Below are 52,578 nucleotides of genomic sequence, written 5' to 3'. Positions count from 1 at the left end.
GTGCTCACCCGCCAATGCCTGGACAGGCGAATTGGCAACAAGCTCACCTTGAAACGGGAGGTGGCCCGATGGGAGAGGATGCGCAACAAGGAGGGCGCCCGCGTCCGCTGGCGCTTCACTATAGACACCGCCCGCACCAAGCTCGGGCAAGCATACCCCCAGGCCCAAGCAGCAGTGGCCGCTGCGGCCTGAACCCTTCAAAACCTCTGTGCCGAGGTACTAGGCTCGCGACATGAGTCGTTCGACGGGACTCCCCACGCCACCCTCTCCCCCACGTCGGGAAGTGGCGCACGCCGGACTAAGTGCCTCGCCCGCCGCCGGTGCTCGCGAGTTCGTCCACCGTGCCAAAGGGCACCTGCGTCTCCTGCTGGGAGAGGACGCTCCAGAGCCGTCCTCGACGGACGCCGCGACAACTCCCCGCGCAACGCACGCGTCCAGGAGTCAGCCCGGCGCTGCAACCAGCGAGGCGACTATCGCGATGCCGCCTGTGTCCCCGCGAGCCCCGCCTTCTCTCGCCGACACACCTCCGCCACCCAATCCGAAACCGCGCGCACACGTGGGCTGCGTTGCAAGTCCTTGTGGAACGTCAGCCACAAGGGACGCTTCGCCAGGACTCCCGCGCCCACGCGCGTCAACCGAGCGTCACGCTCACCCGAGAGACACGGCAGCAGCGCGACGCCCAGCCCCGCCGCCGCGGCCTCGCGCAACACCGCGGTGCTGTTGCTCTGGAGCAAGCGCCGTCCACCCGCCGTCACGCGCTTCAACTCCTCGGACTCCTCTCCAGACGTGAGGGCCATCCGGTAGACGAGCACGGTGTGCTCGCGGAAGTCCCCGGGCCGAGGTGCGCCACGACGGCGCAGGTAGCCGCGCGATGCGTACATGGCGAAGGCAATCTCGCCGACCTTGCGCACCACCAGGGCGTCACCTCGGGGCGGTATCAACCGCAGCGCCAGGTCCGCGTCGCCTCGCTGGAGGTCCACCACGTCGGTGCCCACCACCAGCTCCAGGTTCAGGCCGGGGTGGCGCGCATGAAGCTCGCCCAGGTGAGCGGCGAGCAGGGCCTGGGCCAGATACTCGGTGGCCGCGAGTCGGACGGTGCCCTCGGCCTTCGCTTCATCGGAGACGGAGTCATGAAGCAGGCGGAGCGAATCCTCCATCTCCCGCGCCCGCGCCACCACCGCCTCGGCGTCCTCCGTGAGCCCCAGCGTGCGCGAGCCTCGCAACACCAGCCGCGTGCCGAGCGCCTTCTCCAGCGCCGCCAACCGCCGTCCCACCGTGGTGGCGTCCACCCGCAGCTCCCGGGCCGCCCCGGCGAGCGAGCCCTGGCGTGCCACGGAGAGGAGGTAGCGCAGGTCGTCCCATCGCATATCCATGCCTGCAATGGTGCAGCAAAGCCCTGCATTCCCGCAGCACTTCCGGCGCTATCTCGGACCCTGGAAGCGGCGGCTCCCTTGGCGGCCCCGCGCGAACGACAGGAGAACGCGATGTCCATGTCACATGCGACGGCGCTGGAGCAAGACACGGTCCCCTCGGTGCGGAGCATCCCCCAGGAGGACAGACTGACGGCGGTCACCCAGGGCACGAGCCCGGGCGTCCCCTTTCGACTCAAGGCCCAGGACGGCTACCCGCTGGCCGCAACCCTCTTCCCCCACGAAGGCGCGGAGGTCGGCGCGGTGGTGCTGCTGGCCGGAGCCACGGGAGCGCGTCAGCGGTACTACTCGCGCTTCGCGTCCTTCCTCGCGCGCCGGGGCTTTCCCACCGTCACCTTCGACTACCGGGGCATTGGCGGCTCACGCCCGGACACCCTCACGAGCTTCGGCGCGCGCATGGAGGACTGGGGAAGCCAGGACCTCGCGGGCGCCATCGCCGCGATGCGCGAGCGCTTCCCGGGGCGACGCCTGCTGATGGTGGGCCACAGCGTGGGTGGCCAGTTGCTCGGGCTGGCGGAGAACGCGCGCGAGGTGTCCGCGCTGCTGAACGTGGCGACGGGCTCCGGCTACTACAAGCTCTTCCCCCAGCGACTGCGCATGGCGCTCAACTGGCGCGTGCTCACGCCCGTGCTGACGCGGGCCTTCGGCAAGCTGCCGGGCTGGGCGGGGACGGCGGAGGACCTGCCCGCGGGCGTGGCCGCGCAGTGGGCGCGCTGGTGCCTGTCCCCGGACTACCTGCTCAGCGAGGGGGGTGAGGCACGCCGCGAGGCCTTCGCGTCGCTGTACCTGCCGCTGCGGGCCTACAGCTTCTCGGACGACCCCATCGCCTCGAAGGCCTCCGTGGAGCACCTGCTGTCGTTCTACGCGGACGCGCTGGTGGAGCACCGCCGGCTGACCCCGAAGGACGTGGGCCAGGCCATCGGCCACTTCGGCTTCTTCCGGGAGAACTTCCGCGACACCCTGTGGGAAGACGCCGTCGAGTGGCTTGCCATCCAGGCGCTCACCCCGCGCCCCGTCAACCCACGGTAGCCCCCACAACCGGCGCGGGAGCCGCCGTGTGAAACAGGCGTCAGGTGTCGCGCGGACGGCGTTGGCTCCCGGGTGACCTGAAGTAGAACCCGGCTCCATGGAACTGGAGCTCAAAGGCAAGGCGGCCCTCGTCACCGGCAGCAGCCGAGGCATTGGACGGGCCACGGTGGCGGCGCTGGCTCGCGAGGGCGCACGGGTGTGTCTCAGCGCACGGGGCGCGGAGGCACTGGACGCCGCCGCGAAGGAGCTGCGCGCGGCGGGCGCGGACGTCGCCACCGTCGTCGCGGACGTGGCCACCCTGGCGGGCGCCGTGGCGGCGGTGGACGCGGCGGTGCGCGCGTTCGGCACGCTGGACATCCTCGTCAACAACGTGGGCGGCAGCGGCGGCGCGGGCGCCTTCGACTCGGCCACGGCGGAGCAGTGGACCGCCGTGCTCGACCGCAACCTCATGTCCGCCGTGTGGTGCAGCCAGCGCGCCGTGGAGGTCATGCGCGCGAAGGGCGGCGGCACCATCGTCCACATCAATTCCATCTACGGCCGCGAGTACGCCACCAGCGCGCCCTACACCACCGCCAAGGCGGGCCTCACCGCGCTCACCAAGGAGATGGCCGTGGACCTCGCGCGCCACCACATCCGCGTCAACGGCGTGGCGCCCGGCTCCATCCTCTTCCCCGGGGGAAGCTGGGACAAACGCCAGAAGGCCGACCCGGAGAAGGTCGCGAAGATGGTGAAGGACGAGCTGCCCTGGGGTCGCTTCGGCTCGCCCGAGGAGGTAGCGGACGTGGTGACCTTCCTCTGCTCGGAGCGCGCTCGCTGGGTGACGGGGGCCACGCTCCCCGTGGACGGCGGACAGGGCCGCGCCTTCTGAACGGGCCCCGGACACGGCGGGCCAGCACCCTGGATGGCGCCAGCCGGACGCCATGCTATGGAGGGCCCTCCCCTGGGGTATTCCGTGCTGAAGCTTTACAAAAAGGAAGGCGACAGCCTCCGTTTCTGGGAGGTCTGGGTGCATGAGGGCGTGCTCACCACGCACTGGGGCACCGTGGGCGAAGTGGGCGAACAGAAGGACACGCCCCTCCCCCCGGAAGAGGACCCCGACTTCGCCATCGCCGACGCCGCCGGCCCGCTCATCGAGCAGGACTACGATGAGCCCGAGCTCGACGCCATGGCCACGCTCATCGTCCAGTACCCCATCGAGGGCAAGGGCACCGGACACGACGTGGAGAAGCGCGTCGCCGTCGAGGAGCTCCTCACGGACGCCCTCGGCTGGACGGGCAACGGCGAGGTGGAAGGCGGCGAGCTGCGCGACGGCTTCCTGCGCGTCCACTGCCAGGTGATGCACGCCGACGCGGCGGTCCGCACCGTGCTGCAAGCTCTCGACTCGGAAGACATGGTGGATGACGTCAGCGTGCTCGTGGCCAAAGGCGACGAGGAGCCTCGCGTCATCTGGCCCACCACGCCCTGAGTGTTACCAGCGCGGCGGCGACACCACCGCCGCGCTCGCATCTTCCAATGGACGTCACGCCCCCGCGGGATGCACCGCCGGAGCCGCCTCGACTCCGGCGGAGATGCGGTGCCAGAGCTGGTGCGAGGTGAGCAGCAGGGCCAGGGTGACGAGGGGCGAGATGGTGTTGCCCAGCGGGTCCCCCATCGCCGTGTGGGACACCGCCGCCGCCACGAAGTCGATGGCGAAGCCCGCATAGGCCCACTCGCGCAACGTGCGAGACCCGGGGGCCCACAGCGCCACCACGCCCAGCAGCTTCGCGATGCCCAGCATGGTCCGGAAGTAGTCCGGGTAGCCCAGGTGCTCGAACGCCGCGACCATGTTCGGCGCAGCGGTCAGATACAGGAAGGCAGAGACCGCGGCCGACAGGGAGACCAGTCCGGTGACAACCCAATACGCGACTTTCAGCTTCATGCTCACGCCTCCAAGGACCGTATGGGCTGACGAGCAGCCCCCCGCGCGAGACGATACGGGTTACAAATCCGCCGTCGCAAGCGGGCCACTCTGACCCGCCCCCTCGCCTTCGACGAACCGTCGGCCATCATTCGCCCGGTCCGGCCTGCGATCCCGGTCCAGTTCGTCCCGGTCCAGCATGCCGTCCTCGTCCCGGTCCACGCCGATGCGCCGCTCGGAGCCCGCGGGCACCACGGTGTACGTCAGCTCCGCGCCGGGCCGCGCACCCGCCAGCAGCAGATACGCCCCCACCTTCTCCGAGGCCCGGTCCGACTGGAACACGCCGCCGCCGAGATAGGCGAAGCCGCGCTCCTCGCCATGTCGGCGCCCCTTCACCACCAGCCCCACCTTGCCCTGCTCCGCCAGGGACATGAACTGCAGCACCCGGGCGAACTCGGAGGGCGTAGCCGTCGTCAGGGTCACCTGCTGCCCCACCGCCGCGTGGGAGTCCTTGCTGTCCGGCCCCGGCGGCAGGAACATGTCCGTGGCCGAGCCGCGCGGCAGCTCCGAGCCCGCGAAGGACAGCAGCAGCGCGACGAGGTCCGCCACCTCCTGGTCGCTCTCCGGATTGAAGGTCGGCTCGGTGATGAAGCGCGCCAGCGAGTCCACGCTGCCGTCGTGGATGAAGGCGAAGCCGGACAGGCTCTCCTTCTGCGTCAGCTCCATGCCCACCTTCTCGTAGACGTTGCGCAGCTGCGGCACCTTGAGCGTGACGTTGGTGCTGCCATCCGTGGACACGAGCGCGTGGTGCGACTCGCCCATGGCGCCCTTCTGCATGGGCATCCACATGGCGCCGGTCCACTGCATGTCGACGGCGAGGCCCGACGGGAAGGTGTGGCAGGTGTTGCACGCGAAGAGGCCCTGCGCGAGCAGGCGCGGCGGACGGAACAGCGCCATGCCCCGCGTCGCGTCGCCATTGGGCAGCGGCTGACCGGCCGGCGCGAAGCGGCCCGTCGTGTAGTGGCCCGTCAGCGGCAGGTTCCGGGGCAGCGAGTTGTCCAGGTTGCGGAACGGGTTGGGCGGGAAGGTGAGCGTCGCGAGGAACGAGCGCAGCTCCTTCATCTCCCGAGGCGTGAGCTGGGCATCGTCACCCTGGAGGCCCTCGAAGGCGGGGTTGAACTCCTCCAGGCTCGCCCGGTCTCCGCGCCAGTGCAGCGGCTCCTTGCCGATGATGTCCTGGAGCGTCTGCGTCGTCATGGGGCCCTTCATCGGGTGCCACGCCTCGAAGGGCGGCAACGGCAGGCCCATGCCCAGGTTCTGCCCGGCCAGCGACTTCACCGCGCCCGTCGGGTCTCCCAAATCCCAGCCCAGCCGATCCATGCGCCCGTCGATGTGGCACGACGCGCAGGACACGTGGCCCAGGCCCGACGTCTTGTGCGTGTCGTACAGGTGCTTGCGGCCCACCTTGAGGGCCTGGGGCGTCGGGTCGAAGAACTCCACCCGTGACAGCTCCTTCAGCCGGTCCGTGCTCAGCACGGAGATGCTCGCGCCGAAGCGGTTGAGCACGTAGAGCCTGTCGCGCGAGTCGTCGAACACGATGCCCGTGGGCCCCTCGCCCACCTCCACCTGTCCCAGCCGCGCGCCACCCAGGCCCACTGCCACCACGTTGTTGGAGCCCATGCCCGTCACGAAGGCCCGCGTGCCGCGCGAGTTCCAGGCGATACCGCGCGGGTCTCCCACCGACAGGTTCCGCACGGACTGGGGCACCGTGGGCGTGGCGTAGTCGAGGTGCGGGTTGAGGTCATGCACCGAGGGCGACGTCGGCCGGCGAGGGTCCACCACCGCCATCAGCACGCGCAGGAAGCGCCCGTTGACGTTCGGCTCGAAGCGCACCTCGTTGCGCGCGTCGGTGCCCACCACCGTGACGGAGCCGGAGGGGTGCACGGCCAGCGCCATGTTCGCGTTCATCAGCCGCGTGGCGTAGCTGACGTCGAGTGACGCCGCGTCGATGATGGCCAGGTCGCGGTCCGGCATGTCCCAGCCCGTGAGGCGACCGGAGGCGGCGGCATTCGCCCCGCTCACCAGGTCCGTCCAGTCCGCGCGGTTGTCGTCCAGCCACTGGCCTCGCGTGTTCTTGCGCACGATGAGGCCCACGGGCGGAGGCGGCGGGTTGGCGGGGTTGAGCGCGGGGAAGAAGGTGGAGCCCGCGTTGGGCGGCGGGTTGATGCCGCCATAGGGCCCGCGCGCGTCGCTCACGGCGTTGGGCGGGTAGGCGTTCGGAATCAGCGAGCCACCGCCGAGGATGGTGCTGCCATTGCCGGACTCGAAGATGGCCGCATAGACGAAGCGGCCGTCGGGGCTCACCGCGAGCGCACGCGGGTCCTCGCCCTTCAGGGTGATGCGTCGGGGCGTCGCGTCCGGACGACGCGGGTCCACCACCAGCACGCGGTTGACCTGGGAGCAGGTGATGAAGGCCCGCTCCGGGCGTCCCGCGAAGACGACGTCCGCGGGCTCGTCATCCGTATAGACGGTGGCCGTCACGGTGCCGCGTCGCAGGTCGACGATGCTCACGCTGTCGGAGATGTGGTTCACCACCCACGCCTCGGTGTTGCTCCGGGCCCGCACCGACACGGGGTCCAGTCCCACGGGGATGGAGGCCACCAGCTCCAGCCCCCGCCTCGACGTCACATCGAACACCATCAGCCGGTTGTCGGCGGTGTTCACCGCCAGCAGCAAATTGCCATCAGGGGTCAGCTCCAGCGGGTGAACGTGGGGGTCCTCCCAGTTCACGAACGACTCATCGGCGTGAGACATCCCCGGGAGCAGGAGCGCAATGAAGCACAGCAGCAAGACCGCGCGTCGGATGACAGCCATATCGGCGACCTCCACGTCAGGAAGAAGCGGTGCTTCTCACTGTCTTGCATTTATCAACGCGACGGATGCAACTCCTTGCGTGAGAAAAAACGCATTCCTACATCTACCCCTGCGGGGTGCGTCCTCTCGGGAATCAAAGATTCGAGCTGCCTGGAAAACGACTCGGGGCGTCACACACGCCAAGCAAAGGCAGACACACAAGTCCATTTACCCACGCCAAAGCGGACAGAACCGCGACACCCAAAAATGCGGGCGTCACGCAAGAAACCGCCCCCATGGCGTTACAAGCCCGTGCTCCATTGAGACAGGATTTTTCTGTCTCACGGCGTCGCATCCGGCGGAGTGTCTCCGCCCTGGACACATCAGCCGTGAGTGTCCGTCGTGGCCGAGCCCTCGGGCCTGGGGCGGAACACGCGGAACAGGAGCGCGATGGACGGAATCACCGTGAGCGCTCCCACCCCGAGCGCGATGAGCAGCAGGCGCTGCGTCGCGGGGCTCGCCGCCGCGCCCTGCAGCGTCACGTCCGGCACCACCAGATAGGGATACTGGGACGCCGCCCAGCCCAGGACGATGAGCCCGGCCTGGAACGCCGCCGCCAGCCGCGCCCACTGGAAGCGACGCGTCCACAACAAGGCGAAGGCCGTCACCGCCGCCACCCCCGTCGCCGCATGCAACGCCAGCGCGAAGGGTGAGCGCGACAACCCCTCCCACACCCGGGGCGCGCCCTCGCGCGCGAGCAGCAACACGGCCACCGCCGCGACGAACACGGCCACCCCCGCCCCGAGCGCGCGCCTCCTGAAGTCCTCACGCAGCTCCGCTCCAGACGCCTCGTGGGTGAGGAACACCGCGGCCAGGAAGGCGAAGAGCGCCAGCGCCAGCACCCCCACCGCCCACGCGAAGGGCGACAGCCACGACGCGAAGAAGCCGCTCACCACCACCCTGCCCTCCACGCGGATGGAGCCGCTCGCCACCGCGCCCACGCACATGCCCAGCAGCAACGGCGCGACGACGCTCGCCGCGCTGAACACCAGGCCCCACTGCCGCTGCGCGGCGTCGCCCCGCATGTCGTACGTGCGGAAGGTGAAGGCCGCGCCCCGGAAGACGATGCCCAGCAGCAGCAATGTCAGCGGCACATGCAGCGCCACGCTCAGCGCCGCGAAGGCGCGAGGAAACCCCGCGAACAACAACACCACACCGACAATGAGCCAGATGTGATTCACCTCCCACACCGGTCCCATGGCGTGAGCGATGAGCGCCCGCTGCTCCGCCTTGCGCGGCCCGAAGGACAAGAGGTCCCACACCCCGCCGCCGAAGTCCGCGCCCCCAAACAGCGCGTAGAGCACGAACGTCCCCGCCAGCACGAAGCCCAGCACCGCGTCAGTGGACATGGGCCTCGCCTCCCTTCACGTCAGGACCCTTCGGCTCGCGGTCCGGCAGAGTGTCCGCCACCTGCCGCTTCAACAGCGCCACCACCACCACGCCCAGGAACACGTACACGACGGTGAACGTCCAGAACGGCGCGGCCAGATGCGGCACCGGTGTCACCGCGTCCGCCGTGCGCATGACGCCCCGGACAATCCACGGCTGCCGCCCCCACTCGGTGACGAGCCACCCCGCCTCCAACGCCACCAGCCCGAGCGGCCCCGACACCAGCCACGCCCACATCATCTTCCGACCCGACGGCCACGCCTTCCTCCGCCATCGATACGCAAGCGTCACCAGCGCCAGCAACGCCATGGCGCTGCCCGTGCCCACCATCACCTGGAAGGCGACGTGTACCTTCGCCACCGGCGGCCACGTGTCGCGTGGGAACTCGTTGAGCCCCTTCACCTCCGCGTTGGGGTCGCCAAACGCGAGGATGGACAGGCCGTTGGGGATGTCCAACGCATGGGAGACAGTGCCCGTCTCCACGTCGGGCAGCCCGCCCAGGCGCAACGGCGCGCCGCGCTCCGTCTCGAACTGCCCCTCCATCGCCGCGAGCTTCACCGGCTGCGCCTTCGCCACGTGCTTGGCGGACAAGTCGCCCACGACGGGCTGGAGCAGCGCGGTGACACACGCGAGCGGCAGCGCCACCGACAGCGCCTTGCGATGAAAGGCCGAGCCTGGGTGACGCAAGAGCACGGAGGCATGGATGCCCGCCATCGCGAACGCGCTCGCCTGATAGCAGGAGAGCAGCACGTGCGACGTCTGGGTGAGCCAGCCCGGGCTGAACATCGCCTTCAGCGGTTCGATATCCGTGGGCCCATGCGGCGTGGCCACGAAGCCCGACGGGTCATTCATGAACACGTTGACCAGCGTGACGAAGAACGCGCTGGCCGCGCCGCTCACCGCCACCATGACACCCGAGAACAAGTGCAGCCCCGGCGACACCCGCTCGCGGCCGTACAGATAGATGCCCAGGAAGATGGCCTCGGTGAAGAAGGCAACACCCTCCAGGCTGAAGGGCAACCCAATCACCTCGCCGTACTGGCCCATGAACTCCGGCCACAGCAGGCCCAGCTCGAACGACAACACCGTGCCGCTCACCGCGCCCACCGCGAAGAGGATGGCCGTCCCCTTCGCCAGCTTCTGGCTCAGCTTCCGGTAGTCGGAGTCTCCGGTGCGCCGCGCCTTCCAGTCACTCAGCACCATGAGGACTGGCAACGCCACGCCCGCCGCCGCGAACACGATGTGGAACGCGAGCGACAGGCCCATCTGCGCCCGCGCATAGAGCAGGTCCGTCATGAACATCAGAATACGTTATGCACAATTGCTGCGCATTTAGAGATTCTACTCCTCCAGCGAAGCGGGGCTCGGAGCCTGTCGGGCAGGCACGAGCGTCTTCACGGAGTTCTTCGCCACGGCGGTGGCCAGGGTGGTGGCGAAGATGAGGATGAGCTTGCGGCCCAGCTCGGCGCCCACGGGGCGTTGGTCCGCGCTGGAGGCCAGCTGGTCCGGGTGCGCCCACGCACGCTGGAGCGCCTTCCGGCGCTTCTTGCGCAGCACTTCCCCCCGGTGGCGGGAGCGGTAGATGGCCAGGCCCACGCCCGCGCCCACCAGCACCATGGCCACGGCGCCCGCGGCCACCAGCGCGCCGGTGTGCTGCTTCACCTGATAGCGGACGTCGAGGGCCCGCCCGCGCCGCCGGTCCAGCTCCTCCAACGTCAGCAGGAGCTCATCCCGGATGCGGTCCGCCGTCTGCTCCACCTGCTCGCGGTCATCCATGCCACGGGTGATGCGGTGGTCGACGTGGCGCTGACGCTCCACCAGCTCGTTGCCCCCTCGGCCGTTGCCATTCATTGCAGCGTCTCCCGCGTGAGCTGGTAGTCGAGCTTCAAGCGCTCCTGGGTGTGGGTCAGCGGCTTCTTGGGCACGCGCTTGCTGCCCAGGAAGAGCATGCCTCCGGCGATGGCGAGCAACACCACGCCCACCAGCAACACGCCCAATGCGGCGCGCAGGGGCAGGGCCAGGCCCAGCGCCACGAAGAGCACGGCCAGGGACGTGAGGGCGAGCACGGCTCCCGCGCCAATGAGGATGCCCGCGGTGCGCGCGGCCTTCAGCTCGTCGCGAAGCTCCTTCTTGGCGTGCAGCACCTCGGCGCGCACCAACAGGCGTGTCTCCGCCAGGGCATGCCGGATGAGCTCCGCCGTGGAGAGCGACTCCAGTTGGCTGCGCTCCAGGCGTTCCGATTCGAGGTCCACGGCTCACGTCTCCCGCGCTCTGAGGAAGGGGACTCCCGGGTGCGCGCCCGTCCGCTCGGCCGGCACCTGGCCCCACTCCTCCGGACAAGGTGGGCAGGGCGGACGAGCGCGCAAAGCCCGCCTGGAAGTACAGGGCCGGCCCGCCTGGTCGCCTGCCTGGAGCGTGTCGAGGGGCTAACGGCGACGCTGGTGGGCCAGGGCCGTGGCCAGCGTCTCGCGGACCTGGTGGGCCCGGAACAGTCGGTCCGCGGTGTCCACCAGGTTGTCCACGTACAACACCTGCTTGCGCAGCCGCGCGGGAAGCGCGCGCGTGCCCAGGTGCGCGCCAAGCAACGCGCCCGTCAGCGCCGCCGCGACGTCCGCTTCTCCACCGCAGCGCAGCACCAGCGCCACCGCCTCGCGGAAGTCGTGGGGCACCTTCAGCGCGGCGTACAGCGACGTCAGCAGCACGGGCACCACGTGCGAGGGCAGCCCGTCCACGCCCTTCAGCTCGCTGGGGGGCACGCCCACCTTGCGCAGCTGCGTCAACGCGCGCGTGGTGTCCCACGTCAGGAGCCGGGGCAGGTGCCGCACTTCCTCGGCCAGCCCCTTGTCATGCACGGCCGCCGTCAGCGACAGCTGCTCGCAGAAGGCCGCGGGCGTCAGCGGCTCCTCCTCCATGCCCAGCGCGGCCGCCTGCGCGAAGGCGGCGGCGGCGGCGGCGCAGACAGGGTCCTTGTGGGTGATGACGGTGAGCACACCCGCGTCGTGCGGCAGCCGCGCGCGCTGACCGCTCTCCAAGAGGCCCACCACCAGCGAGCGGCTGAGCACCGACGGGCAACGCGTGCCCAGGGGCGCGCCCGCGCTCATCCACGGCGTGCCGCTGGAGAGCCGCTGGAGTGACTCCGCGAGGCTGCGAGGCGGCTGGAGGATGATGCCCTCCTGCCACAGCCACGCCAGGTGCGCCGCCGCGCTGCGCCCATCCACGCGGCCCTCGCGGATGACGCTCTCCGCCGCCGCCAGCAGCAACTGCGTGTCGTCGCTGAACTGGCCCTTGGCGAACTTGCCACGCGGCCTGGGCGCGAAGTCCTCGGCGAGCCCCGGCAGCCGCGCGAGACTCGCGGGGGGGATTCCGCGCAGCGGAAAGCCGAGCGCATCCCCAATGGCGAGCCCCACGAACGCCGCATGGAACCTGTCCTGGCGCTCAGAGGGAGTCAGCGGCATGGAGTCGAGGAGATTAACCGAGGCTCAGGGCTGGACGGACAGGGAGAAGCGCGCGAATCGCGTGAAACGCGCACGGCTTCCGGCGAAATGACACGCGTGGGGACTTGACTCGCGAAGGAGGAGGCCACTCGCGTGTTTCACGCGAGCGAAGTCCACCCCATACACCAGGACGCCCGCCGTCATCACCGTCCACCCTCCTTGCCTCGTGCCCCCCGCCGTCGCACGCGGGGGTGGGCTGACTACCGCAACCAGCACGCGCGCGGCAAGCCCGAGCACCCGCATGCATTCGCGCACCTGCACACGTGTCCAACTCCGGAAGCTTTCGCGGCGCCACTCACACGGAGCGCATGGCGCACGAGGAACGCGCAGGTGGCAGCATCACGCGGGAGTCGGCACACGCGCCGTCACGCGTCAGGCGTCATCGCGGCCCAGGTTGACGACGGCCTGCAAGCGCGCCAGCACCGCCTCCGCGCCCTGGTGCAGGTGTGTCCCGTCCCAGAGTGCGGGTGTGGAGTGGCCGCCATGCAGCGTCCAGTCCAGTTCGGCTTCCGCGTACACGAGGTTGCGGAACACGACGCGGTCCTCCAGCGCGTGGTCGACGATGTAACGGCGCGCCGCGGCGGAGGGCTTGTCGGCGATGCGGTGGAACAGCTCGAGCGAGGCAGAGGTCATGGCGCCGTCACGGGGAGGAAGAGGTCGGCCAGGTCCTTGCGGGAGCGGCCGACCAGGTCCGCCAGTGTGTACCGGTCCAGCACCGCGAGGAAGGCCTCCCGCGCCTCCGCCAGCACGCCCTTGAGCCCACAGGCCGGGGCGATGGGGCACGTGTTGGTTTCACGGTTGAAGCACTCCACCAGCTCGAAGTCGGGCTCGGCCGCGCGCAGCACCTTGCCCACGGAGATGTCCTTGGTGGCGCGCGCCAGCGTCACGCCTCCGGAGCGCCCGGCTTTGACCTCCACGAAGCCCTCGCCCGACAGCGTCTGCACCACCCGCACCAGATGGTGCTTGGAGATGCCATACGCGTCCGCCAGCTCCTGCGTGGACGCGAGCCTTCCGGGGCGGGCGGCGAGGTAGAGCAGGACGCGCAGCGAGTAGTCGGCGTGGAGGGTGAGGTGCACGGTCAGCGGGCTCCGACGGCCTCCACCCTGGGGGCGCTCGGCAGGAAGGCATCCGCGTGGAGGTCCTTCAGCGAGAGCCCCGAGAGGAAGAGCTTCTTGCGCAGGGATAACACCAAATCGGAATCGCCGCAGAGCCACGCCCGGTAGCCCACGGGCTTCGGACACTCCGCGCGGATGAGCACGTCGAGCGCTCCCTCGGCCACGTCCCGGCTTCCTCCCGTCAGCACGCCAGGTCTGTAGTGGAAACCCACGTTGCGCGCGGCCAGCTCGCGCAGTTCGTCCGCGAGGTAGAGCCCCTCGGGCGTGCGCGCGCCGTGGAAGAGCCAGATGGGGCCGGTATGCCCCGCCTCCAGCGCGTCGCGCACGATGCCGTAGAGGGGCGCCAATCCCGTGCCGGTGCCCGCCAGCAGCAGCGGCTGCTCGGGGCGACCGGGCACGTAGAAACAACTACCCGCTGGCCCCTGCACCGCCATGGCGTCACCGACGCGCGCTTCCCGGACCAGCCAGCCACTCATCGCGCCGCCCGGCACCAGACGCACGTGCAGCTCCAGCAGGCCCTCGCGCGGCAGGCTCGCCAGGGAGTAGCTGCGGGCCAGCCCATCCGCCCGCAACAGCGACACGTACTGCCCCGCCCGGTAGTCGAAGGACGCGTCCGTGGTCAGGCGCACGCGCAGCACGCTGGGGGACAAGAGGGACATGGACTCGATGCGCGCGGGCACGCGCAGCGCATCCGCGCCCGCCACCTCCAGCTCCGCGCCGGTGACGGGCCGGCAGACACAGGCGAGGAAGTAGCCTTGCGTGCGCAGCGTGTCCTTCAACCCCGCGCGCGCGGCCTCCGGCACATCACCGGACAGCGCGCGCATGAGGCAGGACTGGCACGCTCCCGCGCGGCACGCGTTCGGCACGGCCACCCCCTGCCGCAAGAGCCCATCCAGCACGCTCTCCTCGGCCTCCAGCGGATACCACCGTGACTCGTGCTTCACCCTGGCCATGGCGCGCCTTTCGTCCTTCAGCGGTTCAACACGTCCGCGCGAGCGCCCCCGGCGATGGCGAGCACCCGCTCCACCAGCGGCGCCGGAACGTTGAGCTCCTCCAGCGTCGCGCGCAGGTGCTCCACCACCGCGTCGAAGTGCACGTCGTTCAGCCCGCGCTTCACCAGGGGCGCATGGCCGGCGCGCATGTCCTTGCCCGTGTAGTTCGAGGGCCCGCCCGTCACCATCGTCAGGAACGCCTTCTGCTTCGCGGACTGGCGCTCCATGTCCACGTCCTCGAAGAAGTGGCTGATGCGGTCGTCCGACAGCACCTTCCGGTAGAACACGTCCACCGCCGCCGCCATCGCCGGCTCTCCGCCAATCTGCTCGTAAACGCTCTTCTCCTGCGCCGCCGTGCTCATCGCGTCCGCTCCTTCCGCCCCTTCCGGGCTTAAAGATGCATTTCAAATGCATCGATTCGGGCGTAAGGTCAACTACAGCAGGACAAGGAGCGCGAATCGCGGGAATCAGTCGGGGCCTCCGGGCCACCGTCGTGCGGTGGTCATGTCTCCGCGCGGAAGTTGCGGCCCATTCCCGCGCCCGTGCCGACGTAGTGGCGGAACACGTAGAGCAGGGGTTGCCAGCGCTCCACGTCGATGTGCTGCGTGCCCGGCACGGTGACGGACTCGTGCGCGTGCACGCGGGTGACGCGCAGCTCGGCGATGACGAAGGAAGGCTCGGGGGCCTCGGGCGTGGGGCTGGAGCGGCGCGCGGACAGCAGCACGGCCTCGAGCTGCAAGGGACACTCGGCGACGCGGGGTGGAGCGACGGTGTCGGAGGGCAACGGCGTGAGGCCCGCGCGCTCGAACTTGCGAGGCTCGTGCTGATAGCCCTGCGCGCGCTTCGAGTCCGGAACGGGGAAGCGGCCCGTGGTGGGCGCCAGGCGCTCGACTTGAGGCCACAGGGACGCGGAGGGCAGGTTCACCACGGCCTCGCGCGTGCGCTCCAGGTTCGCCAGGCCCTGGCCCAGCCCACCCAGTCCAAGCACCAGCCTGTCATCGAGTGCCCACGCGGAGGACAGCGGCGTCAGGTTGGGTGAGCCGTCTTCTTGAAGGGTGCTCAGGAGCGCCACTGGCGTTCCGAAGTAGAGGATGCGGGGCGCAATCACACGGTGTCTCGTCGGCTCGGTCATGCCCGCATCCCTAGGGCACGGGTGGCTCGAAACGCTTCGGTGCTTGCCGAGACGTCCGCGTGCCGCCCGGCCACCCACGCAAGCCCCCGCCCGAGATAGTTCGGCGCGCGCCGAAACGTCCTCGTAGGCTTGGCCCTCAAGCTCTCGCCATGCCCCACCCCATCGACCTCGCCCTCACGGCTTCACTCATCGGCGACGCCACGCGCGCGGGCATGCTCTCGCGCCTCCTCGAAGGACCCGCGAGGACCGCGGGCGAGCTCGCGCGGGAAGCAGGCATCTCCCCGCAGACGGCGAGCGGACACCTCGCGAAACTCCTGGAGGGAAACCTGGTCCGCGTGGAGGCGCAGGGCCGCCACCGCTACTACCGGCTCGCCAGCGCCGACGTCGCGCGCGCCCTGGAAGCGCTCAGCCTGCTCGTCCCCACGCGCGTCGCCACCGTGCGCGTACCAGAGCCGCTGCGCTTCGCGCGCACCTGTTACGACCACCTGGCGGGCACGCTGGGCGTGGCGCTGGCCGAGGGCCTGGAGAAGCGCGGCCTCTTGGAGTCCGGCGAGGACAGCTACGCCCTCACCCCGGAGGGCACACGCTTCGTGGCGAAGTGGGGCGTGGATACACAGACACTGTCACAGGGCCGCCGCGCCTTCGCGCGCCGCTGCCTGGACTGGAGCGAGCGCCGCGCCCACGTGGGTGGGGCGCTGGGCGCCGCGCTGGCGGAGCGCCTGTTCGCGCTGCGCTGGATTGCACGCCGGCCCGAGGGCCGCGGAGTGCGGCTCACCGTCGAGGGCCGGCGGGGCTTCGAGAAGTCGCTGGGGCTGTCCTGGCCGTGAGGCCCGGAGACTGACTCAGGCCCGAGCGTTCGCGGCGCCGATACGAGCCGCCTCGCGACGCACGGTGGCCTGCTCCAGCTCGTAGCGCGCGTCCTCGGAGGACAGGCCCTTCAGGCGCTCCTGCGCCTCGGACAGGCGCTTGCGCGCGCCCTCCACGTCGATGCCGGACACGTGCTCCGCGGCGTCCGCCAGCACGAGCACCTTGTCGTTGGCCACTTCCACGAAGCCGCCCGCGACGAAGTACGCGTCACGCTTGCCCGCGTCGATGAGCGTCAGCGAGCCCGGCTCCATCAGCGACAGGAAGGGGGTGTGCCCCGGCCGCACGCCAAACAGGCCCTTGCCGCCGGGCACGATGGCCTCGTCGGCCTGCACCGACAGGATGCGCTTCTCGGGGGTGACAATCTCCACAGTCAGCTTGGCCATGAGGCTCCTCGCACTACCCAAATCAGAAATGGAGCTGCTGGGTGCTGCCACCCACCGGCTCGAACTCCACCACCCCGGCGTCCGTCAACCGAGGCCCCTTGCCGGGGATGCCGAGCGTGCCCTCCAGCCACTTCAAGTGGTGGGTCATCTGGCGCACCTCGGTGAGCTGCCGCGCGGGGACCAGGTCCGTCAGCCGCCGCTCCAGGACTCGCTGACCGTCGCGGCCATACTGCCCCGCCACCAGCACGTTCGTGGCCCAGCCCGGAGGTCCCTTGGGCTTCCTCGCCTTGCCCCGCTTCGGCGCCGGCTCCGGCTTCGTCTTCCCCTTCTCCACCAGGGGCCACACCACCCAGACGCGCTCGCCGTCGTTGGAGACGAAGTAGTAGTCGTCCACCGTCCCCAGGCACTGCTCCAGCTGCCAGACGGGTCCGCTCTCCTTCGTCACCTCGAGCCGGCACTTGCCCGGACCCGCGTCCACCATGCGCACGCTGTACAAGCCGTTGGCGCTCACCCGGGCCCGTCCCTTTCGCTCCTCCGCCAGGGCGGGGAGCGACAGAACACAGAGGAACAGGGCGAGCGCCGCGTGACGCATGGTCACCTCGGAAAGCGGGTTTGAACCGAGTCTACGCCGCCTGCTTGATCGCGTTCTCGACGACTTCGCTGATGGTGCCCGCCATGTAGAAGGCGCCCTCGGGGATTTCGTCGTGCTTGCCCTCGGCGATCTCCTTGAAGCCCTGGATGGTGTCCTGGAGCTTCACGTACCGGCCTTCCTTGCCGGTGAAGACCTGGGCGACGAAGAACGGCTGGGACAGGAACTTCTGAATCTTGCGGGCGCGGGCCACCACCAGCTTGTCGTCCTCGGAGAGCTCGTCCATGCCGAGGATGGCGATGATGTCCTGCAGCTCCTTGTACCGCTGGAGGATGCCCTGGACCTTGCGGGCCACCGCGTAGTGCTCCTGGCCGATGATGCCCGGGTCCAGGATGCGGCTGGTGGAGTCGAGCGGGTCCACGGCGGGGAAGATGGCGAGCTCCGCGATGGAGCGGTTGAGCACCGTCGTCGCGTCCAGGTGGGCGAACGCGGTGGCGGGCGCCGGGTCCGTCAGGTCGTCGGCGGGCACGTAGATGGCCTGCACCGAGGTGATGGAGCCCTTGGTGGTGGAGGTGATGCGCTCCTGCAGGCTGCCCATCTCCGTGGCGAGCGTGGGCTGGTAACCCACGGCGCTGGGGATGCGGCCCAGGAGGGCGGACACTTCCGAGCCGGCCTGGGTGAAGCGGAAGATGTTGTCCACGAAGAGGAGCACGTCACGGCCCTCCACGTCGCGGAAGTACTCCGCCATGGTCAGCGCGGAGAGGGCCACGCGGGCGCGGGCACCGGGCGGCTCGTTCATCTGGCCGTACACGAGGACGGCCTGGCTGGCCTCCAGGTTGTCGGTCTTGATGACGCCCGTGTCCTGCATCTCGTGGTACAGGTCGTTGCCCTCGCGGGTGCGCTCGCCCACGCCGGCGAACACGGAGAAGCCGCCGCGCTCGATGGCGACGTTGCGGATGAGCTCCTGCAGGAGCACCGTCTTGCCCACGCCGGCGCCGCCGAACAGGCCAATCTTGCCGCCACGGGTGTAGGGGGCGAGCAGGTCGATGACCTTGATGCCGGTCTCGAACATCTGCACGCGCACGTCCTGCTCCGTGAACGCGGGGGGCGCGCGGTGGATGGGCCAGTACTCCTGCGCCTTCACCGGGCCCATCTCGTCCACCGGCTCACCGGTGACGTTCAGGATGCGGCCCAGGGTGGCCTTGCCGACCGGCACCTGGATGGGGGCGCCCGTGTTCCGAACGGGGGTGCCGCGCGAAAGACCCTCGGTGGAGTCCATGGCGATGGTGCGCACCGTGTTCTCGCCCAGGTGCTGCGCCACTTCCAGGGTGAGGTTCTCCTGCTCCGGCCCCAGGTTCGCGTTCGTCACCTTGAGGGCGACGTAGACCTCGGGAAGACCGCCCGGCGGGAACTCGACGTCGACCACGGGGCCGAGAACCTGGATGATTTTGCCTGCCGTAGGAACTTGAGCGCTCATGGGATGTCGTCTGCCTCGTGCGGGGGAGCGGCCGGCGCCGTGCCCGTCATCAAATTTCGGCCCGGATATGAGGGCGGTGCCCCTTTACCGGGGGCCTCCCCCAGAATCAAGCCTCCCGGGGACCTGACCGGTAAGTCCCGCTTAGCGGATCCACGCCCCCGGCGCCAACCCCCCGGCTACTTCCCGTCCACCTGGTAGACGAGCGGCAGGTTGCCCTTCGAGCCGCCGCCCACCACCACCACCTTGGCGTTGGGGCTGGAGGCGAGCTTCTCCGTGGCCTCGATGCCCTTGAAGCGCAGGTACTCCTCGGTGAGGCCCTGGCGGACGATGTCCTGGTACTTCGCGATGCCCTCGGCTTCGATCTGCCGGCGCTCGGCCTCCTGGCGCTCCTTGTCCAGGGTGAAGCGCATCTTCTGGCTGCGCTGCTCCTCGGCGAGCTTGTCCGCGATGGCCTCCCGGATGGCGGCCGGCAGCGTGACGTCCCGGACGAGGATGGCCTCCACGACGACGTGCTTGCCCTGCAGGGCCCGCGTCACCTCGTCCTGGATCTCCTTTTCAATCTGCTCGCGCTTGGTGGAGTAGATCTCCTCCGGCGCGTAGCGGCCGAACACCTTGCGCGCCTCCGAGCGGGCGATGGGGGCGATGAGGATGTCCGCGTAGCGGGGGCCCGTCTGCGTGTGCAGCTCGAAGAGCTTCGCCGGGTCCACCCGGTAGCGCACGCTGGAGTCCACCTTCAGGTCCAGGCCGTTGTTGGACAGCACGCTCAGCTCGTCCTTCATCTCCTGGACGCGCAAGTCGTAGGTGATGAGCGACTTGCCCGGCCTGAGCACATGCAGCCCTTCACCATAGGGCTCACGCTGGGTGCCGCTGCCAAACGAGTCGAAGCCGATGCCCCCGTGGCCGCTGGACACCGTCTCGCACGCACACCCACTGATGCACAGCAGTCCCAGCACCACCCACAGTCGCTGCTTCACGCGGCCCTCCTCGCGCGAGCCCTCACGCGCTCGGGGAGACCCTTAAACGCGAAGGGCCCGCACCCAAAAATGGGGCGGGCCCGAGGCTTGCGCGACAGGAGGCGGGAGCTACTTGAGCGCCTCGGCGCCGGAGACGATTTCCATCAGCTCCTTGGTGATGACCGCCTGACGGGTGCGGTTGTAGGTGAGCGTCAGGCTGGAAATCATGTCCGAGGCGTTGGAGGTGGCGTTCTCCATGGCGCTCATGCGGGCGCCGTGCTCGCTGGCCACGCTCTCCAACAGGGCGCGGTAGACCTTGATGTTGACGGCCTGGGGGACCAACCGGTCCAGCACCGCCTGGCGGTCCGGCTCGTACTTGAAGTCCACCATCGCGGTGGCGCCCTCGGAGGGAGGCGCTTCGACGCCGAGCGTCTGCAGCGGCAGCAGCTGGGCGACGACGACCTTCTGGTTAATCGCGCTGATGAACTCGTTGTAGACGATGTGGACCGCGTCCACCTCGCCGTTGAGGAAGCTGGCGACGAGCTCCTCGGCCACTTCCGCGGCGGCGCGGTAGTTCAGCCGCTGGTACAGCCCACCGAAGTCCTTGCGGATGGTCTGGTTGCGGTTGCGGAAGAAGTCGTTGCCCTTGCGGCCCACCGTGGAGACCTGGATGCGCTCCAGCGCGGTGTTCTCGTAGATGAAGCGGTTGGCGCGGCGGGTGATGTTGGAGTTGAAGCCGCCCGCGAGGCCGCGGTCCGACGTCAGCGTCACCAGCTCCACGCGCTTGACCGGGCGGGCCACCAGCAGCGGATGGGTGAGGTTGTCGTCACCGGAGCGCGCCGTCAGGTCCGAGATGATCTGGTCCAGCATCGACGCGTACGGACGGGCGGCGAGGATGGCGTCCTGCGCCTTTCGCAGCTTCGCGGCGGAGACCATCTTCATGGCCTTGGTGATCTGCCGCGTGTTCTTCACCGAGCGGATGCGCTTGCGAATGTCGCGAAGGGACGCCATGGGACGGAGGACTCCTGTGGGACGTTCTGCCCAGGTGCGCCCGGGTGGGAGCAAGGCAGTCTGACGGCGGGGCCCCCTATATAAGCGGGCCGCAAGCCGGTCAACGGCAGTCCTGCCGGGGCTTTCCGGACACGAGGCCCGGGGGCTGCCGGGCGGGCGACCCTGGGGCTGTCGGAGGTGAGCAGACCCCTTACCTTCCAGGGCATGGCCTCAGCCGTCGCCGCCGGTGGACCCCTGCTCATCGTCGAGGACGACGTGGATATCCGCGAGGCGCTCCAGACGTACCTGGAGCTCCAGGGCTACGAGGTCCGCGTCGCGGGCGACGGCCGGGAGGCGCTGGCGCACCTGGCGGCCCTGCCCCCTCCCTCGCTCATCCTGCTGGACATGGGGCTGCCGGTCCTGGACGGCCACCGGGTGCTGACGGCGCGCGGGACGGACCCGGCGCTCGCGCGGGTGCCGGTGGTCATCCTGTCGGCGGAGACGGCGGACATGAGCCCCCGTGACAGGGCGGTGTACGCGGCGAGCCAGGGCGTGGCGGCCTTCCTGCCCAAGCCGGTGGACCCCAAGCGTCTCCTGGAAACGCTGCGGCGGCTGTTGCCAGGGCTGGCCGCCCCCCAGGCGGACGCACCGGTTTGACGCCGGGGGTCCACACGGGGCTTTGCGAGGGCGGTCGGCCGTAACACAATGGCGCCTGGTGCGGTGGTTCCTGGGTCCATGAAGCCAACCCGAGCGAGCGGTATCTGGGCGCGCAGGGCCCTCTTCCTCCTGCTCGCGGGCACGGTGGGCCTGCTCGTCACCTCGTACCTCGTGCGGGTGAGCTACGAGGAGCGCATCGTGTCCCTGGCGCAGGCGCCCACGGCGCCGGTGGCGCTCGTCTTCGGCGCGGGGCTGGCGCCGGGCGCGGTGCCCTCTCCGGTGCTCGCCCAGCGGTTGGACATGGCGATGGCGCTGTGGCGCGAGGGCAAGGTGCGCGCGGTGCTGGTGAGCGGGGACGAGGTGCAGCCCTTCCACCACGAGACGCGGGCCATGCGGCGCTACCTCCTGGAGCGCGGCGTGCCGGAGTCCGCGGTGCTGGGCGACGAGGCGGGGCTGTCCACCTATGACAGCTGCCTGCGGGCGCGCGGCGTGTTCGGGGCGAGTCAGGCGTTGCTCGTCACCCAGCGCTTCCATCTGCCTCGGGCGCTGTTCATCGCCAACTCGGTGGGCATCGACGCGTGGGGCGTGGCGGCGGACGAGGGGCGGTCGACACCCTGGCGCTACACCGTGCGCGAGACGCTGTCGCGCGTGCTGGCCCTGGGCATGGTGCTGCTGAAGGTGGAGCCCGTCTACCCGACGGGCCGCGCGGCGTTCCCGAAGGGCGGCTGAGCCGCCGAACCCGGCAGGCGGGCGGGCGGCGCGAATTGCGGCGGCCCGCGTGGGTTCTCATTGTTGAGGTACGGCGGTTCAGCCCACCCCGCTTGAGCGAGGAGACACCATGCGATTCAAGAAGCTCGGTTCGGAGGACGTGGGCGAGTCCACTTCGTTGCGTCACGTGAATCAGGACACCGGCGAGGAGGAGATCAACATCTCCGACCAGGACCTGGCGGCGACTCCCCCGTTGGAGGAGGAGCCGGACTTCCGAGACATCCTGCCGGATCAGATTCACGAGTTCCGCCGGGGTGACGAGGAGGCGGAGGAAGTGGAGCTGACGGCCCAGCCCGAGGAGCGCTTGCGCCCCGCGCGAAGGGACCAGCTCCCGGAGAGCTAGCGCTTCGGCGCCCATCGGTTGGAAGGTCGAGGCCGGACTGAAGAGGTCCGGCCCGCCTGCGCCCCCGGGATTTCGCGCGGACTCACGGCTCGCGCAGAGAGCTTCCGCCCGCGAACTTCTCCTGCCACGTCTGGAAGATGCCCAGAATCTCCCTCAGGTTCGAGGCTCCACCAAACCCCTCGAAGACGTCAGCGCGCACTCGGCAGCGGACCCAATCCTCGTCCGTTCGATCAATCGTCACTTCCTCGAAGGCGACCCCCGACAACTCCGTCTGGATCAGATCGATATGGATTGACCACCCTGGATTGTCGAGGTTCTCAATCCGAACACCGTACTGGTGCTCCCACTCTCCATCGGAGTGATTGGCAAGCCAGGCTTCCAGAGTGCGCAGCGCATCCATCGTCATTTCTCCTCCCAGGAGTTCGTTTGACGATGAGGAACGGCGAGACCTCGTCAAGCTGACATTGACGGTCTTCTTGTATCGCGCCGCGAGGCGGCCCCTCCTCGAACAAAGGGGCCGCGCATGGACGCGTCGAGGGCCTACTTCCTCGACTTGGCCTTCTTGACGGCGCCCTTCTTGGCTGCCGCCTTCTTCGCTGGAGCTTTCCCCGCGACGACCTTCTTGGCCCCCGCCTTCTTGGTGGCGACTTTCTTCGCGGGGGCCTTCTTCGCAGCGGGCTTCTTCGCGGGGGCCTTCTTCGCAGCAGCCTTCTTCGCGGCGGGCTTCACTGCAGCCTTCTTCGCGGTGGGCTTCACTGCGGCCTTCTTCGCGGTGGGCTTCACTGCGGCCTTCTTCGCGGTGGGCTTCACTGCGGCCTTCTTCGGAGGGGCCTTCTTCGCGGCGGGCTTCACTGCGGCCTTCTTCGCCGCCGCCTCCGCGAGCAGCGCCGGCACATCGCTCGTCGCGGGTGCCAACGCCAGTGGCGTGGCCACCTTTTTCACCTTGGCCTTCTTCGCTGTCGGTTCCGCCTGGGGCGCGCTCACCGGCTTTACCTCAGCGGGCGTCACGGCCGCCTGGGGCTTCGCCTTCGTCGCGGCGGGCTCGGCGGGAGCCTTCGGTGCCGGTGCCTCGGCCGCCTTCTTCTTGGGCGCCGCCTTCTTCTCGGGGCCCAGCTCCTTGCGCAGCGCCTCCTGCATCGTGGGACGCACGAAGAGCTCCACCTGCTTCACCGCCACCTTCGACGGAGCCTTCCTCCCACCGCCGTCCTTCGTGCCAGCCTTTCCGAATCCGGCGGTCTCGGCGCCCTTCCGGCCTCGTGACGCGTCGTCGTCGTACTCGTAGGCCAGCTCGCGCTGAGCGCCCTCGTCCTCCTCCTCCTCTTCGGCCTCGACGAGCACCTCCTGCGTGACGGACTCCTTCTCCGTCTCCTCTTCATCGTCCACCCCGACGCCAGAGAGCGCGCCCTGGAGCACCGCGTTCAGCGCGCGCGCGAAGGTGCGTTCACCGAAGCTCTCGACCTCCGCCGGGGGCACGAGCACGTCGAGCATCTCCTTCAGCGTGCGGTACAGCCGCATCTCGCGCTTCTCGCCCTCCCAGGTGCCGAAAATCCATTCCTCGTCACCCAGCGCCTGGACCCAACCCGGCAGAGGTCCACCACCATCGCCCTGCTCCACCATGGCCGACTTGCGCGCGGAGAACAGGTGCCGGTGGGCACCCTTCATTCCAATGCGCCACACACCCGCCGCCGGAAGGCCCTCCAGCTTCAACCGCGTCTTCTCCAACACGCTCGCGGAGCCCTCGGGCCCGTGCAGCGGGAAGAGATTCACGTCCCCGTGAAACTCACCCCCGTTGAAGGACAGGTACAGGTGGCCGAGGTCCTCGGGGAATGGAACGCCACACTCCGTCTCCGCCCACCGGACCTCATCCGCGGACACACCCGATGACGCTGCCTTCGCCGACTTCCGCAGTGCCTGCAACCACTCGTGCATGACCCCTCCACGACACAACCATTGCCACAACCTTACGGCGGCTGTGCGTCCCGCGCAGTGCGCCTGTTGGGCTTTTGATGGCCCCCCACACGGAATGATCCAGCCCCCGAGGTAGGGCCACCCGAGCCCTCCCCGGACCTATCACGACAACGCCGGGCCAGGGCTCCATCCATCCCCTTGCTCGGGAGGAGGACCCGCCACCGACCCAGAAGGCCCCGGGCCTCGCGCCCCCTCCGCTCCAGGCCAGACAGGCCTCTTTCCGCTGATCCACGACCGGGCGGAACGGGTTCCCCGGGGACCCGCCACCCGGGCCGAGCCCGGCTTGAAGCCGGGAGAGCGTCCCGTTAGGCAAGGGGCATGGCACATCCCGTGAGCTATGAGGGGACGGCGGAGAACTTCGACCAGCTGGTCATGGAGCCAAAGGGCGAGCTGGTGGTGGTGGACTTCTGGGGTGACGGCTGCCCGAACTGCGAAATCTACGCGGCGGCCGAGCCCATGCTCCTCTCGGAGCTGGACGGCGCACCGATGCGCGTCGTGAAAGTGAACGCATACCAGCATGAGACGCTGGCCCACCGCTTCGGCCTCTACGGCATCCCCACGTTCCTGCTGTTCCGCGAGGGGAAGCTCATCGGGAAGATGAGCCAGTACTACGGCAAGGAATACTGGCTCGGCGTCGTCCGCGACCACCTGCCGACGGCGTAGCACTCCAGGGCGCCGTGCTCAGCCCACCTGGGTGAGCCGACCGCCCTCCGGCGGACTCGCGGCGGACACCACGGCATCGGCGGCGCGGCGCGTGTTGGCCTCGATGGCGACCTGACACAGCGCCGTCTGCGCCTGGAGCTGGAGGACGAAGGCCCGCGACCTCGCCGAGCGGACCCCCAGCGCCATCCCGATGAAGCCGAGGACCACGGCCCCTATCGGCCCGCTCTTCATCGCCGCGTCGAGCACCGCGCCAGCGACTCCTCCTCCGACAAAACCAGCCAGGCCCCACGCGAAGACCATGCCTCGTGCCTGGTCATAGAGCGCCTGCGCATGGGCGCGAATGATTTCCGGGTCGTATCTGACAGTCATTGCTTCCCCACGGGTCGAGACCTGCGAATGCAGGCCCATGGAAAGCTTCCACAAGACTCCCGGGAGGGACCTACCTCCCCAGGGGTATGGACAGCAGCGCGTCCATCCTTCGGGGCAACGAGGTTGATGTGGGGCAGGGCCGTTACAACCATGAACCCTCGCGGTGGCAGGGCACGAGGGGGACGGACATGACGAAGCATCGATGGGGGCAAATACTTACGCATCTGGCCTGCATGACATGGCTATGCGGCGGCGCGCTGGGTTGCGGCACGGGCCAGCCCGAGGCATACGAGGACGGCGCATCGTCGGACAGGGTGGGGACTCAGACCGCGAGGCAGGCACCCATCTTCACGGAAGACCTCTTCTACGACCACTGTCCGAGGGGGACGCAGGCGCAAGGTCCCACCATCCATGTCGCGAAGACCGGCCCACGAGACCCCACGAAGCCTCTGGGGTCCAACGAGAATCCCTACTCCACCATCATGGCGGCGGTGAAGGTCGCCCGGCCGGGAAACGTCATCGTGGTGAGAGCAGGTGACTACAACGAGCAGGTCGCCATCACCGCTCCGAAGGGGGCTCGACCGGGCACCGCCGACGCTCCCATCGTCCTGAGGGGTGAGCAGGCCGCGCGTCCTCGCATCCTGCCAGCGGCCACCAACGTCGGCAGCCTGGTCATGGTGAGCCAGCCGTACTGGATCGTCCAGTTCTTCGAGGTGGACGTCCAAAGCAGACCGTCGTTCGCCGTGCTCTTCGAGACCAACACGACCTGCTCCCAACTCCGCGACTCGAAGTTGCACGGAGGCCGGGCCGGCGGCGGCGTCATCGCCAGCTACGCGGAGTTCGTCCTCTTCGACCACAACGAGATCTACGACTTCTCCAAGACGAACACGGACTCGCACGGCGTGGCGATCCGAGGCGTGTCCCGCAACATCTTCATCGTGGAGAACGACATCCACGACGTTTCGGGCGACGGGGTGCAGTGTCAGCCGAATGGCGGCCGGCCCGCCATCATCCTCGTCGAGAGGAATCGACTGCATGCCACGGGGGAGAACGGCGTCGACGTCAAGGCCTGCGATGACCTCCTGCTGCACAGGAACATCATCTACGACCTCCCGAACATCACCCGCTTTCCCTGGCAGGCGAACACGTCCGCCGCCGAAGGCGTGCTGATTCACGAGGACGCGACGAACATCCAGATTCTGGACAATGAAATCTACCAAGCGGGCCGGGGCATCTCCATTGGCGGGAACAACGTCATCGACCATCCCACCAACGTGCTGATTGAAAGCAACTACATCCACGACATCTACAACTATGCGTCGCGCACCAATGGACAGGGCATCCGCATCGTGAAGGGTGAAGGGGTACACATCATCAGCAACACCATCGAGCGGACCGCCGACGCCGGGCTCCGACTCGCAGCGGACGAACCCAACGTCGTGTTTGGCCTCATTGTCTACGACAACGTCCTGCGGGATATGCGGCTGTTCGTGCGCCTGGGGCGGCCGGAGCACCGGCCCGGCATGGGGATGGACCGCAACCGCTATTTGGGCCCCATTGGAGTCTTCACCCTCTCGGGTGCCCTGTGGGAGGGGACCCATGCCCAGTGGCTCAGCGCACTGGCCCCCTCCTACCTGGACCAGTTCTCGGTGAGAGTCCTCGTGCCCTCACGGGCAATCACCGAGCCAGGGCCCACGGAAGCCCTCTCCCCGACGTCGACGCCCGCGCCGTAGCGGATTACCGCATCACTCGCCCCCCCGCCGGAAGGAGCCACAGGGCTTCCGGCGGAGCCGTGCGTTCCCCTTGGGCGCGGCGCGGCATGCGGGAATCCCTATCCATGACCCCATCGCCTTGGACAGACCCCGTACAACTCATTGACTCAGGCAACCATTCGCATGCACAACATATTGCCTTTGCGGGCATTCCGTGGCTTACTGGCTTTGCGTCTGATGGGCTTCTCTGAACCCAGGCGCCAAGGAAAGCGAAGACAACCATGTTCATGACGGGACTGCGTCGTTGTGCGCTGTTGGCTGGAATCGTGGCATTGACCGCGTGCGGAGGGCCGCTCCCGGAGGAGCAGGCCCTCACCGAGGCCATGCCTGGAGAGGAAATCAGTGAGGAGGCTGTCTCCGAGGGCGGAGAGGTCGATGCCCAGGCCTGCTCGCTGACCGTGGTGGAGGCCTGTTCACCCAATCTGCGGACCTGTGGCATCCGCTGCTGCGATGGAAAACTCATCCAGGCTCCGGACACGGCATGCGGCGCTTGTGAGCCCCTCGCATGGGAAGTCTGCGCCTGGCGCGGCGGCCCGTGGCACATTCGCTGGACGAACTGACGCACTGGCGAATCGCACGAACATCCGTCCATTCGTGCGGCGGACATCACACCGCGAAGTCATTGACGGCGTCAATCAATCGCGTCTTCCCACTCATCGCGCGCCCATCGGCGGGTCGCGAACCGTCTACCCTTACGCTGAGTGGAACGACTCCGACCTGACTGAAATCCATATTGTTTTGAACCCCGGGCGAGAATGCCCCCGCCGCTGCCTTGTCCTGGCGGTGGGGGCCTTCTCGCGCCTGGAGAGTCGCGCCCACTTTCCCTATCCTCGGGGCTCATTCAACGAGGAGCACGCTGTTGGCCCGTATCGCATTCGTCGTGGTGGAGCCGTTCGCCGACTGGGAGCCCGCGCTGCTGGCGGCGGGGGCGCGCGAGGACTTCGGTGACAAGGTGTCGTGGTTGTCGCCAGGGGGACGTCCGGTTTCATCGATTGGCGGAATGACCATCCAGGTCCACGGCGCACTCGAGGACTTCTCTCCCAACCAGGCCGATGCGCTCGTGCTGATTGGGTCCTCGCTCTGGATGACGCCCGAGAGCCCCGACCTCACGCCCGTGCTCCGGCGCGCGGCGGACGCGGGCCTCGTCGTCGCCGGAATCTGCGGTGCGACGCTCGCGCTGGCCCGGGCCGGCCTGCTCGATGACCGCGCGCACACCAGCAACGCCCTCGACTTCCTCCAGCAACACGTCCCGACCTACAACGGCGCCGCGCACTATCGACCCGGGCCGCGCGCGGTGCGCGACGGACGCGTCATCACCGCGTCCGGCTCGGCGCCCTCGAGCTTCGCCCTGGAAGTGCTCGGCGCCCTGCATCCCGAGGCCACCCAGCCCCTGGCCGAGTTCCTCACGGAGTTCGGGCGCGAGCACCAGCCCACCTGAGCCCTCGTGCCCCCGGTGCGAACCCAGGGCGCTCCTCGCGTGTGCTTCAATGGCGGGAGCGCCACTCCTCCCGCCGCCCCTCGAGGCAGACGATGAACCTCATCGAGCCCGTCATCCTCGCCGGTGCTGCCCTCTTCGGAGTGGTGGGTGCCGTGTGGGGCATCACCTCGGCCCCCATCTGGGGACTTGAGGGCTTCGTCGGCACCGCCATGCGTGGGCTCGGCGGCTTCGTCGGCGGCTTCATCGGCGGGGGCATCTCGTTCGCCGCGGTGCTCTTCGCCCTGGGCGCCCTGCTCGTCCTCCGGGACAAGGCACGCCAGAAGCGCTCGGGCGGGCCGAACCCGCCTCCCGTTCCCTGAAGTCGGGACATCGGTGTAGACGTCGCCCACGTCGACTCCTGCTTTTCCGGGCAACGCCCGTGCCGACAGCCACCGAGCAGACGAAACGCCCTTGCGGCCCTTGGCCCTTCATTCCGGGCGACCTACTCTCGGAAGCAGTCCCATGGCTTCCGACCCCTACCGCGTCAATCCGGACGACCCGCGCGCGCCTCCCCAGGAGCTGTGGGAGCAACTGACACCCGCGGAGCGGGCCCAGGTCATCGACAGCCTTCCCTCCGAGTTCCCCGTCTCGCAGACGCACCCTCCCGAGGGTGACCCCCACTACGAGGCCAAATCGCGAACGAGGGAGGTGCTCGGGAGCTTCTTCTCTCGCATCGGCCGCAAGGTGTACCTGGCTTGCGAGCTGCCCGTGTACTACCCGGGCGAGTCGATGTGCTCCCCGGACGTCATCGCCGTGGTGGACGTGGAGTCTCGTTCCCGCATGCGCTGGATGGTGAGCGCGGAGGGGAAAGGTCTGGACCTGGCCCTGGAAGTCATCGTCGCGGGGGAGCGACGCAAGGACCTGGAGCGCAATGTGGAGCGCTTCGCCCGCCTCGGAATCCGCGAGTACTTCGTCTTCGACCGGGGCCGGCTGAGACTCAGTGGATGGAGGCTTGAGGAGGGACGCCGTGCCTACCGCCCCATCCTGCCTCAGCATGGGTTCTACCGCTCGGAAGTGCTTGGCCTGGAGCTCCAGGTGGACGACGAGCGCCTTCGCTTCTACGTCGGCGGCGCGGCGCTTCCTGAAGCCCAGGAGATGATTTCCCGCCTCGAGCACATGATGGAGCGCGTCGAGGCAAGCCACACGGACCTGGAGCACCAACTCACCGAGGAGGTGCGCCTGCGCGCGGAGGAAACCCAGCGCCGCGAGGACGCCGAGCGTCGACTGGCAGAGGCCCTCGCCGAGTTGGAGCAACTGCGCGGCAAGCGGGACTGAGCCCCTCGCCTCGGGGTCGGACCCGGCTCCCCCGCCCTGAAACCGCGTAGGGTGCTCCCATGAAGCCCTCCACGAAACGCACCGCCCGACGCCCTCGCGCTCCGGACTTCCAGGCTCCTCCACCGGAGCTGGCGCTGCTGCTCGGCCCGCTCGAGACAGGAGACGAAGCCGCCCGACATCAGGCCGCCATGGTGCTGTTGCAGCGCAAGGACCCCATCACGGCAAGCCACGTGGCCAGACTCCTGCGCACCGCCGCCGACCCCAAGGCCCGCGAGGTCTGCGCCTGGCTGCTCTGCAGCATCGACAAGGGCTCGCCCCCCGTCATCGAGGCCCTGCTCGAAGCCGCCGAGGACCCCTACGAGCACATGAGCGTCCGCGGTCAGTCCCTCGATGCCCTCAGGCCATCAACGTCGTCGGGCCTGAACCGGCGCATCTTCCAGACCCTCATCGGCCTACTCGAACACCCCGCCGTCGAGCTGCGCTTCTGGTCCTGCTTCGCCCTCGGCGCCCTCAAGCACCGCCCCGCCATCCCCGCGCTCCGCAAGGTCGCCGAGGAGGACGAGCGGGTGAACCCGGGCTGGTGGTACGTCGCCGAGGAAGCCCTCGACGCCATCGACCACATCGAGTCGAGGGAGTCTCCCGACCGCATCCCCGTCATGCGTCGAGGCAAGCAGGACTGAGCCCCTCGCCTCAGGTCTGATAACCGCGCGCCTGCAAGCGGAACAGGTGCGCGTAGCGCCCGTCCTTCGCCATCAGCGCGTCATGGCTGCCCAGCTCGTCCACGCCGCCGTTGTGCAGCACGGCGATCTGGTCCGCCATCCGCACCGTGGAGAAGCGGTGCGAAATCACTATCGCCATCCGGTCCGCCGCCAGCGCCTGGAAGCGCTCGAACAACGCGTGCTCCGCCTCCGCGTCGATGCTCGCCGTGGGCTCATCCAGAATCAGTACCTCCGCGTCGTCCCGCATGAACGCTCGCGCCACCGCCAGCTTCTGCCACTGCCCCGCCGACAGCTCCTGCCCCTTCTCGAACCACCCGCCCAGCATCGTGTCGTACTGGCTCGGCAGCGTCTCAATCACCCCGCTCGCCCCACCCTGCTCCGCCGCCTTCACGATGCGACCCCGGTCCTCCAGCGCCGGCACGTGCCCCAACCCGATGTTCTCCGCCACATTGAACTGGTAGCGCACGAAGTCCTGGAACACCGCCCCGAAGCGGCTGCGCAAATCCCCCACGTCCATGTCCCGGATGTCCACGCCCCCGTAGAGGATGACCCCCTCCGTCGGCTCGTACAGCCGCAACAACAGCTTCAACAACGTGCTCTTCCCCGCCCCGTTCTCCCCCACCAGCGCCAGCTTCTGTCCCGGCCGCAGCGTCAACGACACGTGCCTGAGCGCCCACGCCTCCTTCCCCGGATAGCGGAAGGACACGTCGCGCAACTCGATGTCGTTGGTCGGCCCGCGCGGCGGTGACTTCGCCGGCAACACCCGGGGCGACTCGCTGCCCGTCGGAATCTCCAGGTACGTGAAGAGATTGCTCATGAAGAGCGCGTCCTCGTACATGGAGCCCACGCTCGTCAGGATGCCCTGGAACGCCGCCTGCCCCTGCCGGAACACCCCCAGGTACAACACCATGTCGCCCACGGTGATGGCCCCATCCGCCGCCCGCCCCGCCACGAACAGATAGCAGCCGTAGAAAGCCGCCAGCGACAACACTCCCAAACCCAGACCCCACCCCATCCGCTTGAAGGCCAGCGCGCGGTCCTCCGCGAAGAACTTCCGGAACAGCTCCCGGTAGCGCCCCAACACCAGCTCCCCCAACCCGAAGAGCTTCACCTCCTTCACGTGACTGTCGCGCGTGAGGATCCACTCCAGGTAGTTCAGCTTGCGCCCCTCCGGCGCACGCCACGAGTAGAGCCGGAAGCCCGCCATCGCCAGCCGCGCCTCCGCGATGAACGCCGGAATCGACGCCACCACCAACACGACGACGCTCCACGGCGACAACGCAATCAACAGCGCCGCGAAGGTGGACAACGTAATCGCGTTGCGGACGATGGAGAACGCCTGCATCACCAGCGACAGCGGACGACTGCTCGCCTCGCGCCGCGCGTTCTGCATCTTGTCGTAGGTGTCCGAGTCCTCGAAGTGCTGAAGCTCCAGCTCCAGCGCCTTCTGCAGAATCCGCTCGTTGAGCAGGTTGCCCAGGTTCGCGCGCAACAGCTCCCGCGTCAGCGTCAGCCCCCGCTCCACCACCGCCGAGCCGAGCATCAGCCCGAACTCCAGCCCCACCAGGCCATAGACGCGCGAGTGCGCCTCCGCCGAGCCCTGCGCGGACGCCACCACCGCGTCCACAATCAGCTTGCCCACCCAGGCGATGCCCGCCGGCAACACCGCCGCCACCAGCGTCAGCGCCCCCAGCAGCACCGCCCCCTGGGGGCTCGCCCGCCAGAAGAGCTGGAACGTGCCGGGGAGCTGCCGGAACAGGCTCCCGGCGCCCTTCAGGCGGTCTTTGAGGGAGGTCTTCGCGGGGGGCGTGGCATCAAGAGGACGAGGAGACACAGGGCGCGTTCATAACGCGCCCGGCGTCCGCGCGCTTGGCCCCTCACGACACCGCACGTCCTTCGTGCCGGGACACCAGCACGTCGCACGAGGACCTCGCCAGCACCCGCTCCGCCAGCGAGACGCCGCACCCCTCGGCCTGCCCCGAGCCCGCTAGCGCCAGCAGGTCCGTGCCCAACTCCGCCGCGTGCGCCAGGATGCTCTCGCCCGGCTCGCCTCCACGCAGCCGGGCCTCCAATTCGCGCCCCGTCTCCCGGTACGGAGCCAGGAAGCGGGCGAGCGCCACCCTCGCGGCGTCCTCCCGCTCCCGCTGCAACACCAGGAAGCGCTCCGGTGACGCCCCCCGCGCGCGCAGCGCCGCCTCGTCCGCGCGGGTGTCCACCACGTGCAACACCTCCACCAGCGTCAGGGGACACAACCTCAGCGTCAGCTCCAGCGCCCTCCGGGACTCGCGCGAGAAGTCCACCGCGACCAGCGGGCTCGCATACGGCCGCGCCGGATGCGGCAACACCGTCAGCACCGACGTGTCCAGCCGCCGCACCATCCGTCGCACCGTCGAGCGCTCACCCAGCTCCCGTCCCGGCGCCGTCACGTGCGTGCCGCCCAGCACCACCAACTCCGCGCCCTGCTCGCGCGCCACCGCTACGGCGGCGTCCACCGCGTCTCCCCGGCGCAGCTCCTCGTGCACCGTCACGTCCTGCCGCTGCCTCAACCGCCGCGCCACCGCGCTCACCGCCTTGCGCAGACACCGCTCTCCCGCCACGATTCCCGCGGGCGAGCCCTCCAGCGGAGGCCCCGCGTGCATCACCGTGAAGGTGGCTCCCATGCCCAGCGGAAGCCGCAGCGCCCGGGCCAGCGCCAGCTCGGAGCGCAGCGAGAAGTCCGTCGCCACCACCAGGCGTGTCATGCCCCTCGGGCCCCGGGAGGGCCCGGGTGACAACAATGGAATGTCCAGCCGGGTCAGCTCGTGCTGCCTCATCGCGAGACCCTCCTTTCGTCTGTCCCTACTTCTTTAGTGTCGGCGCCGTGGGGCGGTGACACGCCATCCCATGCACCTGACGCGACCTGGGCGAGCCGTTGCTCGTCGGTCCGCCGCCGTGACGCGGCGATGTCCAAGTCCTCGCTCCGAAGATTCAGGCCCTCGCGCCCAGATGCCACCCGTGCCGCGGGGACGGCGCGTGCCCGAGCAGACGACAGAGCCCCAAGGTCCTCGCGTGCACCGCTCCCCCTGCCGCCTGGATGACTCGCGCTCGCCGCGTGGCCCGGCGCTTCACTCGGGTGACAGCGACGTCGTCCCGACTCAGACCTGGGTGAGGGTGGAGCACGACACCTCGTCGCGGGAGGCGAGACGTCACGAAGGGAGGCAGGGGCTCAAGCCCCCGCTGCGCGCGGGAAGGAGAAGTGCGTCGCACGGTGGACGGCCTCCCTGAAAAAACTCCAGGCGTCTGGCGTCCGTATCTCACGTGAGTCGTAAGGGACATGCACCCGGGCACGAAGATTGGCCCGCTTGGCACGTCCGAGGAGCGACAGAGCGACTCCTGCGGGCCGCGAGCAGCACGGCCGAGGCTTTGCAGATGGGGTGCTACGGCAGCGCGGTGGGTGGCGGGTCGGACGGGATGCTGAAGAAGGGGGAGGGCCAATGCGCGGGGTCATCACCGGCAGAGAGGTGGTCACCAATCTGGGTCTCATCTACCGAGAGTTCGGCGCGGGCTGTGTGCTGCGCTGCTTGTGGGTGATGCTCAGTGGGAAGACCACGACGTTTCTTGAAGTGGCGTGTCCACCCGCGGCGAAGCGCTAGGGCGGATACAACGGCGACGGGTCACGAGGGCATGCCCCGCGACCCCGCCGTAGCAATCATCGTCTTCGCGGTACCGGACTAGGGCTCATCGCGGCGAGGCTTGTCGTCGTCCACCGCGTCCCGGACCGCACGCTTGGCGTCCTCGACCTTCTCCTTGGCGTGGCCCTTCGCCGTGTCGACCTTGCCCTCGGCCTCCAGCGAGCGGTCGCCCGTCGCGGCGCCCACGGTCTCCTTGATCTTGCCCTTGGCCTTGTCGATCAACTCACCCATGACGCATCTCCTTTGGCTTTGAGCTCCTGAGAGCCGTTGTGGTGAGAGTGTGAACACGCGCCGGGTGGCATGCAGGCGGCGCGACGACGCTCGCCTGCCCTGGGAGCATCAACGGCGGAGGCGCATCGGCCCGCCCGGGAGCCCACTTCGCCCAGCAACGGGAGGCCCGCTCGTTGATGTAGGTGCCGGTGTCAGCCTCCTGCCTCGCACGCGCCAGGAGCTCCGCGTGGAGCGGCCCACGCGCCACCCGCGCCTCGGAGCAGGGGGTGGTAATCCCATAATTTTCCTTGAATTGCCTGACATGCAGACAGACAGGAGGTAGGGTCCTGCGCCGGTGCTGACGACCATGCAGACACGCTGCCTGGTTGGAATCCTTCTCTCAGGCTGAAACGGGACATTGACGCAAGGCGCGCCGGCCCGCACGCTGAGGTCACTGCCACCCCGGAGTCACTGCTTCCCGATGTCTACTCCTCCGCTTCCGACCCCTGGCGCGCTGTTCCGGCGGATGTACCTGCTGCGGTCCCTCATCACGACGGTGGCCTTCTGTCCGGCCCTCTACGTGGACATGCAATTGCTCTCACTGGAAGGGCCGCGCGCGACGCGCATCCTCCTGGGAGTCATCACGCCGCTGGTGTTGGGGTTGTGCGCGGTGGCGCAGCCGGTGCTTGTGATTCCGTGGCTCCTGAAGCGCGCCATGGCCTCGCAGGGGAAGCTGCGCGTGGAGCGGCTGATCCGCATCCCTTCGACGCTGGCGTTCGGCGAGTCGATGGTGTCGTGGTTCATTGGAGGGGTGCTCTTCAACGGCGGCGTGGCGTTGCTGTTGGACAGGCCCATGTCGGTGGTGCCGGTGGGCGTGGCGGTGGCGGTGAGCGCGGGGCTGTTCAGCAGCCCGCTCCTGTACATGCTCTATGAGCAGATGCTGATGCCCACCGTGCTGGAGGCGTACCAGCGCGCGCCGAGTGCCCGGCCCGCGGGCGAGGGCTTCGCGCCGAGGCAGCTGTGGCTGCTTCCGGCCACCGTCGTGTCCGCGCTGCTCGTCACCTGTCTGACGAGCATCGTCACCCTGCACCTGAGGCTGGAGCGGGAGATGGGCGCGCTGGCGGCCGACATCGAGTCACGAGGACAGGCCGCGTCGGCCGACCGCGTGCGCGCCACCGTGGCGCCGCTGCAGCGCGACCTGGTGCTGCCGGTCATCATGTTCGGCGGTTATGCCGCGCTGGGTTCCATCCTCACGGCGGCGTGGGCCGCGCGCAGGCTCGCCAAGGGCTCGCGGGCGGTTGGTGCGTCGCTGGAGGCGTTGGTGGAAGGCCGCGCCGCGCCGCCGCGCTGGGTGTCCACGGACGAGCTGGGTGACCTGGCGGCGACGACGTGGCAGCTCTATCAGCGGCTCCAGGAACTGCCTCGTTCGCTGCGCTCGTCGGCCGGGGACCTGGCCCAGGCGGGCAACCGGTTGTCGGAGGCCAGCAGCCAGCAGAACCAGACGTTGTCGCGACAGGCCGCGGCGCTGCATCAGGCGCGCGCCACCGCGCAGGAAATCCAGCAGGCGTCGCATGTGGCGGCCTCGCGCGCCACCAGCATCCTCCAGGTCGCCGAGCGCGCCGCCGCCGTGGGCCGGCTGGGCGAGGAGTCCCTGCTCGGCACCGAGAAGGGCCTCGCCTCCATCCGCGAAATCGCCGACGGGCTGCATGAGCAGATGCAGGACCTGGGGCAGCGCGCCCGCGAGGTGGGTCGCGTGTCGGAAGTGGTGAAGGCGCTGGCGGACCAGTCGCACATGCTGGCCATCAACGCGGCCATTGAAGCCACGCGCGCGGGTGAGCACGGCAAGGGCTTTGGCGTGGTGGCGCGGCAGATGCGCGAGCTGGCGGACCAGTCCGTCCAGGCCACCAATCAGGTGCGAGGCTTGTTGGAGACGATGGCCTCGGCCGCAACCCAGGCGACGGAGATGACGGACCGGGGCGCCGCGGGTGTGGAGACGGCGCTGACGCCGCTGCGCACCAGTGGCGAGCGGCTGCGCGAACTGGCCACGCTGTCCCGCGAGTCCGCGTCCGCAGTGCGGCAGATCGCCGAGGCGGTGGCCCAGCAGCACCAGGGCGTGGACCAGCTCTTCGCCGCCGTGCGCGAACTGGACGAACTCACGACGGACACACTGCGCCACCTGGACACCACGCAGCAGGCCGCCGTCGCCGTCACGCATGCGACGGGACAGGTGTCCCAGCTCGCGCAGCGCTACGTCTGAAGCAGCGTCGCTTCCTCCGCTGACACCGGAGGCTCGGGCGCGAGCCTCCGTCCAGTGCGCGGCGCTACGTCTGAGCCCGCGCCTGTTCCTCCGCTGACACCGGAGCCTCCGACGCGGGCCTCCGCCCAGCGCATCGTGACGTCTGAGCTGGTGGCGCTTCCTCCGCTGACACCGGAAGCTCGGGCGCGGGCCTCCGCCCAGCGCATCGTGACGTCTGAGCCAGCGTCGCTTCCTCCGCTGACACCGAAGGCCCGGCGAAGGCCTCCGCCCAGTGCGCGGCGCTACGTCTGAGCCGGCGTCGCTTCCTCCACTGACACCGGAGGCTCCGGCGCGAGGTGCCCATCCAACGTCAGCACTGGCGCGCGCAGCAGCACCATCAACTGTCCCGCGAGCACACCCAGGCGAGAGAGCCGCTCACGAGGCTCCTCGCCGCCCTCCTCGAAGCTGGCCGCATCCAGGTACGTCAGCTGAACCTCCGCGCGCCCCTGGAGCGCTCCCACCCGCGCGTCGAGCGCGGCCAGTCGCGCGAGCAGCGCCTCCAGGAAGTCCGTGGCCCGCGTCAGCGTCGCCACGCAGTCCTCCAGACACCGCACACGCGCCTCCACCGTGTCCGGCGCGGGCGATGCGGCCCAGGGCGCCGCGGCGTGGAATAGCGACACCCCATCCACCACCACCGGCACCGCGTCCTCCTGCAACCAGCCCCGCTCCAACCACTCGAGCACGGGCACCAGCTCCAGCGGCGCCGTCGCCCCTGAACCGAACAGCGGCCACGCACGCCGCGCCGCTCGCGACACGGGCTCGGCGGGCAGCGCCTCCAACGCGGCCAGGGCCTCGGCCGGAAGGACATCCTCCCGCCTCGCATGCTCCCACCGCTCCAGGCGCGCCAGCAGCCCACGCAGCGGCTCCACCACCTCCGCCTTCGCCTTCACCTGCCGCTCGCCCAGCGAGGTCATCCCCGCGCGCACGCGCAGCCGGGTCGACTTGAGCGAGCCCAACGCCACCGCGTGCCGCTCACGAGCCGCCCGGACCTCCGGCGGCTCCGGCGCCCCCACGAGGCCCTCATCCAGGACCCGCTTCACGCCGAGCCCCAGCGCCGTCAGCACCAGGCCACCCACCGCCAACGGGATGAAGAAGGGCATACGCTCGCGACCTCCACGGACAGGGTGACAGCTTCGCATCCGTCACGCCCCACACGCGAGGGACCCCCTCCGTTCGCATGGAGGGGAAGGAAGCTCAGCCAGCGCGCGCCCGGGGCGCCTGCATCGACGACGGGCCCGCCGCCTCCCGCTTCGCGTCGTCCAACGGCGGCACGTACGGCCAACCCGGCAGCGGCCCTTGGCCCGCCTCGCGGTTGAGGTAGTCCGCGGCGATGTTGGCGCTCTCCATGATGGTGAGCAGCCCGCTGCCCGGATGCGTGCCCCCACCCACCCAGAACAAGCCCTCCACGTCCGGACTCTTCACCCGGGGCCGCAGCGGCCCCAATTGCATCCATGTATGAGAGAGATTGAAGACCGCGCCCCGGAACACGTTGAAGTCATCCCGCCAGGTCTCCGCCGTGAAGTAGCGCTCCTCGCGAATGTGCTCACGCACGCCCTTCAGCCCCACCTTCGCGAGCATGTCTGGAATGCGCTCGCGCAACGTGGCCTCCGTCTTCGCCCAGTCCACGGGCCGCGCCGTGTTGGGCGTGGGCACGAGCACGTAGAGCGTGGAGTGCCCCTTCGGCGCGCCGGACGGGTCCGTCACACACGGGTTGCACACGTAGAAGGGCGGGTCGTCCACGTCGACGCTCCGGTCCTCCAGCGCGTCCCGGTCCGTGCGCCGCGCCGCCTCCGAGAGATAGATGAGGTGGTGCGGCAGGTCCTCGTAGCGCGTGTCCAGCCCGTAATACGCCATGAACGTGCTGCACGAGTACTTCGCCTTCTCCAGCGCCGCGTCCGTCAGCCGCGAGCCCTCGCGCGCCTCGGCGGGCACCAGCTTCGTCGCCGCATACGGCAGGTCCGCGTTCATCACCACCGCGTCCGCGTCCAGCACCTCGCCCCCCACCAGCGTCACGCCCACCACGCGCCCCGCCTCCACGCGCACGCGCTCCACCGGCGCGCCCATGCGGAACGTCGCGCCCAAATCTTGCGCGCACCGCATCATCCCTCGCGCCAGCTCTCGGAAGCCGCCGTCGACGTGCCACACCCCGAAGGCCAACTCCAGGAAGGGAATCACGCTGAACACCGACGAACACGTCGTCGGGTGCAGGCCCAGGTACTTCGACGGATACGCCAGCGCGTACGTCAGCCGGTCGTCATGGAAGAACGAGTCCAGGTGCCGGTACAGCGTCTGCCAGGGCTTGAAGCGCAGCGTGGGCGCCAGACGCCAGGGGGCGTAGTAACCCAGGCTTCCCGCGTGCGTGCAGATGAACTTCTCGTACGCGACGCCGTACTTCTCCCTCCCTTCCGCCAACCACCGGCGCATCGCCGCGGCCTGCTCCGGACCGAAGCGGGCGACCTCCGCCTCCATGCGCTCCGGGTGTCGGCTGGTGTCCAGGTGGGTGCCATCCCAGAAGTGCACCCGCGTGTTGACGTCCAGGGGGACCAGCTTCACGTAGTCCGCCAACCGCCGGCCCGCCCGCTCGAAGATGCGCTCCAACACACCGGGGAGCTGGAGGATGGAAGGACCAGTATCGAGCGAATACTCGCCCTGCGGTCCGAGCGTCAGGCCCTTCATCCGCCCGCCGGGCACCGGGTCCTTCTCCACCACCGTGACTCGAAAGCCCTGGCCGGCCAGGTTGATGGCGGCGGACAGCCCACCCGGTCCCGCTCCCACGACGATGACGTGACGCACCATGGCTCCTAGAATGCCCTGAGCGAGCAGCCGTTGCAGTGTCCGTGGTGCGAACGGGCGGGCGGGGATTGTGTTTCGGCCCCGGACGTTTCTCCTGGAGGACACGCGCGGGTGGGGACGGCTTGAAGGGGGCCGCCGCGCACTCGAAGCTCGCGTCGTCGTTCTCCCGGCCCCTTCCCCGGCAACCTCCCTCCGGTCCTGCTTCCGCGAAGCCGTGTCGCCCCCCCTCCTCTCCCACCTGCGCCGCAACGCGGCCGCGTATGGCGCCCTGCTGACGGGGCTGCTCATCACCGCGGGGGCCACGGCCTACGTCCAGCGCGGCGTGGACCTGCGCCGGGAGCAGCTCTTCGAGAACGCCGTCACCGACGGCAGCGTGGCGCTCCTGCAACGCATGGACATGTACCAGGCCATGTTGCTGGGCACGCGCGGGGTGTTCAGCGGCAGCCAGGAGGTGGAGCGGCGGGAGTTCCGCGCGTACACCGCGAGCCTGGAGGCCCGGCGGCGTTTTCCTGGCATCCAGAGCATCGGCTTCGCCCAGTGGCTTCGCGAGGAGGACCTTCCACGGCACGAGGCCGAGATGCGCGCCGAGGGCTTTCCCGACTATCGCGTCCGTCCCCGCATCGTGCGGCAGGACCACGCCGTCATCACCATGGTGGAGCCCTTCGACGGGAACAACGCTCGCGCGTTCGGCTTCGACATCGCGTCCGAGCCCGTGCGTCACGCGGCCCTCCAGCGCGCGCTGGAGACGGGGCTGCCCGCGGCCTCTGGCAAGGTGAGGCTGGTGTCGGAGCCGAAGAGCGCACCAGACCGACAGGTGGGCTTCCTGCTCTACGTGCCGCTCTACGAGGAGCCCGAGCCCTCGACACCCGAAGCACGCCGCGCCCAGATTCAGGGCTTCGTGTTCGGCGCCTTCCGCATGAGGGACCTGGTGGAGGGCCTGCGCTTCCCCGGCTTCCAGTCCACCATTGACCTGACCATCTATGATGGGGGCGGCACCCGCGCGACGGACCTGCTCTACACCTCGCGCTCCGAGCAGACCCCGAAGGGGCGCGGCCTGCTCCGTGAGCAGCTCACCGTGCTGGTGGCGGGAACACCCTGGACGCTGGTCTTCACCACACGGTCCGCCTTCTTCGAGGGGACGCGCTCCAGCCACCCAGCCACGGTGGCGGGCGGGGGGCTGCTGATGTCGCTGCTGGTGTTCCTCGTCACGCGCGCCCAGGTGAACGCGAGGGCCAGCGCGGAGCGCGCCAGCGCCGAGCAGCGACGACTGGCGAGCGAGGCCCGAGCGGCGGTGCGGGTGCGCGACGAGTTCCTCAGCGTCGCCGCGCACGAGCTGCGCACGCCGCTGACGTCCCTGAAGCTCCAGCTCCAGCTCCTCTTCCGACAGCTCCACCAGGGCGAGCCGGTGGACACGGTGCGCCTGGAGCGCGGCGTGGAGACCTGCGAGCGGCAGACGACCCGACTCACCAAGCTGGTGGACAGCCTGTTGGACGTGTCGCGGCTGTCGAGCGGCAAGCTGGAGCTCCAGTTGGAGTCACTGGAGCTGGGAGAGCTGGTGCGTGAGCTGGTGCACCGCTTCGAGGCGGAGGCGCAGACGATGAACGTGCGCCTGGACGTGGACACGCCCGAGCCGGTGACGGGCCGGTGGGACCGGCTGCGGCTGGAGCAGGTCATCACCAATCTATTGTCCAACGCGCTCAAATACGGACACGGCGCACCGGTGGAGGTGCGCGTGCTCGGGGACGAGGCGGAGGCCCGACTGGAGGTGAGGGACCGGGGCATCGGCATCGCGCCCGAGGACGCGGCGCGCGTGTTCGACCGCTTCGAGCGCGCGGTGTCCAGCCGCCATTACGGCGGTCTGGGCCTGGGGCTGTTCATCACCCGCCAGCTCGTCGAGGCACATGGCGGACGCATCTTCCTGGAGAGCCACCCCGGTCAGGGCACCACCTTCATCGTGGTGTTGCCTCGCGCCGGACCGGTCCCCGGCACGCCGCTGCCACCCCCGCCCCCGACGGAGCCCACCGGGCCGCTCGCGCCCTGAGTGGGAGCCGAGCCCGACGGGAGGACACGCCCCTCGCCGGGCTCGCGCCACCTGTCAGCGGTAGTACGGGGACACGGCCGCGGAGATGCGGTTCACCAGGTCCTCCGTCTGGACCCGGTCGGCCTCGGGCAGCGACGGGAGCCCGATGGTGAGCGTGTCACGCAGCTCGCGCAGCAGCAGGTACGCGGGCAGCGACTGCTGGGCCTTGAGCACATCCACCAGGGTGCGGCGCGCGGCGTACCCGCGCACCCCATCCGTGTTGAGGATGATGGCCTCGATGTCGGCGAGCATGGGCGTCAACAGCGCGGGCGTCAGCGCGGGGTTCGAGGTGAAGTAGCCCCGGTCCGTCGCCGGGTCCAGGTACAGGCGCTGGAAGATGCGCCGCGTGAGTTCATCCGCGCGGGCCGGATAGTCGGGCCGGGCCCCCGGGGGAATCACGAGCGGCGGACGCAGCTTCGCCATGAGGAGGTCGTAGGCCAGCACCTGCGTCGGCGGGTCCGCGACGCGCACGAACCCCAGGTAGGGAGACGAGGAGCGGTTGAAGTACCCCTGCAGTCGCTCCCAGGAGAGCGGGCTGTTCAGCAGGTAGTCCTCATGTCGCTGGAACACCGGGCCGTGCCACTGCGCGAGGGAGTCCGCGAAGCGGTCATACGTCATGCAGTACGGGTCCGTGCGCCGGTCGTCATCCGAGCAGAACGGCTCCGTGGGCAGCGTCGACGACAGGCCGTAGAGGTAGCGCACCGCGCTCGTGTCATAGCTGCCCGGGGCGCCCATCAGCGCCATGTCCACGGGGTCCAGGTAGTCCATCACCGATGAGGAGGCGAGGGACGTGGGACTTCCGTCGTTGACGCGGGAGCCGGAGAAGTTGTGGCGCAGGCCCAGCGTGTGCCCCACCTCATGCAGGATGATACCGGTGATGTAGCGCTCCACCTTCTGCTTCTTCGTCAGCCCCGCCAGCCGCCCGTGGGCCTCCGCCTGGACGCGTGCGCGCGCCTCGCGTGGGTCCGGTGCGCGCATTCCACAGGAGTCACCGCCCGACAGGCCGCCCCAGGTCAGTCGCAGGGAGTCCTCCGGCCGCGTGTCTGGCACGGGAGGCACCAGGGCCGTGTCCTCGTCGTAATAGAACAGCCCGTTGAGCATCCAGCTCAGCGAGTAGTAGACGCTCGCGCCCCGAATCTCGCCGGTGTCGGGGTTGCTGCGCCAGTTCGCGAAGGCCAGGGGCATCAGCTCGTCCGTGTCGACGATGACGACGTTGCGGTCATCGTCGGCGAAATCCCGCATGCCGCCCCCGACGACGGCCTCGAACACCTTGAAGCCGAACACGGCATTCCAGCCCTCGATGCCGCGCTTCATCGCGCCCACGACGTCATATCCCTGGAGGCGCGGGTCCTGCTGCGCCGCGAGCACGGTGTCCATGATGTGCCAGCGGATGGGTGTCATGCCCGGGTAGACGTTCCACTTCACGGCCACCTGGCGAATCTCCTCCACCGTCGTGTTCGGAACGATGCTCCGGGCGCTGCGGAAGTAGTGCTCCCGAGGCGGCAGCGGCGTGGGCGTGTAGCCCGGCCCCTCCGCGTATCGGCGCAGGGAGATGCTCAGGGTGCCCGCGGCCCGGAAGGCGTTGTCCTCGTTGTAGTAGGACGCCCACTCGTAGGGCAGGTCCGAGTAGCCCGTGAAGACCTGCTCGAAGGCGACCCCATCGGCGAGCCGCCGGAAGCGCTGCGCGAAGCTCAGCTCCACCTGGAAGTGGATGGTGTTCACCCCCAGCCTGTCACCCACCACGCCGTAGCGGTTGAGCCCCTCCGAGGGGTCGATGAGCACATACTGGCTCGCGCCCGGCAGACGGTTGAAGGCGCGATGGTCCGTGACGATGGGGTACGCATCCACCAGCACCTGCGGGTCGAACACGTCGCTCATGACCTTGCGTCGGTCGACGTCGAAGACGAAGAGCTTGCCGTTCTGCTCCTCGAAGCTCACCACCTGGCTGCCCAGCACCTCGCCCGCGAACTCGCCGACGCCGCCCGGGTGCCACTGCTTGGTGAACGCGGTGAGGAACCACTTCTGCTTCAGCTCACCGCGCCGGATGGCCAGGTAGAAGCTGGCCCCCGCGTTGTCCACCACGCCGTCGAGCCGCTGGGAAATCGTCGCCCGCTGCTCCGCGCTCATCTCCCGGGGGATGGAGATGAAGGCTCCTTCCAGCTCCACCCCGAGGTCCACCTCCGGGGCGTCTTCCGGCACGGAGGCGGGCGGAGGGTCGCCGCAGCCCGTGCTTAGAAACATCGCCAGCGAAAGGGCGCTCCACCACGCTCGGCGTCTGTGATTGCTCCATTGAGGCATGCCGTGCTCCACACAACCGGATGGAGGGATTTCCATCCGGTGTCGGAGCAACGGGACGCCTTCACGGCGCCCCTCACGCGCGACAGGCCATGACCACCGCGGCGCAACGACTCCGCCGCGGGAACGATATGGATTTCACCGGGAAGCGTTCCTGCCCGCCCCGAGGTGCGCGAACCGGGTGTTACTCGTACGTCGGCAGACAGCGGCTGCCGACCGCCGTGTACGGCTGCCAGACACAGCGCTGCGAGCCCGTCCTACAAGCCTCCTGCGTCTTGAACTGCGCGCAGAAACACTCCCAGGCATTGGCGCTGGAGCAGAGCTCCTGCTCCGTCCCGGAGACAGCCTCCGGCTCGGTTCCAGCGGACTCGACACCACCACCACACGCGGACAGACCCAGGAGCGAAAACAGCACGACCAAGCGACGCATGATGTGAACTCCAGCGCGATGAGGGCGCAACCGCCCCCGGTGAGCTGGACCTTGCCTCAGGCTTCAGAGGAGTGTCCAGAATTACAAGGAAATAAGAATTTCCCAGCAACGACAGTGCCTCGTGAGAGGCACCGATTCCTAGACACCGACGGACGACAGGTGGCGCAAGGTGGAGGGTGGCGTGGCGCTACCAGGCGTAGTCCTCGGGCGCGGGACGGTGCCCCGGGAAGATTTCATCCAGCCGGGCCAGGGCCTTGTCATCGAGCTTCACCTCGAGCGCTCGGAGCGCCGCGTCGAGCTGCCCCGCGGTGCGGGGTCCGATGATGGGCGCGGTGACGGCGGGTTGGTGCAGCAGCCACGCCAGCGAGACGTCACCCGGCTCGTGTCCCAGCTCGGCGGCGAGACTCTCGTAGCGTTCGATTCGCTCGCGATTCTTCTGGAGGGCTTCCTGCGCGCGGCCCTCCAGCCGGCGCTTGCCCTCGCGCTCCTTCTTCAGCACGCCGCCGAGCAGACCGCCCTGGAGCGGAGACCACGGCAGGATGCCGACGCCGTAGTGCTGAGCGGCGGGCAGCACCTCCAGCTCCACGGTGCGCGCCATCAGGTTGTAGAGGGACTGCTCGCTCACCAGCCCCATGAAGTCGCGTCGCGCGGCGGCGGCCTGGGCCTGGGCGATGTGCCAGCCCGCGAAGTTGCTGCTGCCGACATAGAGCACCTTGCCCTGGGCGACGGCGACCTCCATCGCCTGCCAGATTTCCTCCCACGGCGTGGCGCGGTCCACGTGGTGGAACTGGTACAGGTCGATGTAGTCGGTGCGCAGCCGCTTGAGGCTGGCGTCCAGCGCGCGGCGGATGTTGAGCGCGGACAGCTTGCCCTCGTTGGGCCACTCTCCCATGGGGCCGTAGAGCTTGGTGGCGAGCACGGTGCGCTCGCGCCGACGGCCGCCCTGCGCGAACCAGTTGCCGATGATCTGCTCGGTGCGGCCCTTGTTCTCGCCCCAACCGTAGACATTGGCCGTGTCGAAGAAGTTGATTCCCCGCTCCAGCGCGGAGTCCATGATGGCGTGCGCGTCAGGCTCCTCGGTGGTCCAGCCGAAGTTCATCGTGCCCAGGCACAGCCGACTGACAGAGAGCCCCGAGCGCCCCAGGTTCGTGTACTTCATGTCGACTCCCTCGCGGCCGGATGGAAGGACGCTGCGCGTTGGGGAACGGTCCGGCCGGATGCCGTTCGAGCGCGCCACAGTGACGACTTGCATCCAGTGCGTCGAGTCCGAACAGGACCACCGTTCAATCCCTGCCCTTCGACCCGGACCCTCGCGGGGGGCGTCACGAGCGTCGGGGTGCCACGGGATCAGCGCAGCGCCACCGACGTCATTCGCGACACGATTCGCAGACAGGCCTTGAGGGCGGGGCCTGGGGGCGTGGGAGCGCGGGCAATCACCAGGTCCACATGGCGGGGAGCTCCCGCGACGGCGCGGTAGACAGCGCCCTCTCGCGAGAAGGTGCGGACCGACTCCGGGAGGATGGCGCACCCGAGCCCGGCCGCCACCAGGCTCACCATGGTGAACCACTCCACCGCCTCGGTGACGAACGTGGGCGTAAACCCCGCCTCCAGGCACATGCCCATCATCGCGTCATGCAGCGACGGCGCCGTGTCCCGCGCGAAGCCGATGAAGGGCTCATCCGCGAGCTGCTCCAGCGGCACCCGCGCGCGGCGCGCCAGCCGATGACGCGACGGCAACACGAGTACGAGCGGCTCCCGGCGCAGCGTGTCGACGCGAACCCCTGGCGCGATGACGGGCCCGCGCACGAAGGCCACGTCGAGCTGCCCCAGCCGGACCTCCTCCAGGAGCGTCACGCTGTCCGCCTCGCGCAGCATGAGGTGCACATCCGGGTGCTCGGCCCGCAGGCCGCGCAGGACGTCCGGCACCAGGGCGAACGCGGCCGGATTGACGAACCCGACGCGCAGCAAGGACTGCTGCTCCCTGGAGGTGCGCTGGGCAGCCTCCGCCGCATGGGACAGGTGGACGAGCGCTCGCCTTCCCGCTTCGAGCAGCGTCCTGCCCGCCGGGGTCAGCTCGACGCGCCGCCGGTCCCGCTTCAGGAGCTGGCAGCCCAGCTCCTCCTCCAGCCGGCGAATCTGCTGACTCAGCGCGGGCTGCGCCAGACGCAGCCGCTCCGCGGCCTTGCGGAAGTGCAGCGTCTCCGCGACCGCGATGAAACACGTGAGGCGACGGGCATCGAGCGTGGGTGAGATCACTTCGCTATCACAGGCCTGGATTTCGGTATTGGACGCGAGGCGGGGAGCTGACTTCTAACGGAGCCCATGTCCTCGAGCATCATGGCCTTCCTGGCATCGCTGTCACTCGCCATTTCGGGCGTGCCCCGGTTCGAGCCCGCACCCTGCCCCGCCACCGTGGAAGCCGGGGAGCGCATCGACTGTGGGTTCCTGGTGGTTCCGGAGAATCGGAGCAAGGCGGAAAGCCGCTCCATCCGGCTGCCGGTGATGCGCCTGCGAAGCCGCGCCGAGCGCCCGGCGAAGGACCCGCTGCTCTTCATGCCGGGCGGACCCGGGGTCAGCGCCGTGGCCCGGCTGCGCTCCGGGAAGAAGAACCTCCTGCTCGACGAGCGCGACCTCATCGTCCTCGAGCAGCGCGGCGTGAAGATGGCCCAGCCAGCGCTGGAGTGCCCCGAAATCAACACGCTCAAGGGTGAGATGGCGGCGGGCCGGCTGCGCGGCGCCAGTGCCCAGAACGCGCTGACGAAGGCGGCGGGCCGCTGCCGTGCGACGTTGACGGCGTCCGGGGTCGACCTGGACGGGTACACGACGACGGCGACGGCGGATGACATCGAGGATTTGCGCAAGGTCCTCGGCTACGAGACGTGGAACCTCCAGGGCCTCTCCTACAGCACGCGGTTGATGCTCACCGTGCTGCGCAGACATCCGGCGGGAGTGCGCTCGGTCATCCTGGATTCGGTGCTGCCGCCCGAGGTGAATTTCGACGAGGTCGCCGCGGTGAACCTGCTGCGCTCGCTCGACCTCGTGTTCGACGGGTGCGCCATCGACCGCGAGTGCTCGGCCGCGCATCCGGACTTGCGCAAGCGCTTCGCCCAGCTCGTCGCCACCGCCGAGCGCAAGCCCTTGCCTCTCGGCTTGAAGGAGTCCGCTACGGGAGGTCGGCCGGTGGAGGTGCGCGGCGCGCAGGTCGTCGAGGCCCTCTACAATGCGCTGCATGACCCCGAGCGGATTCCCCTCCTCCCGCGCATCATCAGCCGGGCGGCGGCGGGCGATTACTCGGAGCTGACGCCGCTGGTGGAGGACAGCCTGGGTCCGTCGACGATGAGCTGGGGGCTGCGGCTATCCGTCTGGTGCTCGGAGGAGACTCCGTTCGAGGACCCGAAGCGCATCGCGGCGCAGCGCTCACCGGCCCTCGGGCTGGGCGGGGTGGACGAAGGGACGGCGTCCATGGAGACGTGCCGGGTGTGGAACGTGGCGCCGGTGCCCGCGGAGGAGAACACGCCGGTGAAGAGCGACGTGCCGACGCTCATCTTCGCGGGGGAGTTCGACCCGGATACGCCTCCTGACTGGGGACGGCAGTTGCTCGAGTCCATGCCACAGGCCCGCTACGTCGAGCTGCGGGGCTACAGCCATGGCGCGTCGTTCAATCGCTGCGGCGGACAAGTCACCATGGCCTTCCTCCGCGACCCCAAGGGGCCACTGCCCCTGGACTGCGTCCTCCAGCTTCGCGGCGCGGACTTCGGCAAGAGCGCAGCGGCCCCTTGAGGCGCCGTTGCGTCCGAGGCGCTAACCTCTGGAGGCATGACGACCAGGACACTCCCGTTCCGAGGGAGCATGAGCCACAAGCCTTCTGAGAGCCTCCGTCGCGATATCGAGCGGTGGCTGAGAGAGTTCCTGCTCAATCCCACGGAGCCCGCTGACCAGCGCGAGCGGGCCCGCGAGCTCGGCGGGCTGCCCCTGTACGCCGACATGGGCGGCCTGGTCGTCCTTCGCCCAGACGGCACGGTGTTCACGTACGACTGGGAGGACTCCAAGTCCGAAGCGACCGATGACGCGTGGAAGGTGGTCGCACTCACCACGAGCCGCGAGAAGTATCCCCGACTGCGGGAGCTGTTGCCCGAGCGCACCGTGAGCGCGCTCGACTGCGCGGCCTGCACGGGGACGGGGTCCATCCTCCGCACCGCGACGTGCTGGAAATGTCTGGGCCTCGGCTGGCACGAGCCAGAGGCCGTTGGCGTCGCGGGCTGAAGAAGCCGCGCCGGAAGCCAGCGTCACTCCATCAAGCCACGTGAGACGCGCGACGAACGCGCCGCTGCACGAAGTGCGTGAGCAGCAACACCACGCCCCACCACACCAGCCCCCAGACAAGGACGACCGCGACCCAGCCGAGCACCGAAGGTCCGGCCCAGCCGCCCGACGGTTCCTGTGACAAGACTGGGAGCCCCAGGGCACGCAGGGGCATCAGCGGCAGGTAGACGGAGCCGGCCAGCGCGGGCGCAATCGACGCCGGGACGAACACAATCGCGAGGAAGTGCAGCGCCATCATCGCGCCCCAAGCCACCCATCGAATCAGCATTGCGTCACAGCCTCTGGTGACCGGGCCCATGAGTCAAGGGCAGCCTCAGGGCACGGCGAAGGCACGCAGGTGCGTCCACTCGTCCTTCACCGTCGCTGCCAACATCGCCTCCTGCAGCGAAGGGAGAGGCCACGCGTCAAGCTCGAGACTCCTCGAGACACGCGCGACCTCCCGTCCCTCTTCGAGAGCCAGCACCGCTTGGGCCAGTCGCTCGGAGTCCATGAGCAGCACGGCCCCCTCCCTCATCGTGTTCAGCCCCACCAGGCGCTCGACGAGCGTCGACTCGGCCGCCATGCGCTCACCCAGGGACCACAGCACCCGCCCCAGCCGCATGCGGTGGTCAGCGGAGAGCCCCTCGCCGGAGGCCTTGACGACCTTGGAGATCAAATAGGACCCGTCAATCACCAGCCCACTCACCGTCACCATGAAGGCGCCATTCTCGGGGTGAGCCACCCCCGCTGACCTCAAGAGCCGCTCCGCTTGCGCGTACATCGACACGGTGGACGTGGGCCGGAAGTCGGGCAGGGCCGCGATGCGCTCCAGTTCGCGGAGCTCTTCGTCGGTGAACGGCGCATCGGCCACGCGAGGCTCCAGCAAGAGCAGGAGGGAGCGCTGCATGTCCGTCGGCGCATCCTCCGCGAAGCGACGGAGTCGTGACCGCAACAGGTCGCGCTGCTCCCCAGCAAGGACGTCGCGCTGGAAGAACGCCAGGGCGGCCAGCAGCAATCCAGGGTCCTTGACCTCCTCCAGATGCGCGAACAGCCAGCGCCGCGACTCCGCATCAAGCTCGTCGCCGGCGAGCGCGAGCACCAGCCGGACCTCCGCGCTGTTCGTCCGCCCCCAGGCTCCAGCCAGTAGTGCCTTCGCCTTCTCCATGAAATCACCCATCCCGTCGAACAGGTCGCGGTCCTGGAACCCCGGACGACCCGCCTTCCTCCACGCCCACAAGAATGAGTCGCGCCAGTCCTCTGTCGGGTGGGTACCGCGCCTCTCGATGAGCACTTCGAGGACCGGTGCTTCGAGACTCGCGGGCGCCGCCGCGCGCAGGCGCTTCACCATCCCCGTGGCCTCCTTCAGCGAGCCCCGCTCCAGGAAGACACAGGCTTGGACGAAGAGGGCCTTCGCGTCGGTGGGCGCATCTGCGAGGGCTTCGTCGAGTTGCCGCTGCGCGGTGTCGAAGTCCTTCCGCTCCGTGGCCTCGACAGCGCGCGCCACTCGCACGGAGTGCTGCTCCGGATGGGACACCAGCAAGGGAGTGGCCTGAGAATGCATACCGCCCGTGGTGGTGGAACATGCGGCGAAGAACAGGAGCAGAAAGGAACGCGCGAAAGACATGGGCGCTCCGAGCCTACCCGAAGTCACCGTGGAGACCGCCCCTGCCCTGGCGGCACGCGGGTGGTGCATTTCTTCCAAGCGCTCGCGGCCCGTTCAGGGTGGAATCCGCGTCCAACATCCTGGAGGCCACACCCCATGTCGTCGACCGCTTCACCGCTCGCAGCCCCCGAACCGTGGGACCTCGTCGCGCCCGAGTACGTGCGCGAGCTGCTCCCCGTGTTCGAGAACTTCGCCCGGGACGCCCTCTCTCGCATGGCCGTCGGCCCGGGCTCGCGCGTGGTGGATGTGGCGGCGGGTCCCGGCACCCTCTCCCTGCTCGCGGCGCGACAGGGCGCCCGCGTGACGGCGGTGGACTTCGCCCCCCAGATGCTCTCCGCGCTGCGTGAGCGCGCCACCGCGGAAGGACTCGACATCGAAGCGCTCGCCGGCGACGGCATGGCCCTGCCCCTGCCCGACCAGGCGTTCGACGCCGCCTTCTCCCTCTTCGGCCTGATGTTCTTCCCGGACCGCCCGCGCGGCTTCCGCGAGCTGCACCGCGTCCTCGCCCCAGGCGGCCGCGCCATCGTGTCGAGCTGGCTGCCCTTGGAGCACTCCCCCGCGATGAACACCGTCTATCAAAGCTTCGCGGAGCTGATGACAGGCGGCGGTGGTGGCGGTGGCGCGCCTCGGGACGGCATGATGCCCTTGTCGGACCGGGAGACGTGTCTGCGCGAGATGGCCTCGGCTGGCTTTGACGAGGTCGCCGTGTACGAGACGACGGCCCGCGCCGAATACCCATCCACCGCCGCCATGGTGGACTCCATGATTCGCGCGAGCGCCCCCGTCGTCCTGGCGCGCAAGGCCCTGGGTGAGAAGTGGCCCTCCATCCAGCAGGCTCTGCTGGAGAAGGTCTCCACCGTCCTGGGCCCGGGACCCCAGGTCGGCCTCTTCAATGCCTACCTTACCACGGGCATCCGCCATCCGTCCGCGGCGTCCAAGAACAGACACCCCACCGCCGACAAGCGTTGACCGAAAGACAGTCCCGTCACTTTTCCCGGCCCCTGGAGCCCGGAACGCTCGATTGTGACCTTTCCTCTCTCCGGAACGTCTGCGATGGCATTGCGGCTCCGGAGACAGCGTGGGGACCTACCGCATCGTGAAGAAGCTGGCCGCGGGCGGTATGGCCGAGGTCTTCCTGGGCAAGGTGGTGGGCGCCGAGGGCTTCGAGAAGCCTGTCGCCGTCAAGCGCATCCTCCCCTCCTTCGTGCAGGACGCGGCCTTCGTCGACCTGTTCCTGCGCGAAGCCAAGCTCTCCGTCTCGCTTCAGCACGGCAATGTCTTGCAGGTGCTGGACCTGGGCTCCAGCGCCGGCCAGTACTACATGGTGATGGAGTTCGTGGACGGGGAGAACCTGGGCGCGCTGCTCAAGGCGGCGCGCAGGCGACAAGTCCCGTTGGGGATTCGCGAAATCTGCTTCATCGCCCAGCAGGTGGCGGATGGCCTCGCGTATGCCCATGGCTGCACGGACTCCAGCGGCGCCCCGCTCAACATCATCCACCGCGACGTCAATCCCTCCAACGTCATGGTCTCCAGCAACGGAGGCGTGAAGCTGGCCGACTTCGGCATCGCCAAGGTCGCGGACGAGGGATACCAGGAGACGCAGGTCGGCGTGCTCAAGGGCAAAATCAACTACCTGTCCCCCGAGCAGGTCCACGGCCGTCCCGTGGACCAGCGCAGCGACATCTTCCTGCTGGGCCTGCTGCTCTACGAGATGCTCGCCGGACGCCGCCTCTTCGAGGGGACCACGCCTCACATCATCCACGCGCTGGGCAACTTCGACGAGCGCGCACTGGAGCCCCTGCCCGGCGTCCCCGCGCCGCTGTGGGCCCTGCTCCTGCGCGCACTGGCCGCCCAACCCGCCGCGCGCTTTCCCGTGGCCCGTGAGTTCTCCGAGTCCATCCAGAACTTCCTCTTCGACCACCGCCTGCGCGTGAGCGCCTCCGACATCGCCAGCCTCTTCGGCCGCGCCTTTCCCGACTGGCGCTCGCCCCTAGCGGACCTGGCCAGTGTCCCGGGAGAGGAGATTCGCCTGGAAGGCGCGGACTTTCCGCGCACGCGCACTCCTCCCGGAAGGGAGACCCGACGTCCCCCTCCGGGCCCGCCGCCCATGCTGCGGCCCGTGACGCCGCCCCCCAACGGGATGGGAGTCACAGCGGTGGCTGTCTCTTATACACGTC

General features: G+C 69.2%; 53 protein-coding genes and 1 pseudogene. 22 read left to right on the top strand and 32 right to left on the bottom strand.

From position 1 onward, the window contains the following. A pseudogene (locus tag FJV41_RS53125) lies at positions 1 to 192 on the top strand (IS630 family transposase); the annotation flags it as partial. 278 nt (positions 193 to 470) lie between these two features. Here FJV41_RS53125 and FJV41_RS16065 read toward each other — a convergent pair. Next, positions 471 to 1,367, bottom strand: coding sequence for a LysR family transcriptional regulator (locus FJV41_RS16065; protein WP_181790672.1), 897 nt, complete (start codon positions 1,365 to 1,367; stop codon positions 471 to 473). A 117-nt stretch (positions 1,368 to 1,484) separates the two neighbouring features. On the opposite strand from FJV41_RS16065, the gene FJV41_RS16060 reads away from it, so the two are divergent. From FJV41_RS16060 to FJV41_RS16050, 3 genes are all read left to right on the top strand, one after another. Next, entirely contained in the window at positions 1,485 to 2,459 is a 975-nt protein-coding gene (locus FJV41_RS16060; RefSeq protein WP_141643367.1) for an alpha/beta hydrolase family protein, read from the top strand. 97 nt (positions 2,460 to 2,556) lie between these two features. Then, positions 2,557 to 3,327, top strand: coding sequence for an SDR family NAD(P)-dependent oxidoreductase (locus FJV41_RS16055; RefSeq protein ID WP_141643366.1), 771 nt, complete (start codon positions 2,557 to 2,559; stop codon positions 3,325 to 3,327). Positions 3,328 to 3,411: 84 nt separating this feature from the next. Beyond that, the gene (locus FJV41_RS16050) at positions 3,412 to 3,924 is read left to right on the top strand and encodes a hypothetical protein (RefSeq protein WP_174453965.1); all 513 of its coding nucleotides are present in this window, start codon (positions 3,412 to 3,414) and stop codon (positions 3,922 to 3,924) included. 54 nt (positions 3,925 to 3,978) lie between these two features. On the opposite strand, the gene FJV41_RS16045 is transcribed toward FJV41_RS16050, so the two are convergent. The 12 genes from FJV41_RS16045 to FJV41_RS15990 all read right to left on the bottom strand — a co-directional run bounded on the left by FJV41_RS16045 (position 3,979) and on the right by FJV41_RS15990 (position 15,367). Next, positions 3,979 to 4,377: a DoxX family protein gene (locus FJV41_RS16045; protein ID WP_141643364.1), complete on the bottom strand. Its 399-nt coding sequence runs from the start codon at positions 4,375 to 4,377 to the stop codon at positions 3,979 to 3,981. A gap of 60 nt (positions 4,378 to 4,437) precedes the next feature. Next, a complete protein-coding gene (locus FJV41_RS16040; protein ID WP_141643363.1) occupies positions 4,438 to 7,230 on the bottom strand; it encodes a YncE family protein in 2,793 nt (930 codons plus the stop codon). 362 nt (positions 7,231 to 7,592) lie between these two features. Then, on the bottom strand, positions 7,593 to 8,618 hold the full coding sequence (locus tag FJV41_RS16035; RefSeq protein ID WP_141643362.1) for a cytochrome d ubiquinol oxidase subunit II: 1,026 nt from the start codon (positions 8,616 to 8,618) through the stop codon (positions 7,593 to 7,595). Beyond that, a complete protein-coding gene (locus tag FJV41_RS16030; RefSeq protein WP_141643361.1) occupies positions 8,608 to 9,960 on the bottom strand; it encodes a cytochrome ubiquinol oxidase subunit I in 1,353 nt (450 codons plus the stop codon). The genes FJV41_RS16035 and FJV41_RS16030 overlap by 11 nt, the downstream gene beginning before the upstream one ends. A gap of 39 nt (positions 9,961 to 9,999) precedes the next feature. Continuing rightward, positions 10,000 to 10,509, bottom strand: coding sequence for a hypothetical protein (locus tag FJV41_RS16025; RefSeq protein WP_141643360.1), 510 nt, complete (start codon positions 10,507 to 10,509; stop codon positions 10,000 to 10,002). Then, positions 10,506 to 10,910, bottom strand: a complete 405-nt coding sequence (locus FJV41_RS16020) for a phage holin family protein (RefSeq protein WP_141643359.1) — start codon at positions 10,908 to 10,910, stop codon at positions 10,506 to 10,508. The genes FJV41_RS16025 and FJV41_RS16020 overlap by 4 nt, the downstream gene beginning before the upstream one ends. Positions 10,911 to 11,084: 174 nt before the next feature. After that, positions 11,085 to 12,113, bottom strand: a complete 1,029-nt coding sequence (locus tag FJV41_RS16015; protein ID WP_141643358.1) for an ADP-ribosylglycohydrolase family protein — start codon at positions 12,111 to 12,113, stop codon at positions 11,085 to 11,087. A gap of 411 nt (positions 12,114 to 12,524) precedes the next feature. Then, a complete protein-coding gene (locus FJV41_RS16010) occupies positions 12,525 to 12,785 on the bottom strand; it encodes a hypothetical protein (RefSeq protein WP_141643357.1) in 261 nt (86 codons plus the stop codon). Continuing rightward, on the bottom strand, positions 12,782 to 13,228 hold the full coding sequence (locus tag FJV41_RS16005; protein WP_141643356.1) for an RrF2 family transcriptional regulator: 447 nt from the start codon (positions 13,226 to 13,228) through the stop codon (positions 12,782 to 12,784). The genes FJV41_RS16010 and FJV41_RS16005 overlap by 4 nt, the downstream gene beginning before the upstream one ends. A 2-nt stretch (positions 13,229 to 13,230) precedes the next feature. Next, positions 13,231 to 14,220: a 2Fe-2S iron-sulfur cluster-binding protein gene (locus FJV41_RS16000; RefSeq protein ID WP_141643355.1), complete on the bottom strand. Its 990-nt coding sequence runs from the start codon at positions 14,218 to 14,220 to the stop codon at positions 13,231 to 13,233. A gap of 17 nt (positions 14,221 to 14,237) precedes the next feature. Further along, positions 14,238 to 14,621 carry a group I truncated hemoglobin gene (locus FJV41_RS15995; protein ID WP_141643354.1) on the bottom strand — a complete coding sequence of 128 codons (384 nt, stop codon included), beginning with the start codon at positions 14,619 to 14,621 and terminating at the stop codon, positions 14,238 to 14,240. A gap of 140 nt (positions 14,622 to 14,761) precedes the next feature. Beyond that, the gene (locus tag FJV41_RS15990; RefSeq protein WP_246137229.1) at positions 14,762 to 15,367 is read right to left on the bottom strand and encodes a flavin reductase family protein; all 606 of its coding nucleotides are present in this window, start codon (positions 15,365 to 15,367) and stop codon (positions 14,762 to 14,764) included. Between the two features lie 173 nt (positions 15,368 to 15,540). Between FJV41_RS15990 and FJV41_RS15985 the strand changes: the two genes are divergently transcribed. After that, entirely contained in the window at positions 15,541 to 16,218 is a 678-nt protein-coding gene (locus FJV41_RS15985) for an ArsR/SmtB family transcription factor (RefSeq protein WP_141643352.1), read from the top strand. 15 nt (positions 16,219 to 16,233) lie between these two features. Here FJV41_RS15985 and FJV41_RS15980 read toward each other — a convergent pair whose 3' ends face one another. The 5 genes from FJV41_RS15980 to atpG form a co-directional block, all read right to left on the bottom strand. Beyond that, on the bottom strand, positions 16,234 to 16,641 hold the full coding sequence (locus tag FJV41_RS15980; protein WP_141643351.1) for a F0F1 ATP synthase subunit epsilon: 408 nt from the start codon (positions 16,639 to 16,641) through the stop codon (positions 16,234 to 16,236). 22 nt (positions 16,642 to 16,663) lie between these two features. After that, positions 16,664 to 17,233, bottom strand: coding sequence for a hypothetical protein (locus FJV41_RS15975; RefSeq protein ID WP_141643350.1), 570 nt, complete (start codon positions 17,231 to 17,233; stop codon positions 16,664 to 16,666). 31 nt (positions 17,234 to 17,264) lie between these two features. Further along, positions 17,265 to 18,707 (bottom strand): F0F1 ATP synthase subunit beta, encoded by a 1,443-nt coding sequence (gene atpD, locus FJV41_RS15970; RefSeq protein ID WP_141643349.1) that lies wholly within the window; start codon positions 18,705 to 18,707, stop codon positions 17,265 to 17,267. 176 nt (positions 18,708 to 18,883) lie between these two features. Next, on the bottom strand, positions 18,884 to 19,681 hold the full coding sequence (locus FJV41_RS15965; RefSeq protein WP_141643348.1) for a prohibitin family protein: 798 nt from the start codon (positions 19,679 to 19,681) through the stop codon (positions 18,884 to 18,886). A gap of 108 nt (positions 19,682 to 19,789) precedes the next feature. Further along, the gene (atpG, locus tag FJV41_RS15960) at positions 19,790 to 20,671 is read right to left on the bottom strand and encodes an ATP synthase F1 subunit gamma (protein ID WP_141643347.1); all 882 of its coding nucleotides are present in this window, start codon (positions 20,669 to 20,671) and stop codon (positions 19,790 to 19,792) included. Positions 20,672 to 20,848: 177 nt separating this feature from the next. On the opposite strand from atpG, the gene FJV41_RS15955 reads away from it, so the two are divergent. From FJV41_RS15955 to FJV41_RS15945, 3 genes are all read left to right on the top strand, one after another. Next, entirely contained in the window at positions 20,849 to 21,307 is a 459-nt protein-coding gene (locus FJV41_RS15955; protein ID WP_246137228.1) for a response regulator, read from the top strand. Between the two features lie 78 nt (positions 21,308 to 21,385). Further along, positions 21,386 to 22,036: a SanA/YdcF family protein gene (locus tag FJV41_RS15950; RefSeq protein ID WP_174476123.1), complete on the top strand. Its 651-nt coding sequence runs from the start codon at positions 21,386 to 21,388 to the stop codon at positions 22,034 to 22,036. Between the two features lie 109 nt (positions 22,037 to 22,145). Further along, the gene (locus FJV41_RS15945; RefSeq protein ID WP_141643344.1) at positions 22,146 to 22,418 is read left to right on the top strand and encodes a hypothetical protein; all 273 of its coding nucleotides are present in this window, start codon (positions 22,146 to 22,148) and stop codon (positions 22,416 to 22,418) included. An 82-nt stretch (positions 22,419 to 22,500) separates the two neighbouring features. Here the strand turns inward: FJV41_RS15945 and FJV41_RS15940 are convergent, their stop codons facing one another. Continuing rightward, on the bottom strand, positions 22,501 to 22,818 hold the full coding sequence (locus FJV41_RS15940; protein WP_141643343.1) for an immunity 53 family protein: 318 nt from the start codon (positions 22,816 to 22,818) through the stop codon (positions 22,501 to 22,503). A 140-nt stretch (positions 22,819 to 22,958) separates the two neighbouring features. Then, positions 22,959 to 24,347 carry an SMI1/KNR4 family protein gene (locus tag FJV41_RS15935; RefSeq protein WP_141643342.1) on the bottom strand — a complete coding sequence of 463 codons (1,389 nt, stop codon included), beginning with the start codon at positions 24,345 to 24,347 and terminating at the stop codon, positions 22,959 to 22,961. Between the two features lie 357 nt (positions 24,348 to 24,704). Between FJV41_RS15935 and FJV41_RS15930 the strand changes: the two genes are divergently transcribed. Further along, positions 24,705 to 25,049, top strand: a complete 345-nt coding sequence (locus FJV41_RS15930) for a thioredoxin family protein (RefSeq protein ID WP_141643341.1) — start codon at positions 24,705 to 24,707, stop codon at positions 25,047 to 25,049. Between the two features lie 18 nt (positions 25,050 to 25,067). On the opposite strand, the gene FJV41_RS15925 is transcribed toward FJV41_RS15930, so the two are convergent. Then, on the bottom strand, positions 25,068 to 25,418 hold the full coding sequence (locus tag FJV41_RS15925) for a hypothetical protein (RefSeq protein ID WP_141643340.1): 351 nt from the start codon (positions 25,416 to 25,418) through the stop codon (positions 25,068 to 25,070). 188 nt (positions 25,419 to 25,606) lie between these two features. Here FJV41_RS15925 and FJV41_RS15920 point away from each other — a divergent pair, with 188 nt between their 5' ends. From FJV41_RS15920 to FJV41_RS15895, 6 genes are all read left to right on the top strand, one after another. Further along, positions 25,607 to 27,151 carry a right-handed parallel beta-helix repeat-containing protein gene (locus FJV41_RS15920; protein ID WP_246137227.1) on the top strand — a complete coding sequence of 515 codons (1,545 nt, stop codon included), beginning with the start codon at positions 25,607 to 25,609 and terminating at the stop codon, positions 27,149 to 27,151. A gap of 260 nt (positions 27,152 to 27,411) precedes the next feature. Further along, positions 27,412 to 27,750, top strand: a complete 339-nt coding sequence (locus FJV41_RS15915; protein ID WP_141643339.1) for a hypothetical protein — start codon at positions 27,412 to 27,414, stop codon at positions 27,748 to 27,750. 299 nt (positions 27,751 to 28,049) lie between these two features. Further along, positions 28,050 to 28,628 carry a type 1 glutamine amidotransferase family protein gene (locus tag FJV41_RS15910; protein WP_141643338.1) on the top strand — a complete coding sequence of 193 codons (579 nt, stop codon included), beginning with the start codon at positions 28,050 to 28,052 and terminating at the stop codon, positions 28,626 to 28,628. Positions 28,629 to 28,720: 92 nt separating this feature from the next. Continuing rightward, complete coding sequence (locus FJV41_RS15905) at positions 28,721 to 28,987, top strand: hypothetical protein (protein ID WP_141643337.1); 267 nt, start codon at positions 28,721 to 28,723, stop codon at positions 28,985 to 28,987. A 142-nt stretch (positions 28,988 to 29,129) separates the two neighbouring features. Beyond that, on the top strand, positions 29,130 to 29,942 hold the full coding sequence (locus tag FJV41_RS15900) for a Uma2 family endonuclease (RefSeq protein WP_181790670.1): 813 nt from the start codon (positions 29,130 to 29,132) through the stop codon (positions 29,940 to 29,942). A gap of 59 nt (positions 29,943 to 30,001) precedes the next feature. After that, positions 30,002 to 30,622, top strand: coding sequence for a HEAT repeat domain-containing protein (locus FJV41_RS15895; protein ID WP_141643335.1), 621 nt, complete (start codon positions 30,002 to 30,004; stop codon positions 30,620 to 30,622). Positions 30,623 to 30,632: 10 nt separating this feature from the next. Here FJV41_RS15895 and FJV41_RS15890 read toward each other — a convergent pair whose 3' ends face one another. Together FJV41_RS15890 and FJV41_RS15885 are read right to left on the bottom strand one after the other, a co-directional pair. Then, a complete protein-coding gene (locus tag FJV41_RS15890) occupies positions 30,633 to 32,495 on the bottom strand; it encodes an ABC transporter ATP-binding protein (RefSeq protein WP_141643334.1) in 1,863 nt (620 codons plus the stop codon). 43 nt (positions 32,496 to 32,538) lie between these two features. Beyond that, positions 32,539 to 33,474, bottom strand: coding sequence for a universal stress protein (locus tag FJV41_RS15885; protein ID WP_141643333.1), 936 nt, complete (start codon positions 33,472 to 33,474; stop codon positions 32,539 to 32,541). A gap of 660 nt (positions 33,475 to 34,134) precedes the next feature. On the opposite strand from FJV41_RS15885, the gene FJV41_RS52235 reads away from it, so the two are divergent. Beyond that, positions 34,135 to 34,293: a hypothetical protein gene (locus FJV41_RS52235; RefSeq protein WP_174453945.1), complete on the top strand. Its 159-nt coding sequence runs from the start codon at positions 34,135 to 34,137 to the stop codon at positions 34,291 to 34,293. A gap of 78 nt (positions 34,294 to 34,371) precedes the next feature. On the opposite strand, the gene FJV41_RS15880 is transcribed toward FJV41_RS52235, so the two are convergent. Continuing rightward, a complete protein-coding gene (locus FJV41_RS15880; RefSeq protein ID WP_141643332.1) occupies positions 34,372 to 34,563 on the bottom strand; it encodes a CsbD family protein in 192 nt (63 codons plus the stop codon). 460 nt (positions 34,564 to 35,023) lie between these two features. Here FJV41_RS15880 and FJV41_RS15875 point away from each other — a divergent pair, with 460 nt between their 5' ends. Next, positions 35,024 to 36,799 (top strand): methyl-accepting chemotaxis protein, encoded by a 1,776-nt coding sequence (locus FJV41_RS15875; RefSeq protein WP_141643331.1) that lies wholly within the window; start codon positions 35,024 to 35,026, stop codon positions 36,797 to 36,799. 281 nt (positions 36,800 to 37,080) lie between these two features. Here the strand turns inward: FJV41_RS15875 and FJV41_RS15870 are convergent, their stop codons facing one another. Then, positions 37,081 to 37,938, bottom strand: a complete 858-nt coding sequence (locus FJV41_RS15870) for a hypothetical protein (protein WP_141643330.1) — start codon at positions 37,936 to 37,938, stop codon at positions 37,081 to 37,083. A 94-nt stretch (positions 37,939 to 38,032) separates the two neighbouring features. Beyond that, positions 38,033 to 39,634: a phytoene desaturase family protein gene (locus tag FJV41_RS15865; protein ID WP_141643329.1), complete on the bottom strand. Its 1,602-nt coding sequence runs from the start codon at positions 39,632 to 39,634 to the stop codon at positions 38,033 to 38,035. Between the two features lie 211 nt (positions 39,635 to 39,845). Between FJV41_RS15865 and FJV41_RS15860 the strand changes: the two genes are divergently transcribed. Continuing rightward, on the top strand, positions 39,846 to 41,672 hold the full coding sequence (locus FJV41_RS15860) for a CHASE domain-containing protein (RefSeq protein WP_141643328.1): 1,827 nt from the start codon (positions 39,846 to 39,848) through the stop codon (positions 41,670 to 41,672). Positions 41,673 to 41,726: 54 nt separating this feature from the next. Here FJV41_RS15860 and FJV41_RS15855 read toward each other — a convergent pair whose 3' ends face one another. The 4 genes from FJV41_RS15855 to FJV41_RS15840 all read right to left on the bottom strand — a co-directional run bounded on the left by FJV41_RS15855 (position 41,727) and on the right by FJV41_RS15840 (position 46,692). Further along, positions 41,727 to 44,009: a zinc-dependent metalloprotease gene (locus FJV41_RS15855; RefSeq protein WP_181790668.1), complete on the bottom strand. Its 2,283-nt coding sequence runs from the start codon at positions 44,007 to 44,009 to the stop codon at positions 41,727 to 41,729. A gap of 181 nt (positions 44,010 to 44,190) precedes the next feature. Further along, positions 44,191 to 44,436 carry a hypothetical protein gene (locus tag FJV41_RS15850; RefSeq protein ID WP_141643326.1) on the bottom strand — a complete coding sequence of 82 codons (246 nt, stop codon included), beginning with the start codon at positions 44,434 to 44,436 and terminating at the stop codon, positions 44,191 to 44,193. 187 nt (positions 44,437 to 44,623) lie between these two features. Next, positions 44,624 to 45,595 carry an aldo/keto reductase gene (locus tag FJV41_RS15845; protein WP_141643325.1) on the bottom strand — a complete coding sequence of 324 codons (972 nt, stop codon included), beginning with the start codon at positions 45,593 to 45,595 and terminating at the stop codon, positions 44,624 to 44,626. Between the two features lie 188 nt (positions 45,596 to 45,783). Further along, positions 45,784 to 46,692, bottom strand: a complete 909-nt coding sequence (locus tag FJV41_RS15840; RefSeq protein WP_141643324.1) for a LysR family transcriptional regulator — start codon at positions 46,690 to 46,692, stop codon at positions 45,784 to 45,786. A 66-nt stretch (positions 46,693 to 46,758) separates the two neighbouring features. On the opposite strand from FJV41_RS15840, the gene FJV41_RS15835 reads away from it, so the two are divergent. Together FJV41_RS15835 and FJV41_RS15830 are read left to right on the top strand one after the other, a co-directional pair. Next, positions 46,759 to 48,216: an alpha/beta fold hydrolase gene (locus tag FJV41_RS15835; protein ID WP_141643323.1), complete on the top strand. Its 1,458-nt coding sequence runs from the start codon at positions 46,759 to 46,761 to the stop codon at positions 48,214 to 48,216. A 69-nt stretch (positions 48,217 to 48,285) separates the two neighbouring features. Then, positions 48,286 to 48,699 carry a hypothetical protein gene (locus FJV41_RS15830; protein WP_141643322.1) on the top strand — a complete coding sequence of 138 codons (414 nt, stop codon included), beginning with the start codon at positions 48,286 to 48,288 and terminating at the stop codon, positions 48,697 to 48,699. Between the two features lie 31 nt (positions 48,700 to 48,730). Here the strand turns inward: FJV41_RS15830 and FJV41_RS15825 are convergent, their stop codons facing one another. Both FJV41_RS15825 and FJV41_RS15820 read right to left on the bottom strand, forming a co-directional pair. Continuing rightward, on the bottom strand, positions 48,731 to 49,027 hold the full coding sequence (locus tag FJV41_RS15825) for a hypothetical protein (RefSeq protein ID WP_141643321.1): 297 nt from the start codon (positions 49,025 to 49,027) through the stop codon (positions 48,731 to 48,733). 45 nt (positions 49,028 to 49,072) lie between these two features. After that, positions 49,073 to 50,362, bottom strand: a complete 1,290-nt coding sequence (locus tag FJV41_RS15820; RefSeq protein WP_141643320.1) for a tetratricopeptide repeat protein — start codon at positions 50,360 to 50,362, stop codon at positions 49,073 to 49,075. Between the two features lie 135 nt (positions 50,363 to 50,497). Between FJV41_RS15820 and FJV41_RS15815 the strand changes: the two genes are divergently transcribed. After that, the gene (locus tag FJV41_RS15815) at positions 50,498 to 51,370 is read left to right on the top strand and encodes a class I SAM-dependent methyltransferase (RefSeq protein ID WP_141643319.1); all 873 of its coding nucleotides are present in this window, start codon (positions 50,498 to 50,500) and stop codon (positions 51,368 to 51,370) included. A 109-nt stretch (positions 51,371 to 51,479) separates the two neighbouring features. Continuing rightward, the coding region (locus tag FJV41_RS15810) for a serine/threonine-protein kinase (protein ID WP_141643318.1) at positions 51,480 to 52,578 on the top strand (1,099 nt) is incomplete at its 3' end.

Origin of the sequence: Myxococcus llanfairpwllgwyngyllgogerychwyrndrobwllllantysiliogogogochensis (assembly GCF_006636215.1) — a bacterium.
Taxonomy (GTDB): domain Bacteria; phylum Myxococcota; class Myxococcia; order Myxococcales; family Myxococcaceae; genus Myxococcus; species Myxococcus llanfairpwllgwyngyllgogerychwyrndrobwllllantysiliogogogochensis.
This window is presented reverse-complemented; position numbering and strand designations above follow the sequence as displayed.

Excerpts from the sequence above, each read along its gene's own strand:
- FJV41_RS15880 (WP_141643332.1), bottom strand. The coding sequence starts at position 34,563 with ATGGGTGAGTTGATCGACAAGGCCAAGGGCAAGATCAAGGAGACCGTG.
- FJV41_RS16010 (WP_141643357.1), bottom strand. The coding sequence starts at position 12,785 with ATGACCTCTGCCTCGCTCGAGCTGTTCCACCGCATCGCCGACAAGCCC.
- FJV41_RS15900 (WP_181790670.1), top strand. The coding sequence starts at position 29,130 with ATGGCTTCCGACCCCTACCGCGTCAATCCGGACGACCCGCGCGCGCCT.
- FJV41_RS15980 (WP_141643351.1), bottom strand. The coding sequence starts at position 16,641 with ATGGCCAAGCTGACTGTGGAGATTGTCACCCCCGAGAAGCGCATCCTG.
- FJV41_RS52235 (WP_174453945.1), top strand. The coding sequence starts at position 34,135 with ATGCGCGGGGTCATCACCGGCAGAGAGGTGGTCACCAATCTGGGTCTC.
- FJV41_RS15915 (WP_141643339.1), top strand. The coding sequence starts at position 27,412 with ATGTTCATGACGGGACTGCGTCGTTGTGCGCTGTTGGCTGGAATCGTG.
- FJV41_RS15875 (WP_141643331.1), top strand. The coding sequence starts at position 35,024 with ATGTCTACTCCTCCGCTTCCGACCCCTGGCGCGCTGTTCCGGCGGATG.
- FJV41_RS15820 (WP_141643320.1), bottom strand. The coding sequence starts at position 50,362 with ATGTCTTTCGCGCGTTCCTTTCTGCTCCTGTTCTTCGCCGCATGTTCC.
- atpG (WP_141643347.1), bottom strand. The coding sequence starts at position 20,671 with ATGGCGTCCCTTCGCGACATTCGCAAGCGCATCCGCTCGGTGAAGAAC.
- FJV41_RS15995 (WP_141643354.1), bottom strand. The coding sequence starts at position 14,621 with ATGAGCACGGCGGCGCAGGAGAAGAGCGTTTACGAGCAGATTGGCGGA.
- FJV41_RS16040 (WP_141643363.1), bottom strand. The coding sequence starts at position 7,230 with ATGGCTGTCATCCGACGCGCGGTCTTGCTGCTGTGCTTCATTGCGCTC.
- FJV41_RS15905 (WP_141643337.1), top strand. The coding sequence starts at position 28,721 with ATGAACCTCATCGAGCCCGTCATCCTCGCCGGTGCTGCCCTCTTCGGA.
- FJV41_RS15935 (WP_141643342.1), bottom strand. The coding sequence starts at position 24,347 with ATGCACGAGTGGTTGCAGGCACTGCGGAAGTCGGCGAAGGCAGCGTCA.
- FJV41_RS15920 (WP_246137227.1), top strand. The coding sequence starts at position 25,607 with ATGACGAAGCATCGATGGGGGCAAATACTTACGCATCTGGCCTGCATG.
- FJV41_RS15855 (WP_181790668.1), bottom strand. The coding sequence starts at position 44,009 with ATGCCTCAATGGAGCAATCACAGACGCCGAGCGTGGTGGAGCGCCCTT.
- FJV41_RS15835 (WP_141643323.1), top strand. The coding sequence starts at position 46,759 with ATGTCCTCGAGCATCATGGCCTTCCTGGCATCGCTGTCACTCGCCATT.
- FJV41_RS16035 (WP_141643362.1), bottom strand. The coding sequence starts at position 8,618 with ATGTCCACTGACGCGGTGCTGGGCTTCGTGCTGGCGGGGACGTTCGTG.
- FJV41_RS15950 (WP_174476123.1), top strand. The coding sequence starts at position 21,386 with ATGAAGCCAACCCGAGCGAGCGGTATCTGGGCGCGCAGGGCCCTCTTC.
- FJV41_RS15825 (WP_141643321.1), bottom strand. The coding sequence starts at position 49,027 with ATGCTGATTCGATGGGTGGCTTGGGGCGCGATGATGGCGCTGCACTTC.
- FJV41_RS16015 (WP_141643358.1), bottom strand. The coding sequence starts at position 12,113 with ATGCCGCTGACTCCCTCTGAGCGCCAGGACAGGTTCCATGCGGCGTTC.
- FJV41_RS16025 (WP_141643360.1), bottom strand. The coding sequence starts at position 10,509 with ATGAATGGCAACGGCCGAGGGGGCAACGAGCTGGTGGAGCGTCAGCGC.
- FJV41_RS16030 (WP_141643361.1), bottom strand. The coding sequence starts at position 9,960 with ATGTTCATGACGGACCTGCTCTATGCGCGGGCGCAGATGGGCCTGTCG.
- FJV41_RS16055 (WP_141643366.1), top strand. The coding sequence starts at position 2,557 with ATGGAACTGGAGCTCAAAGGCAAGGCGGCCCTCGTCACCGGCAGCAGC.
- FJV41_RS15845 (WP_141643325.1), bottom strand. The coding sequence starts at position 45,595 with ATGAAGTACACGAACCTGGGGCGCTCGGGGCTCTCTGTCAGTCGGCTG.
- FJV41_RS16045 (WP_141643364.1), bottom strand. The coding sequence starts at position 4,377 with ATGAAGCTGAAAGTCGCGTATTGGGTTGTCACCGGACTGGTCTCCCTG.
- FJV41_RS15850 (WP_141643326.1), bottom strand. The coding sequence starts at position 44,436 with ATGCGTCGCTTGGTCGTGCTGTTTTCGCTCCTGGGTCTGTCCGCGTGT.
- FJV41_RS16065 (WP_181790672.1), bottom strand. The coding sequence starts at position 1,367 with ATGCGATGGGACGACCTGCGCTACCTCCTCTCCGTGGCACGCCAGGGC.
- FJV41_RS15925 (WP_141643340.1), bottom strand. The coding sequence starts at position 25,418 with ATGACTGTCAGATACGACCCGGAAATCATTCGCGCCCATGCGCAGGCG.
- FJV41_RS16060 (WP_141643367.1), top strand. The coding sequence starts at position 1,485 with ATGTCCATGTCACATGCGACGGCGCTGGAGCAAGACACGGTCCCCTCG.
- atpD (WP_141643349.1), bottom strand. The coding sequence starts at position 18,707 with ATGAGCGCTCAAGTTCCTACGGCAGGCAAAATCATCCAGGTTCTCGGC.
- FJV41_RS15985 (WP_141643352.1), top strand. The coding sequence starts at position 15,541 with ATGCCCCACCCCATCGACCTCGCCCTCACGGCTTCACTCATCGGCGAC.
- FJV41_RS16000 (WP_141643355.1), bottom strand. The coding sequence starts at position 14,220 with ATGGCCAGGGTGAAGCACGAGTCACGGTGGTATCCGCTGGAGGCCGAG.
- FJV41_RS15885 (WP_141643333.1), bottom strand. The coding sequence starts at position 33,474 with ATGAGGCAGCACGAGCTGACCCGGCTGGACATTCCATTGTTGTCACCC.
- FJV41_RS15815 (WP_141643319.1), top strand. The coding sequence starts at position 50,498 with ATGTCGTCGACCGCTTCACCGCTCGCAGCCCCCGAACCGTGGGACCTC.
- FJV41_RS15865 (WP_141643329.1), bottom strand. The coding sequence starts at position 39,634 with ATGGTGCGTCACGTCATCGTCGTGGGAGCGGGACCGGGTGGGCTGTCC.
- FJV41_RS15945 (WP_141643344.1), top strand. The coding sequence starts at position 22,146 with ATGCGATTCAAGAAGCTCGGTTCGGAGGACGTGGGCGAGTCCACTTCG.
- FJV41_RS15975 (WP_141643350.1), bottom strand. The coding sequence starts at position 17,233 with ATGCGTCACGCGGCGCTCGCCCTGTTCCTCTGTGTTCTGTCGCTCCCC.
- FJV41_RS15870 (WP_141643330.1), bottom strand. The coding sequence starts at position 37,938 with ATGCCCTTCTTCATCCCGTTGGCGGTGGGTGGCCTGGTGCTGACGGCG.
- FJV41_RS15930 (WP_141643341.1), top strand. The coding sequence starts at position 24,705 with ATGGCACATCCCGTGAGCTATGAGGGGACGGCGGAGAACTTCGACCAG.
- FJV41_RS15940 (WP_141643343.1), bottom strand. The coding sequence starts at position 22,818 with ATGGATGCGCTGCGCACTCTGGAAGCCTGGCTTGCCAATCACTCCGAT.
- FJV41_RS15830 (WP_141643322.1), top strand. The coding sequence starts at position 48,286 with ATGAGCCACAAGCCTTCTGAGAGCCTCCGTCGCGATATCGAGCGGTGG.
- FJV41_RS15895 (WP_141643335.1), top strand. The coding sequence starts at position 30,002 with ATGAAGCCCTCCACGAAACGCACCGCCCGACGCCCTCGCGCTCCGGAC.